General features: G+C 71.5%; 52 protein-coding genes and 1 other RNA gene (2 of these 53 only partly in view). 37 read left to right on the forward strand and 16 right to left on the reverse strand.

The features are described from left to right. Positions 1 to 1,194: the 3' portion of an alpha-glucan family phosphorylase gene (gene glgP / locus ASC58_RS07035; RefSeq protein ID WP_056916984.1), read on the forward strand. 1,395 nt of this gene lie to the left of the window's left edge; 1,194 of the gene's 2,589 nt are visible here — the last part of the coding sequence; its start codon lies off the left edge, out of view; the stop codon is at positions 1,192 to 1,194. A 107-nt stretch (positions 1,195 to 1,301) separates the two neighbouring features. Continuing rightward, on the forward strand, positions 1,302 to 1,730 hold the full coding sequence (locus ASC58_RS07040; RefSeq protein ID WP_056918793.1) for a hypothetical protein: 429 nt from the start codon (positions 1,302 to 1,304) through the stop codon (positions 1,728 to 1,730). Here the strand turns inward: ASC58_RS07040 and glgX are convergent. Beyond that, a complete protein-coding gene (glgX, locus tag ASC58_RS07045; protein WP_082553036.1) occupies positions 1,706 to 3,865 on the reverse strand; it encodes a glycogen debranching protein GlgX in 2,160 nt (719 codons plus the stop codon). The genes ASC58_RS07040 and glgX overlap by 25 nt on opposite strands. 34 nt (positions 3,866 to 3,899) lie before the next feature. On the opposite strand from glgX, the gene ASC58_RS07050 reads away from it, so the two are divergent. The 7 genes from ASC58_RS07050 (at position 3,900) to ASC58_RS07080 (ending at position 9,319) form a co-directional block, all read left to right on the forward strand. Then, complete coding sequence (locus ASC58_RS07050) at positions 3,900 to 4,385, forward strand: hypothetical protein (protein ID WP_056918794.1); 486 nt, start codon at positions 3,900 to 3,902, stop codon at positions 4,383 to 4,385. Continuing rightward, positions 4,382 to 5,161, forward strand: coding sequence for an enoyl-CoA hydratase/isomerase family protein (locus ASC58_RS07055; RefSeq protein ID WP_056916988.1), 780 nt, complete (start codon positions 4,382 to 4,384; stop codon positions 5,159 to 5,161). Before ASC58_RS07050 ends, ASC58_RS07055 begins: the two co-directional genes overlap by 4 nt. 3 nt (positions 5,162 to 5,164) lie before the next feature. Continuing rightward, positions 5,165 to 6,100, forward strand: coding sequence for a class I SAM-dependent methyltransferase (locus ASC58_RS07060; protein WP_056918795.1), 936 nt, complete (start codon positions 5,165 to 5,167; stop codon positions 6,098 to 6,100). Positions 6,101 to 6,179: 79 nt separating this feature from the next. Next, positions 6,180 to 6,773, forward strand: a complete 594-nt coding sequence (locus ASC58_RS07065) for an acyltransferase (protein WP_235529127.1) — start codon at positions 6,180 to 6,182, stop codon at positions 6,771 to 6,773. A gap of 111 nt (positions 6,774 to 6,884) precedes the next feature. Next, positions 6,885 to 7,406 (forward strand): DUF2231 domain-containing protein, encoded by a 522-nt coding sequence (locus tag ASC58_RS07070; protein ID WP_056918797.1) that lies wholly within the window; start codon positions 6,885 to 6,887, stop codon positions 7,404 to 7,406. 21 nt (positions 7,407 to 7,427) lie between these two features. Then, positions 7,428 to 8,111 (forward strand): response regulator transcription factor, encoded by a 684-nt coding sequence (locus ASC58_RS07075; protein ID WP_056918876.1) that lies wholly within the window; start codon positions 7,428 to 7,430, stop codon positions 8,109 to 8,111. Further along, positions 8,108 to 9,319 (forward strand): HAMP domain-containing sensor histidine kinase, encoded by a 1,212-nt coding sequence (locus tag ASC58_RS07080; protein ID WP_056916992.1) that lies wholly within the window; start codon positions 8,108 to 8,110, stop codon positions 9,317 to 9,319. The genes ASC58_RS07075 and ASC58_RS07080 overlap by 4 nt, the downstream gene beginning before the upstream one ends. On the opposite strand, the gene ASC58_RS07085 is transcribed toward ASC58_RS07080, so the two are convergent. Continuing rightward, positions 9,303 to 10,823, reverse strand: a complete 1,521-nt coding sequence (locus ASC58_RS07085; protein ID WP_162246826.1) for a 1,4-alpha-glucan branching protein domain-containing protein — start codon at positions 10,821 to 10,823, stop codon at positions 9,303 to 9,305. The two genes, ASC58_RS07080 and ASC58_RS07085, sit on opposite strands and share 17 nt — an antisense overlap. A 51-nt stretch (positions 10,824 to 10,874) precedes the next feature. Between ASC58_RS07085 and arfB the strand changes: the two genes are divergently transcribed. Continuing rightward, on the forward strand, positions 10,875 to 11,360 hold the full coding sequence (arfB, locus tag ASC58_RS07090) for an alternative ribosome rescue aminoacyl-tRNA hydrolase ArfB (protein ID WP_056918798.1): 486 nt from the start codon (positions 10,875 to 10,877) through the stop codon (positions 11,358 to 11,360). Positions 11,361 to 11,368: 8 nt separating this feature from the next. On the opposite strand, the gene ASC58_RS07095 is transcribed toward arfB, so the two are convergent. After that, on the reverse strand, positions 11,369 to 12,130 hold the full coding sequence (locus ASC58_RS07095) for a bifunctional 2-polyprenyl-6-hydroxyphenol methylase/3-demethylubiquinol 3-O-methyltransferase UbiG (protein WP_200947750.1): 762 nt from the start codon (positions 12,128 to 12,130) through the stop codon (positions 11,369 to 11,371). 133 nt (positions 12,131 to 12,263) lie between these two features. Between ASC58_RS07095 and ASC58_RS07100 the strand changes: the two genes are divergently transcribed. The 4 genes from ASC58_RS07100 (at position 12,264) to ASC58_RS07115 (ending at position 17,136) form a co-directional block, all read left to right on the forward strand. Next, positions 12,264 to 13,046 (forward strand): electron transfer flavoprotein subunit beta/FixA family protein, encoded by a 783-nt coding sequence (locus ASC58_RS07100; RefSeq protein WP_056916996.1) that lies wholly within the window; start codon positions 12,264 to 12,266, stop codon positions 13,044 to 13,046. A 30-nt stretch (positions 13,047 to 13,076) separates the two neighbouring features. After that, positions 13,077 to 14,036 (forward strand): electron transfer flavoprotein subunit alpha/FixB family protein, encoded by a 960-nt coding sequence (locus ASC58_RS07105; RefSeq protein WP_056918800.1) that lies wholly within the window; start codon positions 13,077 to 13,079, stop codon positions 14,034 to 14,036. Positions 14,037 to 14,265: 229 nt separating this feature from the next. Continuing rightward, positions 14,266 to 16,650 carry a molybdopterin cofactor-binding domain-containing protein gene (locus ASC58_RS07110; protein ID WP_235529128.1) on the forward strand — a complete coding sequence of 795 codons (2,385 nt, stop codon included), beginning with the start codon at positions 14,266 to 14,268 and terminating at the stop codon, positions 16,648 to 16,650. A 9-nt stretch (positions 16,651 to 16,659) separates the two neighbouring features. Then, on the forward strand, positions 16,660 to 17,136 hold the full coding sequence (locus tag ASC58_RS07115) for a (2Fe-2S)-binding protein (protein ID WP_056918801.1): 477 nt from the start codon (positions 16,660 to 16,662) through the stop codon (positions 17,134 to 17,136). A gap of 92 nt (positions 17,137 to 17,228) precedes the next feature. On the opposite strand, the gene ASC58_RS07120 is transcribed toward ASC58_RS07115, so the two are convergent. The 3 genes from ASC58_RS07120 to ASC58_RS07130 form a co-directional block, all read right to left on the reverse strand. After that, positions 17,229 to 18,680, reverse strand: a complete 1,452-nt coding sequence (locus ASC58_RS07120) for a S8 family serine peptidase (RefSeq protein ID WP_056918802.1) — start codon at positions 18,678 to 18,680, stop codon at positions 17,229 to 17,231. A 162-nt stretch (positions 18,681 to 18,842) separates the two neighbouring features. Beyond that, on the reverse strand, positions 18,843 to 20,000 hold the full coding sequence (locus ASC58_RS07125) for a hypothetical protein (RefSeq protein ID WP_056918803.1): 1,158 nt from the start codon (positions 19,998 to 20,000) through the stop codon (positions 18,843 to 18,845). After that, a complete protein-coding gene (locus ASC58_RS07130; RefSeq protein WP_056918804.1) occupies positions 19,990 to 20,487 on the reverse strand; it encodes a SigE family RNA polymerase sigma factor in 498 nt (165 codons plus the stop codon). Before ASC58_RS07130 ends, ASC58_RS07125 begins: the two co-directional genes overlap by 11 nt. A 142-nt stretch (positions 20,488 to 20,629) precedes the next feature. Here ASC58_RS07130 and ASC58_RS07135 point away from each other — a divergent pair, with 142 nt between their 5' ends. The 5 genes from ASC58_RS07135 to ASC58_RS07155 all read left to right on the forward strand — a co-directional run bounded on the left by ASC58_RS07135 (position 20,630) and on the right by ASC58_RS07155 (position 25,516). Further along, positions 20,630 to 21,814 (forward strand): cysteine desulfurase family protein, encoded by a 1,185-nt coding sequence (locus ASC58_RS07135; RefSeq protein ID WP_082553037.1) that lies wholly within the window; start codon positions 20,630 to 20,632, stop codon positions 21,812 to 21,814. Further along, a complete protein-coding gene (mnmA, locus tag ASC58_RS07140; protein ID WP_056918805.1) occupies positions 21,814 to 22,899 on the forward strand; it encodes a tRNA 2-thiouridine(34) synthase MnmA in 1,086 nt (361 codons plus the stop codon). Before ASC58_RS07135 ends, mnmA begins: the two co-directional genes overlap by 1 nt. Positions 22,900 to 22,904: 5 nt before the next feature. Continuing rightward, positions 22,905 to 23,354: an MmcQ/YjbR family DNA-binding protein gene (locus tag ASC58_RS07145; RefSeq protein ID WP_082553038.1), complete on the forward strand. Its 450-nt coding sequence runs from the start codon at positions 22,905 to 22,907 to the stop codon at positions 23,352 to 23,354. A gap of 135 nt (positions 23,355 to 23,489) precedes the next feature. After that, positions 23,490 to 24,476 carry a methionine synthase gene (locus ASC58_RS07150; RefSeq protein ID WP_056917004.1) on the forward strand — a complete coding sequence of 329 codons (987 nt, stop codon included), beginning with the start codon at positions 23,490 to 23,492 and terminating at the stop codon, positions 24,474 to 24,476. Positions 24,477 to 24,481: 5 nt separating this feature from the next. Further along, positions 24,482 to 25,516, forward strand: coding sequence for a DMT family transporter (locus ASC58_RS07155; RefSeq protein WP_082553039.1), 1,035 nt, complete (start codon positions 24,482 to 24,484; stop codon positions 25,514 to 25,516). A gap of 34 nt (positions 25,517 to 25,550) precedes the next feature. Here ASC58_RS07155 and ASC58_RS07160 read toward each other — a convergent pair whose 3' ends face one another. Continuing rightward, positions 25,551 to 27,050, reverse strand: coding sequence for a long-chain fatty acid--CoA ligase (locus ASC58_RS07160; protein WP_056917005.1), 1,500 nt, complete (start codon positions 27,048 to 27,050; stop codon positions 25,551 to 25,553). Positions 27,051 to 27,216: 166 nt separating this feature from the next. Between ASC58_RS07160 and ligA the strand changes: the two genes are divergently transcribed. The 3 genes from ligA (at position 27,217) to ASC58_RS07175 (ending at position 31,418) form a co-directional block, all read left to right on the forward strand. Next, on the forward strand, positions 27,217 to 29,385 hold the full coding sequence (ligA, locus tag ASC58_RS07165; protein WP_369796214.1) for an NAD-dependent DNA ligase LigA: 2,169 nt from the start codon (positions 27,217 to 27,219) through the stop codon (positions 29,383 to 29,385). Position 29,386: 1 nt separating this feature from the next. After that, complete coding sequence (locus ASC58_RS07170; protein ID WP_056918807.1) at positions 29,387 to 29,854, forward strand: DUF664 domain-containing protein; 468 nt, start codon at positions 29,387 to 29,389, stop codon at positions 29,852 to 29,854. 169 nt (positions 29,855 to 30,023) lie between these two features. Further along, on the forward strand, positions 30,024 to 31,418 hold the full coding sequence (locus tag ASC58_RS07175; protein WP_056918808.1) for a S9 family peptidase: 1,395 nt from the start codon (positions 30,024 to 30,026) through the stop codon (positions 31,416 to 31,418). 15 nt (positions 31,419 to 31,433) lie between these two features. Here ASC58_RS07175 and ASC58_RS07180 read toward each other — a convergent pair whose 3' ends face one another. After that, on the reverse strand, positions 31,434 to 32,177 hold the full coding sequence (locus tag ASC58_RS07180) for a FadR/GntR family transcriptional regulator (RefSeq protein WP_056917008.1): 744 nt from the start codon (positions 32,175 to 32,177) through the stop codon (positions 31,434 to 31,436). Positions 32,178 to 32,353: 176 nt separating this feature from the next. Here ASC58_RS07180 and ASC58_RS07185 point away from each other — a divergent pair, with 176 nt between their 5' ends. The 8 genes from ASC58_RS07185 to ASC58_RS07220 all read left to right on the forward strand — a co-directional run bounded on the left by ASC58_RS07185 (position 32,354) and on the right by ASC58_RS07220 (position 41,425). Further along, a complete protein-coding gene (locus tag ASC58_RS07185; protein ID WP_056918809.1) occupies positions 32,354 to 32,881 on the forward strand; it encodes a gluconokinase in 528 nt (175 codons plus the stop codon). Next, positions 32,878 to 34,278 (forward strand): GntP family permease, encoded by a 1,401-nt coding sequence (locus ASC58_RS07190; RefSeq protein WP_056917010.1) that lies wholly within the window; start codon positions 32,878 to 32,880, stop codon positions 34,276 to 34,278. Before ASC58_RS07185 ends, ASC58_RS07190 begins: the two co-directional genes overlap by 4 nt. A 128-nt stretch (positions 34,279 to 34,406) precedes the next feature. Next, positions 34,407 to 35,522, forward strand: coding sequence for a peptide chain release factor 2 (prfB, locus tag ASC58_RS07195; protein ID WP_056917490.1), 1,116 nt, complete (start codon positions 34,407 to 34,409; stop codon positions 35,520 to 35,522). Positions 35,523 to 35,728: 206 nt separating this feature from the next. Further along, positions 35,729 to 36,418, forward strand: a complete 690-nt coding sequence (ftsE, locus tag ASC58_RS07200; protein WP_056917011.1) for a cell division ATP-binding protein FtsE — start codon at positions 35,729 to 35,731, stop codon at positions 36,416 to 36,418. A gap of 33 nt (positions 36,419 to 36,451) precedes the next feature. Further along, positions 36,452 to 37,357, forward strand: a complete 906-nt coding sequence (gene ftsX, locus ASC58_RS07205; protein WP_056917012.1) for a permease-like cell division protein FtsX — start codon at positions 36,452 to 36,454, stop codon at positions 37,355 to 37,357. A 94-nt stretch (positions 37,358 to 37,451) separates the two neighbouring features. Beyond that, positions 37,452 to 38,861 carry a M23 family metallopeptidase gene (locus tag ASC58_RS07210; protein WP_056917013.1) on the forward strand — a complete coding sequence of 470 codons (1,410 nt, stop codon included), beginning with the start codon at positions 37,452 to 37,454 and terminating at the stop codon, positions 38,859 to 38,861. A gap of 114 nt (positions 38,862 to 38,975) precedes the next feature. Next, positions 38,976 to 39,458: an SsrA-binding protein SmpB gene (gene smpB, locus ASC58_RS07215; protein ID WP_056917014.1), complete on the forward strand. Its 483-nt coding sequence runs from the start codon at positions 38,976 to 38,978 to the stop codon at positions 39,456 to 39,458. After that, on the forward strand, positions 39,455 to 41,425 hold the full coding sequence (locus tag ASC58_RS07220) for a DUF2207 domain-containing protein (protein ID WP_157581528.1): 1,971 nt from the start codon (positions 39,455 to 39,457) through the stop codon (positions 41,423 to 41,425). The genes smpB and ASC58_RS07220 overlap by 4 nt, the downstream gene beginning before the upstream one ends. A 176-nt stretch (positions 41,426 to 41,601) precedes the next feature. Here the strand turns inward: ASC58_RS07220 and ASC58_RS20510 are convergent, their stop codons facing one another. From ASC58_RS20510 to ASC58_RS07230, 3 genes are all read right to left on the reverse strand, one after another. Then, entirely contained in the window at positions 41,602 to 41,775 is a 174-nt protein-coding gene (locus tag ASC58_RS20510; RefSeq protein ID WP_082553041.1) for a CsbD family protein, read from the reverse strand. 155 nt (positions 41,776 to 41,930) lie between these two features. Beyond that, on the reverse strand, positions 41,931 to 45,311 hold the full coding sequence (locus ASC58_RS07225) for a pyruvate carboxylase (protein WP_056918810.1): 3,381 nt from the start codon (positions 45,309 to 45,311) through the stop codon (positions 41,931 to 41,933). Between the two features lie 198 nt (positions 45,312 to 45,509). Then, on the reverse strand, positions 45,510 to 46,124 hold the full coding sequence (locus tag ASC58_RS07230) for an NAD(P)-dependent oxidoreductase (protein ID WP_056918811.1): 615 nt from the start codon (positions 46,122 to 46,124) through the stop codon (positions 45,510 to 45,512). Positions 46,125 to 46,216: 92 nt separating this feature from the next. On the opposite strand from ASC58_RS07230, the gene ASC58_RS07235 reads away from it, so the two are divergent. After that, positions 46,217 to 46,627 (forward strand): helix-turn-helix domain-containing protein, encoded by a 411-nt coding sequence (locus ASC58_RS07235; RefSeq protein ID WP_056918812.1) that lies wholly within the window; start codon positions 46,217 to 46,219, stop codon positions 46,625 to 46,627. 66 nt (positions 46,628 to 46,693) lie between these two features. Here the strand turns inward: ASC58_RS07235 and ASC58_RS07240 are convergent, their stop codons facing one another. Further along, complete coding sequence (locus tag ASC58_RS07240) at positions 46,694 to 47,716, reverse strand: NADP-dependent oxidoreductase (protein WP_056918813.1); 1,023 nt, start codon at positions 47,714 to 47,716, stop codon at positions 46,694 to 46,696. 269 nt (positions 47,717 to 47,985) lie between these two features. Here ASC58_RS07240 and ssrA point away from each other — a divergent pair. Together ssrA and ASC58_RS07245 are read left to right on the forward strand one after the other, a co-directional pair. Continuing rightward, positions 47,986 to 48,352: a transfer-messenger RNA gene (gene ssrA / locus ASC58_RS20515) on the forward strand. 125 nt (positions 48,353 to 48,477) lie between these two features. Next, positions 48,478 to 49,341: a phosphatase PAP2 family protein gene (locus ASC58_RS07245; protein ID WP_082553042.1), complete on the forward strand. Its 864-nt coding sequence runs from the start codon at positions 48,478 to 48,480 to the stop codon at positions 49,339 to 49,341. Here the strand turns inward: ASC58_RS07245 and ASC58_RS07250 are convergent. The 3 genes from ASC58_RS07250 to ASC58_RS07260 are packed head-to-tail and all read right to left on the reverse strand — an operon-like array spanning position 49,281 to position 50,956. Continuing rightward, positions 49,281 to 49,919, reverse strand: coding sequence for a hypothetical protein (locus tag ASC58_RS07250; protein WP_056918814.1), 639 nt, complete (start codon positions 49,917 to 49,919; stop codon positions 49,281 to 49,283). The two genes, ASC58_RS07245 and ASC58_RS07250, sit on opposite strands and share 61 nt — an antisense overlap. Before the next feature lie 46 nt (positions 49,920 to 49,965). After that, complete coding sequence (trxA, locus tag ASC58_RS07255; protein WP_056918815.1) at positions 49,966 to 50,340, reverse strand: thioredoxin; 375 nt, start codon at positions 50,338 to 50,340, stop codon at positions 49,966 to 49,968. Next, the gene (locus tag ASC58_RS07260) at positions 50,333 to 50,956 is read right to left on the reverse strand and encodes an SIMPL domain-containing protein (protein WP_056918816.1); all 624 of its coding nucleotides are present in this window, start codon (positions 50,954 to 50,956) and stop codon (positions 50,333 to 50,335) included. Before ASC58_RS07260 ends, trxA begins: the two co-directional genes overlap by 8 nt. 142 nt (positions 50,957 to 51,098) lie before the next feature. Between ASC58_RS07260 and ASC58_RS07265 the strand changes: the two genes are divergently transcribed. The 4 genes from ASC58_RS07265 to ASC58_RS07280 all read left to right on the forward strand — a co-directional run bounded on the left by ASC58_RS07265 (position 51,099) and on the right by ASC58_RS07280 (position 55,368). Then, on the forward strand, positions 51,099 to 51,797 hold the full coding sequence (locus ASC58_RS07265; RefSeq protein ID WP_082553043.1) for a class I SAM-dependent methyltransferase: 699 nt from the start codon (positions 51,099 to 51,101) through the stop codon (positions 51,795 to 51,797). A gap of 18 nt (positions 51,798 to 51,815) precedes the next feature. Then, complete coding sequence (locus ASC58_RS07270) at positions 51,816 to 52,367, forward strand: hypothetical protein (RefSeq protein WP_157598392.1); 552 nt, start codon at positions 51,816 to 51,818, stop codon at positions 52,365 to 52,367. A 134-nt stretch (positions 52,368 to 52,501) separates the two neighbouring features. Continuing rightward, on the forward strand, positions 52,502 to 53,875 hold the full coding sequence (locus ASC58_RS07275) for an amino acid permease (protein ID WP_056917494.1): 1,374 nt from the start codon (positions 52,502 to 52,504) through the stop codon (positions 53,873 to 53,875). A gap of 17 nt (positions 53,876 to 53,892) precedes the next feature. After that, positions 53,893 to 55,368: an NAD-dependent malic enzyme gene (locus ASC58_RS07280; protein ID WP_056917495.1), complete on the forward strand. Its 1,476-nt coding sequence runs from the start codon at positions 53,893 to 53,895 to the stop codon at positions 55,366 to 55,368. On the opposite strand, the gene ASC58_RS07285 is transcribed toward ASC58_RS07280, so the two are convergent. Further along, positions 55,333 to 55,942, reverse strand: partial view of an LLM class flavin-dependent oxidoreductase gene (locus ASC58_RS07285; protein ID WP_200947752.1) — the 3' portion only. Its footprint extends 485 nt past the window's final position; only the last 610 of its 1,095 coding nucleotides appear in the window; the start codon falls outside the window, past its right edge; it ends in the stop codon at positions 55,333 to 55,335. The genes ASC58_RS07280 and ASC58_RS07285 overlap by 36 nt on opposite strands.

Genomic DNA, 55,942 nt, shown 5'->3' on the forward strand with positions numbered 1-55,942 from the left:
GCCACGAAGCGCGAGATGCGCCAGCAGCTGGTCCTCGAGGCCCGCCGTCGCACCCGCTCCTCGTGGAAGAAGCGCGGTGCCAGCCCGGCCGAGCTCGGCTGGGTCGACGACATCCTCGACCCCGACGTGCTGACCATCGGGTTCGCCCGCCGCGTGCCGACCTACAAGCGGCTCACCCTGATGCTGCGCGACCCTGCGCGGCTCAAGCGCCTGCTCCTCGACCCCAAGCGGCCGATCCAGCTCGTCATCGCGGGCAAGTCCCACCCGGCTGACGAGACCGGCAAGCAGCTCATCCAGCAGATGGTCCGCTTCGCCGACGACCCCGAGATCCGCCACCGCATCGTGTTCCTCCCGAACTACGACATCGCCATGGCGCAGTACCTCTACCCGGGCTGCGACGTCTGGCTCAACAACCCGCTGCGCCCGCTCGAGGCCTGTGGCACGTCCGGCATGAAGGCCGCCCTCAACGGTGGCCTCAACCTGTCGATCCTCGACGGGTGGTGGGACGAGTGGTTCGACGGCGAGAACGGCTGGGCCATCCCCACCGCCGACGGTGTCGAGGACGAGGAGCGTCGTGACGACCTCGAGGCGGCTGCGCTCTACGACCTCATCGAGAACTCCGTCGCGCCGCGCTTCTACGACGTCGACGAGACCGGGCTGCCGCAGAACTGGCTGTCGATGATCAGCCACACCCTGCGCACGCTCGGCCCGAAGGTGCTCGCGAGCCGCATGGTCCGCGACTACACCACCCAGCTCTACGGGCCCGCGGCCCGCGCCGGCTGGGCGCTCGACGGTGACACCTACGCGGGTGCCCGCGACCTCGCCGCCTACAAGACGAAGGTCCGGTCCACCTGGCCGTCCGTGCACGTCGACCACGTCGAGTCCTCGGGCGTCTCGGACGCCCCTCAGATCGGCGAGACGCTGCACGTCCGGGCGTACGTCTCCCTCGGGGACCTCACCCCCGACCAGGTCGAGGTGCAGGTCGTGTACGGCACGGCGCGCGACTCCGACGAGCTGCGTGACGTCCAGAGCGAGCCGCTGGCGTTCGTGGAGTCCTACGAGGGTGGTCGCCACCAGTTCGCCGGGGACCTCGCCCTCGCCCGCACCGGCGCGTTCGGCTACACCGTCCGCGTGCTGCCCCGGCACACCGGGCTGGCCAGCACGAGCGAGCTCGGCCTGGTGGCCAACGCCTGACGCCACCACCCGCCATACCCAGCTGTGCCGCGCGCCCTGAGGCGCGCGGCACACCTGTCTGCGGGGAACCTCCCCGACAGGCGGCGCGCGTCTGCCACGCTGCCGGTATGGCGCGTGGCGGGGCAGCGGCGGACGCGGGGGTCAACAGTGCCCGCGGCTGGAGCCGGATCGGTCGGGCGTACGCCGTCGAGGCGGTCGGCCTGCTCGGCGCCGGTGCGCTGCTCACGTATGCCGTGGTGGCCCCGGCCTGGTCCGGCAGCGACTGGTTCGACGGGTGGGGGTACCTCGCAGGGTTGCTCGCGATCCCGTTGGTCGTGGCGGGAACCCTGGTCGTGCTGTCCGTCCGCTGGCGCGTCGCGCCGGTGGGTCTGCTGTGCGGCGCACTGCTCGCGGGGTGGGCGACGGTGGAGGCGCCGTGGTCCGCAGCCGTCTGGTGGGGCGCGGGCCTCGCGCTGGCCCCCGTCGTCGCATCGCTCGTCACGCACCCACGCCCGTGGCGGCGCAGCGTCCGTCAGGTCGTGTCGACCGCTCGGTAGACCTGCAGGCTGGCCCCGCGGACCTCGACGATCCCGGGGTCCACGACCGCCGACCGGGTCGGGGCGGGACGTTCGTCGGAGGAGTCCCAGAGCAGCTCGTACCCCGTGAGGCCCGGCACCGTCGGGAGGGTCACCTTGCCGTCCTCAACGTCCCCGCGCAGGACGAGGAGCAGCGAGTGCTGCTCGAGCCAGGCGCCGTTGAGGTACATCTGCAGGGTCCGGGTGTGGGGGTCCTCCCAGTGGCCGTTGGCCATCGCCTCGCCGTCGGCCCCGAACCACGACAGGTCGGTCGAGCCGTCGGCGTGGACCGCCCGGCCGGTGAAGAACGTCCGTTGCCGCAGGACCGGGTGCTCGGCGCGCAGCCGGGTGAGGAAGCTCGTCGTCTCGAGCAGGTCCTGCTGCCAGTCCTCGAGGTCCCAGTCGAACCACGACACCTCGTTGTCCTGGCAGTAGGGGTTGTTGTTGCCCCCCTGCGAGCGCCCGAACTCGTCACCCGCGTTGAGCATCGGCACGCCGGTCGCGAGCAGGGTCGTGGCGAGCAGGTTGCGCATCGACCGTCGGCGCGCGGCCTCGATGTCGTCCCTGCGCTCGTCGGCGGGGTCCACCGGCCCCTCGACGCCGTGGTTCCACGACCGGTTGCCGTCCGTGCCGTCGCGGTTGCCCTCGCCGTTGGGCCCGTTGTGCTTGGAGTTGTAGGCGGTGAGGTCGGCGACCGTGAAGCCGTCGTGCGCGGCGACGAAGTTCACCGACGCGACCGGCCCCCGGTCGCGGGCGCCGAAGAGGTCCTGCGACCCGGCCAGCCGGGTGCCGAGCTCGCGGATGCCGTGGCCTTCGTGGCCGTGCACCTGGGAGGCGACGTCCTGCAGCCAGAAGGTCCGCACGGCGTCACGGAACCGGTCGTTCCACTCGGCGAACGGGGGCGGGAACTGCCCTGTGCGCCACCCGTGGATGCCGACGTCCCAGGGCTCGGCGATGAGCTTGACCCGGGAGAGCACGGGGTCGGTGCGCAGCGCCACGAGGAACGGGTGGTTGGGGTCGTAGTCGTCGTTCTGGCCACGGCCGAGCGCCACCGCGAGGTCGAACCGGAACCCGTCGACGTGGCACTCGTCGACCCAGTACCGCAGCGAGTCGAGCACCATCTTGCAGACCATCGCGTGCCGCAGGTCGAGGGTGTTGCCACACCCCGTCACGTCGATGTCCTGGCCGCGGTCGTCGAGCCGGTAGTAGGCGCGGTTGTCCAACCCCCGCCACGACAGCGACGCGCCCTGCCGGGACTGCTCGGCCGTGTGGTTGTAGACGACGTCGAGGAGCACCTCGATGCCCTCCGCGTGCAGCAGCCGCACCATGCCCTTGAACTCGTCGAGCACTCCCTGCGGATCGGTCGTCGAGGCGTAGGGGGAGTGCGGGGCGAAGAAGCCGAGCGTGTTGTAGCCCCAGTGGTTCGTGAGCCCGCGCTGGGTCACCTCGGGCTCCGACGCGAAGGCGTGCACGGGCAGCAGCTCGACCGCGGTCGCCCCCACCGCCTTGAGGTGGGCGATGACGGCGGGGTGGCACAGCCCGGCATAGGTGCCGCGCAGGTGCTCGGGCACCTCGGGGTGGAGCATCGTGAGGTTGCGGACGTGCGCCTCGTAGACGACCGAGTCGGCCAGGGGGGTGTGGGGGTGGCGGTCCTCGCCCCAGTCGAAGCGGTCCTCGACGACGACGCAGCGCGGCACCACCCCGGCGCTGTCCAGGCTCCCGCGGAGCACGTCGTCGCCCCTGAGCCGGGCGTCGACGGGGTGGGCGTAGACCTCGGGCGACCAGTGGACGTCGCCCTCGATGGCCCGGGCGTAGGGGTCGAGGAGCAGCTTGTGGGGGTTGTAGCGCAGGCCCTCCTGGGGCCGCCAGGGACCGTCGGCCCGCACGCCGTACCGCTGGCCCGCGACCACGCCCGGCAGGAAGCCGAACCAGGTTCCGTGGGTCCGCTCGACGAGGGGGATGCGGCGCTCCGTGGACCCGTCGGTGTCACCGGTCTCGAACAGGCACACCTCGACCGACTCGGCGTGCCCGGCATACACCGCGAACTCGGCGCCGCCCTCGACGAGGGTCATGCCCAGGGTGGGAGGAAGGTCACGCGGGCGCGTGGCAGGCGACATGGTCCTCAGCCTAGGTAGTGGTTACGGTTGGCGCATGACTGATCCCACGTCGCTGCCCAACTTCCCGCCGCCCGCGGACGAGCACCCCCTCCGCGGACGCGTCCTGGACGCACTGATCGACATGGGCCTGTCGCCCGACATCGACGGTGACGGCGACGTCGCGTTCACGGTGCAGGAGCAGCAGCTGTTCGTGCGCTGCACGGAGGGCGACTTCCAGATCATGCGCCTGTTCGGCCAGTGGGCCATCAGCGACGCCGTGCCCAGCGACCCGCTCACGCGCCTGGCCACCTGCAACGAGATCACCCTCCAGCTGAACATCGTCAAGGCCGGCCTCGCCAACGACACCCTGGTCGTCACCGGTGAGCACATCGTCGTGCCCAACACCGACGTGCCCGGCCTGGTCAACGTCACCATCCAGCTCGTCCTCGCGGGCGTGCAGATGTGGCACGAGCGCATCATGGGCGGCGGCGACCCCGGTCCCGGCGCGGGCGAGCCCGCCACCGACGGGGACCCGGCATGAGCGACCTCGTCTCGGTCGAGGTCGAGGGCGGGATCGCCACGATCCTGCTCGACCGCCCCCCGATGAACGCCCTCAACCGGGAGATCCAGGCCGCCCTCGCGGCCGCCGCGGTCGAGGTGGGGGAGCGCAAGGACGTGTCCGGCGTCATCATCTACGGCGGCGAGAAGGTGTTCGCCGCAGGCGCGGACATCAAGGAGATGGAGACCATGTCGTACACCGACATGGCCGACCACTCCGGCGCCCTCCAGGACTTCACCAGGACGCTGGCCCGCATCCCCAAGCCGACCGTCGCCGCCATCACCGGGTACGCCCTCGGTGGCGGGTGCGAGGTCGCGCTGGCCTGCGACTTCCGCGTCGCCGCCTCGAACGCCAAGCTGGGCCAGCCCGAGATCCTGCTCGGCATCATCCCCGGCGCCGGCGGCACGCAGCGCCTGGCCCGCCTCGTCGGACCGGCGAAGGCCAAGGAGATCATCTTCTCGGGACGGTTCGTGTCCGCCGACGAGGCGCTCGCGATCGGCCTGGTGGACGAGGTCGTCGAGGCCCAGGACGTGTATGCCGCGGCACGGGCCCGGCTCGCGCCGTACGTCGGTGGACCGGCGTACGCCATCCGCGCCGCCAAGGAGGCCATCGACCGTGGGGTCGAGGTCGACCTGGACACGGGGCTCGAGATCGAGCGCATGCTGTTCGCGTCGCTGTTCGCCACCAAGGACCGCGCCACCGGCATGAGGTCGTTCGTCGAGAACGGCCCCGGCAAGGCGAAGTTCGAGGGCGCCTGACCGATGGGTGCCAGCCGCGCGGACGTCGAGCGCGCCTACGAGGACAACAAGCTCGCCCAGGTGCTCTACCACGACTGGGAGGCGCAGACCTACGACGACAAGTGGTCGATCTCGTTCGACGAGCGCTGCACCGCCTACGCCCGTGACCGCTTCGAGGCGGTCACGGGCCTGCCGGACCCACTGCCCTACGCCAAGGCGCTCGAGCTCGGCGCGGGCACGGGGTTCTTCTCCCTCAACCTCAAGCAGGCCGGCATCGTCGACGAGGTCCACGTCACCGACCTGTCGCCGGGCATGGTCGAGGCGGCCAAGGCCAACGCCGAGAAGCTGGGGTTCGCCGTCGAGGGACGCGTGGCCGATGCCGAACGAATTCCCTACGACGACAACACCTTCGACGTCGTCGTGGGTCACGCGGTGATCCACCACATCCCCGACGTCGAGGCGGCGTTCGCCGAGATGCTGCGGGTGCTGAAGCCGGGAGGACGGTTCGTCGTCGCCGGTGAGCCGACCCGCATCGGTGACTGGTACGCCCGGCGACTCGGGCGGGTCACCTGGCACGCGACCAAGGCCGTCACCGCGCTGCCGCCGCTGCGCGACACCTGGGCCAGGGACGCCGAGGAGCTCGACGAGTCCTCGCGGGCGGCGGCCCTCGAGGCGGTCGTGGACCTGCACACGTTCGACCCGGACGAGCTCGCCCGGACGGCGCTGCGCGCGGGCGCCGTCGAGGTGCGCACCCGCACCGAGGAGCTGACAGCGGCGTTCCTGGGGTGGCCGGTGCGGACCTTCGAGGCCGCCGTCCGACCGGGCGCGCTCGGGTGGGGCTGGGCGATGTTCGCCTACGGCTCGTGGCGTCGCCTGTCGGCGGTCGACCGGGTGCTCGCCCGGGCCGTGCCGGCCAGGTTCTTCTACAACGTCGGCATCACCGGCGTGAAGCCCGGCTGAGGTGGACGCGGCCGACGCCGACATGTCACCCGTCGACCACGGCCGAGGGGGCGAGCGCGCGGACCGTGGACCGTGGGGTGTGCCCCGACCGCTCCTGTGGCTGCGGTGGGTCGGCTGGGCCCTGTCCCACCGGGCGTTCACGCGGCACCACCTCCTGAGCTACCTGCGGATGGCCCGGGCCAGCGCCCGCTACCCGTCGCTGCGGTTCGAGGGACCGTGCTTCATCGGCCCCGACGTGCGGTTCGAGGTGCGCGAGGGGTACGCCCGCGTCGTCGTCGGCGCCTACACGCACTTCGGTGCGCACGCGAGGGTCCGGGCCCACGAGGGGACGCTGCGCGTCGGCGCGAAGTCCGTGATCGGCATACGCAACACCGTGAACTGCTGGCTGGACATCTCCATCGGCGATGCCTGCCTCCTCGGTGACGACGTCTACGTCTGCGACTTCGACCACGTCACCGAACGCCTCGACGTGCCGATCAAGGACCAGGGCATCGTCAAGTCGCCCGTCCGCATCGGTGACGACGTGTGGATCGGCACCAAGGTCGTCGTCACGCGCGGGACCCGGATCGGGGACCACAGCGTCGTCGCCGCCTCGGCCGTCGCACGGGGCAGCTACCCCGAGCACTCCGTCGTCGCCGGGGTCCCGGGCCGTGTGGTCCGGACCCGAGCCTGAGCCGTGGACGCGTCCGGGGGAAGTCTGACCTGACTGGCCGCGGCCCTTGAGAAACGGTTGAGATTTCCCGGGCAGGCTGGGAGGCCAATGACCTGACGACCAGGAGTCCTCATGCCCAGCAGCATCTTCGGCCTGCCCGCCCACCCCCTGATCGTGCACGCCGTCGTGGTCCTCGTGCCGCTGGCCGCACTGCTCCTCGGTGCGTCCGCCGTCTCGCCGAGGTTCCGGCACTGGGCCCGGTACGCGTCGCCGGCGACCGCCCTCCTCGGGCTCCTCATGGTGCCGCTGGCGACGAGCAGCGGTGAGAACCTGGAGCGCAACGTCCAGGGGTCCGCGCTGCTGCGCGAGCACACCGAGCTCGGCGACACGCTGCTGCCGTTCATGATCGGGGTGACCGTGCTCGCGCTCGCCCTCGCCTGGCTGGAGCGGCGGGGCACCCGTGGTGAGGGTCCCGCCTCGGCGGCCCGGTCGACCTCTCCCGCCGTCGTGCGGGTCGTCGCCGTGCTCGCCGTGGTGGCCGCAGTCGGGACCCTCGTCCAGGTCGGGCGGATCGGGCACAGCGGGGCGAAGTCGGTGTGGAGCCAGACGTCCACGTCCGGCGGCGGCTCGGACGAGGGCGCACCGGCGCGCTGACGCACTGCCATGCTGGACGACATGGGTGACGTGTCGAGCACCGAGCTGCTCCTGGTCGAGGACGACCGCGGCCTGCGGACCCTGCTCGTGCGGCTCTTCGAGGGCGAGGGGTATGCCGTGCAGGCCGTCCCGGACGTGCAGTCCGGCCTGCACGCGGCCCTGACCGGTTCGCACGCGGTGATGGTGGTGGACCGCCGGCTTCCCGACGGGGACGGCGTCGACCTCATCACGCGGCTGCGCAGGCAGGGACTGGCCACCCCGGTGCTCGTCCTCACCGCGCACGGCACGGTCCGCGACCGCGTGGAGGGTCTCGACGGGGGAGCAGACGACTACCTCGTGAAGCCGTTCGACTCCGCCGAGCTGCTGGCCCGCGTGCGGTCCCTGCTGCGCCGCCACCTCGACGACGTGGCCGTCTCCCTCCCCCTGGGGACCGCCCGGCTGGACACCGCGACGAACGCCGTCGTGCTCGAGGACCAGTCCTCGGTCGAGCTCTCACCGGCCGAGGGGGCGTTCCTGGCGCAGCTGGCCCGGCGCCCCACCCGGGTGTTCTCCCGTGACGAGCTGCGGGACTCCCTCGCCCCGGGCACCACGAGCCTGTCCCTCGTGGACACCTACGTGTACGCCATCCGCCGCAAGCTGGGCAGGGACGTCATCCGGACCGTGCGCGGGGTCGGCTACCGGGCCGGCGAGCTGGGCCGCGGGTGAGCACCGACCCGTTCGACCGAGCCCGACGGGTCATCGCGGTCCAGGCGCTCGCCGGCGTCGTGGCGGGGGTCCTCGTGGCCGGCCTCGCGACCGTCGGCCTCGTGCTGGTCGGTCAGCACCGCGAGGTGCAGTCGCAGCTGTCGTCCCTGCTGGCCGTCCCCGACGCGCAGGCCGTCCCCGGCGGCACCTGGGTGGTCAGCGTCGACGCCTCCGGTCGGCGCACCGCCTCCGTGGGTGCCCCCGGGTCGCTCCCCACGGAGGACGACCTCGCGCAGGCCCGCGGCGGCACCAGGGTGGAGCGCGAGGCGTACGTCGAGGACGGCGAGTACCAGACGCGGACCAGGACCGTGGGCGGCACGGTCGTGCAGGCAGGGGTCGACCTCGCTCCCTACGAGTCCGAGCGGCACCGGCTGCTCCTCGCCCTCGCCGTCGCCGGTGCTGCTGCGGCCCTCGTGGCCCTGGTCGCCGGTGGGCGGCTCGGTCGACGGGCCGTCGGGGTCTGGGACGACGCGCTGCTGAAGCAGCGACAGTTCATCGCCGACGCCAGCCACGAGCTGCGTACGCCGCTGGCCCGGCTCGCGCTGCGCGCCGACCTGCTCCACGACACGTTGCGCCACGACCCGCCGTCGTCCGAGCTCGCACCCGACGTCGACCTCCTTCGCCGTGAGGCCGCGGCGCTGGCCGACATCGTCGAGGACCTGCTGCACTCCGCCGAGGTGCACGCGTCGCCCGACGCGGGGGAGCTGGTCGACCTCACCGCCCTCGTCGACGAGGTCGTGACCCTCGACCACCAGCTCGCGGCCCGACGCGGCGTGGGGCTGCTGGCCGAGGTGGAGCCGGTGGCCCCTGTGCGGGGCGCGTTCCCCGCACTGCGCCGGGTGGTGGATGCGTTGGTGGACAACGCCCTCCACCACGCTGCCACCACGGTGACGGTGCGGCTGCGGGACGACGGCGACGACGTGGTCCTCACCGTTGCCGACGACGGCCCGGGCATCGACCCCGGCGCGGCGAGCCGTGTGTTCGAACGGTTCACCAAGGGGCCGTCGTCGCCGGGTTTCGGCATCGGGCTGGCCCTCGTGCGCGAGGTCGTCGACCGGCACGCGGGCACCGTCCGCCTGGTCCCGGGGGGCGTCGGGACGACCTTCGAGGTCCGGCTCCGAGCGGTGCCGCTCGAGACGGCACCCCTCGAGGTCACCGGCCCGGCGTGACCCTCGCGTCCACTGCCGGGAAGGTGCGGTCGTGGCGGGCCTGCCGGGCGGCTTCGACCGGCGCCCGGTCGTCGTGGTCCTCGACGAGCTGGGCGAGCCGGTGGAAGTCGACCCGGTGCTCGTCGGCGCGACGCAGGGCGTAGTCGACCGACTGGCCGCGGGACACGAGGAAGGCCCAGTCGCTCGACAGCGCGTTCCACAGGGTGAGCAGCAGCTGGTCGAGGTCCGGGCGGCGGTTCCCGAGCCGCCCCGCCGACCGCTCGCGGGCCACGAGGTCGAGCCAACGCCGTTGCAGCCAGGTGTTCTCGTGGGCGAGGTGGGACACTGCTGGACCGTCCCACACGGAGAAGTCCTTTCCCGCGCCCCACGACCCCGCACCGAGGGCGAGCTCTCCCGCGACGTGCCCCGCGGCCAGGGCGTTCTGCAGCGTATCCACGTGGATCCCGTTGTCCCGCAACGCCCGGATCGCCCGTCCCACGAACTGGGGCCCCTCGTGCCACCAGTGACCGAACAGCTCGGTGTCGTACGCCGCCACCACGAGCCCCGGGGCGCCCGTGGCCGTGAGCGCCTGCTCCAGCCGGCCCCGGACCGCCGTAACGAAGTGGCTGACGTCTCGGTCGAGCTGTGCGCTCGCGGCCTGCGGGTCGTACGTCGCCTTCGCGCCGTCCCCACCGTGTCCCACCGCCCAGAGCCGGATCCCCGTTCCGGGGTCGCGCGAGTGGAAGTCCCGGTAGGCCGCGGCGGCCGGGTAGCCGGTTCGCGAGGACCAGACGAGGTTGGTCACCTCCAGGTCCCGGGGGACCGCGACGACACCGGACCCCTCGACCCGCCACGCGGCGTGCGGGTGGCCGCCCGCGTCCCGGACGAGCTGCTCGTCGACGACGAAGTGACCGATCCCTGCGGCGTCGAAGACCGACGCCAGACCGGGCGTCCAGCCGCACTCGGGAGACCAGATCCCGCGTGGTCGCTGCCCGAGACGCCAGGTGCTGTCGGACAACCCTGCCTCCAGCGCCAGGGCGGCGACCTCGGGCAGAAGGAGCGGCAGGAAGGGGTGGGCCGGCGGCCCGCCGAGCAGCTCGACCACGCCGGTGTCACGCAGGGAGCGCAGGACGGGTGACCCACCGCCGCTCCAGCGCGTGGCGAGCAGCTCCTCGGCCCGGGCCGCCACGGCATACTCCCGGCTCGCCGCCGCGCGCCGAGAAGGGTCCGGGTCGAACCCCAGCTCACGGGCCCGTTGCTGTGCCAGACCCACCCACGTGCCGACGTCGCGTCGCATCCGCGGGTGGTCCAGCTGGGCGGCGAGGACCGGGGTGACGCCGAGGGTCAGGACGTCCCGATGTCCCTCCGCCGCAAGGGAGTCCAGCTCTGCGACGAGGGGGACGTAGGACTCGACCCACGCCTGGGACAACCACTCCTCGCCCAGCGGCCACACACCGTGACCCGGCAGCCACGGCAGGTGGGAGTGCAGGACGAGGCAGAACGTGCCCGGCACCGGTGAGGTCACGAGGGAGCAGTCTGCCGTACCCCTCGGGCGCGCCTGTGGTGGAGTGGTGCCGTGACGACGCCCCCCGCCAGCCGGCCGCAGCCGGGTGCCGCGCTCGCGGTCCCGCCGGGACCGGGGCTGCCGCAGGGGCTGCGCATCGACGCCGGGGAGCTCGTGGAGCGGTTCTCGAGGTCGTCCGGGCCCGGAGGGCAGGGCGTGAACACCACCGACAGCGGGGTCGAGCTCGAGTTCGACCCCGCCACGTCGGGGGCCGTGGCCGCGCTGCCAGAGCGCGTGCGGGAGCGTCTGGTGGAGCGGCTCGCCCCGCACCTCGTGGGTGGTCGGATCATCGTCGTCGCCTCCGAGCACCGCGCCCAGCGCCAGAACCGGGTCGCGGCCCGCAAGCGCCTCGTCGCCCTGATCCGCGAGGCCGCCGCTCCTGACCCGCCCCCGCGTCGGGCCACCCGCCCCACGATGGGTTCGCGCCGTCGGCGGCTCGACTCCAAGAAGCGCCGGGGCCAGCTCAAGGCCGGGCGTCGCTCGACCGGCGACGGCTGAGCCGTCCGTCAGGGGTTGAGCACCGCCACGAGGTCGAGGCACGCGTCGTCGGCGGCCCCGAGGACGAAGTCGGCTGTCGTGGTCGTCGCCACGAGGTCGCGCAGCTCCTCACCCCAGTCCTCGACCGGTGCAGCCAGGGCTTCGGCCAGGGACCCGTGCGCGGCCTCCCGGGCGCGCAGGCGCTCGCCGTGGTGCAGGCCGGCGACCCGCACCCCGCTGCCCGGCAGCCACGCCCGCAGCTCCTGCTCCAGCTCGAGGGCGTCGTACTCCCGCGAGTGGTAGGCGTTCGACGGCGCCTCGAGCCGCCCCAGCCCGGGGGAGAAGGTGAGCCGGTTCGGGGTCGACAGCACCACCACACCACCGGGCGCAGCGACCCTCGCCAGCTCCCCGACGTACTCCCACGGCGTCCACAGGTGCTCCAGCACCTGGAGCGACACCACGAGGTCCGCCACGTCGTCCACGAGGGGGAGCGCGGTCAGTCCCGCCCGCACGTATGCCGCCTGCTCACCACCGTGGGTGCGCGCGGCGTGGGCCGCGGCGATGGGGTCGTAGTCGACCCCGACGACCCGGGCGCCGGGCCACGAGGCGCGGAGCACGGAGGCGCCGTACCCCTCACCGCAGCCGGCGTCGAGGACGATGCCCGGAGGCGAGGGCACCCAGCCCGGGAGGGCGGCATACGCGGCCTCGTGGCGGCGGAACCAGTAGTTCTCGTGCCACACGCCGGGGACCGTGCGCTCGCCGGTGATGACCATGGGGACACGTGTGTCCACGGTCACCTCCTGACTCGCTGGGAGCACCCCGTGGTGAGCGTCACGCGGCGCTGGTGTGCCCTCGGCGAGCACGGACTGTAAGGATGGCACCTGACCTCATCTCATTCCCTACCTGGAAGAGGACGATCAGCGCATGAACATCGTCGTCTGCGTGAAATACGTTCCGGACGCACAGTCCGACCGCACCTTCAACGACTCCGACAACACCACCGACCGCGTGGGTGTCGACGGACTGCTGTCCGAGCTCGACGAGTACGCCGTCGAGGAGGCCCTCAAGATCGTCGAGGCCGGCGAGGGAGAGGTCACCGTCCTGACGGTCGGCCCCGACCAGGCCGCCGACGCCCTCAAGAAGGCCCTCCAGATGGGCGCGCACAAGGCCGTCCACGTCAAGGACGACGCGATCCACGGGTCCGACTCCGTGGCGACGTCGCTCGTCCTCGCGGAGGCCGTGAAGAAGATCGGGTCGCCCGACCTCGTCATCACGGGCATGGCCTCGACCGACGGCACCATGAGCGTCGTCCCGGCGATGCTCGCCGAGCGCCTCGGCCTGCCGCAGGTGACGTTCGCCTCCGAGCTGACCGTCGACGGGTCCACCGTGACGATCCGGCGCGACGGTGACGCCGCGTCCGAGACCATCGTCGCCTCGTTGCCCGCGCTGGTCTCCGTGACCGACCAGATCAACGAGCCGCGCTACCCCTCCTTCAAGGGGATTATGGCCGCGAAGAAGAAGCCGGTCGAGGAGTGGTCGCTGGCCGACCTCGGCGTCGACGCCTCGCTCGTCGGCCTCGAGGCCGCCTGGACCAAGGTCGAGTCGTTCACCAAGCGCCCCCCGCGCGAGCAGGGCCAGATCGTCACCGACGAAGGTGACGGCGGCACGAAGCTCGCCGAGTTCCTGTCCGCGCAGAAGTTCGTCTGAGCCGGCCAGAGACAAGGAAAGGAACACCCCATGGCTGAAGTACTCGTCCTGGTCGACCACGCGAACGGCACCGTCCGCAAGACCACCGCTGAGCTCCTGACCATCGCCCGCCGCCTCGGCGAGCCGTCCGCCGTCTTCGTCGGCGACGGCTTCGACGCCGCCAAGGAGGCCCTCGCGAAGTACGGCGCGGAGAAGGTCTACCGCGTGGAGTCCGCCGACGTGACCGACCACCTCGTGGCCCCGCAGGCCGAGGTGCTCGCGCAGCTCGTCGCGTCGGCCTCGCCGGCCGCCGTGCTCATCCCGAGCAACTCCGCCGGCAAGGAGATCGCCGCGCGCCTGGCGATCAAGACCGAGTCCGGTCTGATCACCGACGCCGTCGACGTGCAGGCGGGTGACGGCGGTGGCGTGAAGACCACGCAGTCCGTCTTCGCCGGCTCCTACTCCGTCACCTCGACGGTCACCAAGGGCACGCCCATCGTCACCGTGAAGCCCAACTCCGCCGCTCCCGAGGAGCACGCCGGAGCAGCGGCCGACGAGGTCGTCTCGATCGAGGTCTCCGATGCCGCCAAGGGTGCGAAGATCACCGAGTCCAAGCCGAAGCAGGCCACCGGGCGTCCCGAGCTGACCGAGGCCGCGATCGTGGTCTCCGGTGGTCGTGGCACGGGTGGCGACTTCTCCAAGGTGGAGGACTTCGCCGACTCCCTCGGTGCGGCCGTCGGTGCCTCGCGCGCCGCCGTCGACGCCGGCTGGTACCCGCACACCTCGCAGGTCGGCCAGACCGGCAAGCAGGTCTCGCCGCAGCTGTACGTCGCGTGCGGCATCTCCGGCGCCATCCAGCACCGCGCCGGCATGCAGACCTCGAAGACGATCATCGCCATCAACAAGGACGAGGAGGCGCCGATCTTCGAGCTCGTCGACTTCGGCGTCGTGGGCGACCTCTTCGCGGTCCTGCCGCAGGCCACCGACGCGGTGAAGGCCGCCAAGGGCTAGTCCTCGGCAGACCCCGTAGAAGGGCCCCCGGCCATGTGGTCGGGGGCCCTTCTCTCGGATGGCGCGTGGGCGTCATGCGGTGAAATGTCCGGATCGTGGACATGACCCCATCCGGCCGCCCCCTCGGTGCCGAATGTCCGGAAACCAGCACGCGGGGGCCCGCACGCGGGTCCCGTGGATGTCGCACCGTCGCGACGTCATGTGCTCAGCCTGGTGAGAGGACCCGTCAGTGACGACCGTGCCCGCCCAGCCCGCCCGCCCCGACCCACAGGAGGCCGAGCAGCTGCTCGCGCAGAGTCCGCCGGACTCACCACCGGGCGACGGACGACGGGGCCTGTCCCGCCGTGGGTTCCTCGGGTACGTCGTGGCCGGCACGACCCTGGCCGTCGCGGCAGAGCTCACCACGGGAGCCAGGCCCGCTGCCGCTGCGGTCCCGAGCGGACCGCAGGTGGCCGAGGTCTTCGACCTGGGCGACCTGCAGACGAGGTCGGCGCTCCCGACGTCGCAGCTCATCACCATCACCCTGGACGGGAACGGGGTCGCCCACTTCGCGATCCCCCGGATGGAGGTCGGCCAAGGGATCACCACCGCTGCCGCCATGCTCATCGCCGAGGAGCTCGACCTGCCCCTCGACAAGGTCGAGGTGACCCTCGCCCCGGCCCGTCCGGAGCTGGTCTTCAACCAGCTCACCGGTGGCTCCAACACGATGGAGTCGATGTACACCCCGATCCGGGTGGCCGCAGCCGTCGCCAGGGGACGGCTCCTCGCGGCTGCGGCGACCCTGCTCGGTGCCCAGGTGTCCTCGCTGACCGCCCGAAGTGGGGTCATCACCGACACCGCCGGCGGCAGCGCCACCTACGGACAGCTCGCCGCCCTCGCGGCCAGCGCCCAGACGGTGCCGGTCAGGGTGAACCTGAAGTCGACGTCGTCGTTCCGGGTGGTCGGCACCCCGCAGAACCGCGTGGACGCCCGCGACGCCGTGACGGGGCGCAAGAAGTTCACGATGGACCTGGCCGTGCCGGACGCGTTGCCCACGATGGTCTGCCGCCCACCGACGCTCAACGGTTCGGCACGCAGCGTGCAGAACCTTCCCGCAGTCCAGGCCATGCCGGGGGTCACCGACGTCGTCGTCGTGGACACCGGGGTGGCCGTGCGGGCTGCGACGTTCGGCCAGTGCATCGACGCCGTCCGCGCCCTGGAGGTGACGTGGAACCCCGGAACGGTCGCCGGTGAGTCCGACGAGTCGGTGCTGCGCCGGCTCAAGGCCGCCGAGCTGCCGATGGCGGTCCCGAAGGTGCCCCTGCTGGCCAGGACCGTCGATCTGCGGTTCGAGTTCATGTTCCGCAGCAGCGCGGCCCTCGAACCCAACTGCGCCATCGCCGACGTGCGCGCCGGCCGGGCCACGGTGTGGGCGGGCCTGAAGTCCCCGATCGTCGCGCAGCGCAACATCGCGGACGCCCTCGGGCTGCCCCAGACCAGCGTCAAGGTCAACGTCGTCACCGGTGGAGGGTCGTTCGGGCACAAGCTCTTCGGCGATGCAGCCATCGAAGCAGCGAAGATCTCCAAGGCGATGGGCAAGCCGGTCAAGCTCATGTGGCACCGCGCCGACGAACCCCGTCAGGGGCGCACCCATCCGATGGCCACCTCACGCATCCGGGCCACCCTGCTCGGGTCGGACGTGCTGACCTTCGAACAACGCCACACCAGCATCCAGACGGACTTCTCGCACGGGCTGGGGGAGCGGCTCACCGCGATGGCTGCCGAGCTCCCCGCGGGACTGGGCAACCTCGGGTTCGCCCAGTCGATCTTCACGCTCACCCAGGAGCTGCCGTACGACTTCGGCGTGGTCACCCAGCTGCTCAACGAGGTCGACATGGGCTTCAACACCGGCAGCATGCGCAACATCTACTCACCCGACGTCGCCTGCGCGAACGAGCTGTTCGTCGACCAGCTGGCGAAGAAGCTGGGCAAGGACCCGGTGGCCTTCCGGCTCGAGTTCCTCAAGAACGAGCGGGTCAAGGCCTGCCTGCGCAAGGTCGTCGAGGTCGGGAGGTGGGGTCGTGCCATGCCTGCCGGTACCGCGCAGGGCATCGCCGTGCACTCGGAGTACAAGGGCGCGACCGCGGTGCTCGTCGAGATCGACTGCCGTCCAGAGACGGTGAACCGCACCGTCCGGGACGCCGTCACCGGGCCGCGGGTGACCAAGGCAGTCATCGCCATCGACGCAGGGCTCGTGGTCAACCCAAGGGGCCTCGAGGCCCAGATGATGGGCGGCGTCTCCGACGGCATCGCCCTTGCGCTCACGAGCAGCAACCACCTGCAGGACGGTCACTTCCTCGAGGCCAGCTGGGACAACTACTTCTACACCCGGCAGTGGAACATCCCGCCGACCTTCGAGTGCATCGTCATGCCCTCCGACCGCGACCTGCCCGGCGGTGCGGGAGAGGCCGGTGTCGCGGCCTCTGTCGCCGCGACCGCCTGCGCCTACGCCCGCGCCACCGGGACGGTCCCCACGCGCTTCCCGGTCAACCACGGGACCGTCTCGTTCACCCCGAAGACCTTCGTCCCCCCGGTGCCGGCGTCGCCCACCGACGGCTTGTCCCACACCTACTGAGGAGCCCTGATGGCACAGCACACCTTCACCGTGAACGGCGAGATCGTCACCGTCGACGTGGCGGACGATGTCCGGCTCCTCTGGGTCCTGCGCGACGTCCTGGGCTACACCGGACCCAAGTACGGCTGCGGCATCAACGTCTGCAAGGCCTGCACCTCCCACATCAACGGGAAGGCGTTCAATCCCTGCTCGGTCCGCGTGGGCGACCTCGAGGCGACGGACGAGGTGACGACGATCGAGGGACTGGCCGCCACGGCGCCCGGCGACCTGCACCCGATGCAGGAGGCGTGGCTCGAACGCGACGTGGCCCAGTGCGGCTACTGCCAGCCCGGGCAGATCATGGCCGCGGTGGCCCTGGTCCACAAGGTGCGCGCTGAGGGCCGGGAGATCACCGACGCCGATCTCGACGCCATCCGCAACGTCTGTCGCTGCGGCACCTACAACCGGATCCGTGAAGCCATCCGGGACGGCGCAGCCCGGATGTGAGCCCGTGTATGGCGCCCACGCGCCATACGCACGAACGCCCCGGACCACGCGCGGTCCGGGGCGTTCGGCGTCATCCGCCGGGCTGGGGGTTGTCAGCGGATGGCGTTGGCGGCCGCAACGACGTCGACCAGGCCGTGGCCCTTGTCGAAGCTCGTGCTGCCGTTGGTCCCGGCCTCGTAGGGGGCGCCGTCGGTGTACTTGTAGGCGGTCGACTCGATCGCCGCCTCGACCTGGGCCGGGGTCGCCGACGGGTTCGCCTGGAAGAGCTGGGCGACGATGCCGGAGATGTGCGGCGTGGCCATCGAGGTGCCGCTGATGGTGTTGTAGTCGCCGGCTTCCTTGGGGTCCAGACCCGTGCTGCAGATCGGGAGGTAGATGCGGCAGGAGCTCGTGATGGACTCACCGGGCGCCGAGATGTCGGGGTACGTGGACTGGTCCCCGTTCTTCCCGCGGCTGGAGAAGTCGGACACGGTGCCGTCGCGGGTACCGGTGTTCTGGTCGAAGAACGACGCGACCGAGAGGATGCCGGGGGTCGGGTCCATGCCGGGCGGGTTGGACAGCGAGGTCGAACCGTCGCCACCGTCGTTGCCGTTGGCCCAGACGCTCACCACACCCTCCTTGACCAGCTCACGCTGGAGCTTGACCGTCGCGGAGTTGGGGTCGAAGGCGCCACCACCGGTCGGGCCGTAGGAGTTGCTCGTCACCTTGATCGGCGGGCACTTCGCCGCGGAGACCCCTGCGCCACAGGGTGCGGCGTGGTTCTCCAGCACCCAGTTGAGGGCGGAGTCGGCGCCGATGATGAACAGGACCGCACCCGTGCTGATGCTGACCAGGCTGGCCCCGGGGGCGGCGCCGTGCATCTTGGTGCCGTCGGAGAGGGTGACGTCACGGCCGGCGACGATGCCGTTGACGTGCATGCCGTGCCCACCACCGGAGACGAGATCGGTGTCGAGCGGGCCCGCGTCGACAGGGGCGCAGGTGCTCTCGGTGAGCGGCTCGCAGACCATCTTGAGGTTCTTGACGACCGCGGACGTCCCATCGGCGTTCTGCAGGAACGGGTGGCTCGGGTCGACCCCGGAGTCGATCACGGCGACGGACACCCCCTTGCCGTCCAGGCTCGTGCCGTTGGCACCGGTGAGGGTGTTCCGGGCCTCATCGCCGCGGGTGGCCTTGTTGGAGGTCGCGAGGGTGAACGCGATGGGCTGGTTGCCCTCGACGTAGGTCACCCCGGACTCGCCACGGACGGCCTGGATCTGGGCGGGGAGGCCGGTCGCCACGACGACGCCGATCTTGTCGAACGTGGTCACGGGCCGGAGCCCGGCGGCGGCGACAGCGCGCTTCGCGGCGGCGGTGTCGGTGCCGTGCACGAGGACGGTGGTCGGGGTGGCCGCCTGGAGGGTGCCGAGCTGTGAGGAGAGCCACGGCTGGACGGGGGCGAGCGACGAGCCTGCCGGGAGCAGGCCGGCCGAGGCCGGGGCAGCGAGGGCCACGGTGGCCAGGGCCGCGGCAGCGAGTGCTGCCCGGGTTCGTGTCACAGTGCGCATGGGATCCCTTTCGAGGAGCCGACCAGCTTCTTCGGTGGTCGTGCGTGTGACCGGACAACGAGGGCCCGCACGCCGTGGTTACGCGCGGGTAGGTCAAGGGAGGGTCAAGGAACGGCAGGTCGCACGGTCCCGGGACCGCCCGAGGCCAGGTACCGGGCGGTGCTACTCCATGATGGAGAAGCTGCCCCGGTCGCCACTCAGCGTGACCTCGATGCCCGTGATCCGCGGGTTCGTGCCCTCGACCTCGACGGCGAACGCGGTCCAGGAGCCCATCAGGTCCGCCAGGACGGGCTTGCCGACCGTGGCCCCCGCGGAGGCGTGGAGCACCACGGCGGTCGTGCCGGCCGGTGCGACCCCCCAGACGAAGGTTCGGCCGTCGGCGAGCTGGAAGGTCCCCCGCGCGAGCGTGGACTCCGGGTCCGCGCCGGCGAGCGTGGCGGTCATCCCGCTGGGGTCCTTCACGACCAGGTCGCCCTGCAGGCTCGCGACGACGGTGCCCCCGACCCGCGCAGCCGGCAGGTCGATCGAGATGACGACGCTGGTCGGGGTGCCTGCACCTGTGGGCCCCGTCTGGGTGAAGTCGTAGGGCGTCAGGGGTGTGGCGCCCTCGCCGTCCATGGTCACGCCGAAGGCCGCCATCTGGGGCTCGGTGCCGAGGATCCACGAAACTTCCTGCCCCGCGCCGCGCCAGCCGATGTCGGCTGCCGGCGTCGCCGCGATCAGGGGCTTGGCGAACGTCACGACGAACGCCGTGAAGTCCCGCCCCGGGGCCAGGGCCACGATGGGCTTCTGGACCGGCTGGCCCGCCAGGGGCTTCAGCTCGATCGCGTCGGTCACGCCGGGGACGATTCCGACGACGACCAAATGGCCGCCCGTGCCCTCGACGACGCGCCACGCGCCGCCGCTCCCGAGGATCCCCGTGACACTGCGCTCGCGGTGGCCGTCGCGGACCACGTCGATGGTGAGCTCTCCGTCCGCGACCGCCAGCGCGTACCGGGCGTCGCCGACCGTCAAGGAGCGACGTCCGGTGAGCCCCGGGGCGGGCACGTCGTGAGGGCCGTCGGTCCCAGAGGTGGGTGCGGTCGACACCGACGACCCACTCGGTCCGGCGGGCGTCGTGGTGTCGTTGCCGGGGGAGGACAGGACGGAGGACCCGAGGGCGATCGCGGCCACGGCGGCAGCGCAGGCAGCCACGGCCACGGTGGCCGACCGACGCCGGGTGCGGGCCCGCCCTTGCGCGATGACCTCGGTCAGGTTCACGTGCATGGCCGGAGCGGTCTCGGTGTGCAGCAGCTCGATGACGTCGCGGTCACTGGACATGAGCGTCTCCCTTGTCTCCGATGAGGATTCGCAGTCGTTCCAGACCGCGGGATGCAGACGACTTCACGGTGCCGACGCTGATCCCGAGCATCTCCGCCACCGTGCGTTCGGAGAAGTCTGCGTAGTGGCGCAGCACCACGACCTCGCGCTCGCGAGGAGGGAGCAACGCGAGGGCGCGCACCAGGTCGAGCCTCTCCGGGGCGTCGTCCGTGCGGTTCCACGGGGTGTCACGGACCTCGTCGACCAGGACGAGGCGGCGCTCCTTGCGCCAGGTGCTGACGACGTGGTTGCGCAGGATCCGGTGGCAGTAGGCCTCCGGCTCGTCGTGACGCACGCGCGGCCACACGACGTACAGCCGGACCAGGGCCTCCTGGGCCGCGTCCTCCGCGCGCGTGGGGTCGCCGGTGAGCAGCCAGGCCGTGCGGAGCAGACGTGGTGTCACGCGCGCGGCGAAGGACTCGAACGCCCCGTCGTCCCGTGCCCTCATGCGTTCCCCTCCCGAGCTCCCTCCGCGGACCCGTCCGGGTGGACCACGGCCTGTTGCGCCCCGGCTCCGTGGTGGACCCGGCTGCCGTACCCAACGCCAGACTGGCACTGAAGGTTGAGCGCCCGACGCGTAAACTTCGCAGGTGCCCGCCTACCTCGACCACGCCGCCACCACGCCGATGCTCCCATCGGCCGCGGCGGCGATGGCCGAACAGCTCACCGTCCCCGGCAACGCCTCCTCCCTGCACACCAGCGGGCGGCTGGCCCGCCGCGTCGTGGAGGAGTCCCGGGAGCGGATCGCGAAGGCCCTGGGGGCGCGACCGTCCGAGGTCGTCTTCACCTCGGGTGGCACCGAGTCCGACAACCTCGCGGTCGCCGGCACGTGGGAGGCGCGGCGCGACGCCGACCCCGCCCGCATCCGGATCGTGGCCAGTGCCATCGAGCACCACGCGGTGCTCGACTGCGTCGACCACCTCGTCACCCACGACGGCGCGAAGGCGACCTGGGTCGACCCCGACGCCTCCGGGGTCGTGACGGTCGCCGCGGTGCGCGCGGCCATCGAGCAGGACCCGGGCTCGGTCGCGCTCGTCACGGTGATGTGGGCCAACAACGAGGTCGGGACGATCCAGCCGGTGGCGGAGCTGGCGGCGCTGGCCCACGAGTTCGGGATCCCGTTCCACACCGACGCGGTGCAGGCGGCCGGCCACGTCCCCGTCGACTTCACCGCCTCGGGCGTCGACCTCATGACCGTGACCGGACACAAGGTCGGCGGCCCCCTGGGCATCGGTGCCCTCGTCGTGCGGCGCGACGCCAAGGTCGTCCCGCAGTCCTTCGGTGGTGGCCAGGAGCGCCAGATCCGCAGCGGCACGCTCGACGTGCCGGCCATCCGTGCGTTCGCCGTCGCCCTCGAGGAGTCCGTGGCCGCCCTCGGCTCCGAGGCCGGCCGCCTCGCGGCCCTGCGTGACCGGCTGGTCACGTCCGCGCAGGCGCTGCCCTACGACATCACCGTGACGGGCGCGTGGGAGGCGGGCGACACCGTGCGCCGGCTTCCCGGGAACGCCCACCTGCTCGTGCCGGGCTGCGAGGGCGACTCGTTGCTCTACCTGCTCGACGCCGCGGGGGTCGAGTGCTCGACGGGTTCGGCGTGCCAGGCCGGGGTGCCCCAGCCCTCGCACGTCCTGCTCGCCATGGGCATCCCCGAGGGCTCGGCCCGGGGCGCCCTGCGGCTCACCCTCGGCCACACGTCCACCGATGCGGATGTCGACGCCGTCCTGGCTGCGCTGCCGGCGGCCGTCGAGCGGGCCCGCAGGGCCAGCGGGGCGGCCTGATGCGCGTCGTCGCCGCGATGTCCGGGGGAGTGGACTCCGCCGTCGCCGCCGCCCGGATGCTCGATGCCGGTCACGAGGTCGTGGGGGTCCACCTCGCGCTCTCGCAGAGCGCGGCCACGTTGCGTGAGTCGGCCCGCGGGTGCTGCACCATCGAGGACGCCGGCGACGCCCGTCGGGTGGCCGACATGCTCGGCATCCCGTTCTACGTCTGGGACATGGCTGCCCGGTTCAAGCGGGACGTCATGGAGGACTTCGTCGCGGAGTACTCAGAAGGGCGCACCCCGAACCCGTGCCTGCGCTGCAACGAGAAGATCAAGTTCTCGGCACTGCTCGACAAGGCCGTGGCGCTGGGCTTCGACGCCGTGGCCACGGGTCACTACGCGCAGATCGTGGAGAGTCCCGGCGGCGAGCGCGAGCTGCACCGCGCGGTGGACATGGCCAAGGACCAGTCCTACGTCCTGGGGGTGCTCGACGCCGAACAGCTGTCCCGCGCATTCTTCCCCCTCGGGGACACCGCGAAGCCCGAGATCCGTTCGGAGGCAAGGGAGCGCGGGTTCTACATCGCCTCCAAGCCCGACTCCCACGACATCTGCTTCATCGCCGACGGCGACACGCGCGGCTGGCTCACGTCCCGCCTCGGGGAGCAGGCCGGCGACATCGTCGACGCGGCCTCCGGCGAGGTCGTGGGGGCGCACGCGGGCTCCTACGGCTACACCGTCGGGCAACGCCGAGGCCTGGGCCTGCCGCGGTCCAGCCAGGACGGCGAGCCGCGGTACGTCGTCGGGGTGGACGCCTCGACCAACACCGTCACGATCGGCACGGCAGACCTCCTGGGGGTCAACGCGATCCGGGGCGACCACGCCCGCTGGTGCGGTGCACCTCCCGAGGGTGTGGTGTCGGTCGGCGCCCAGGTGCGTGCGCACGGCGAGGAGGTCCCTGCCGAGGCGTGGGCCTCGGGTGAGGAGGTCGAGGTCCGCCTCGGCTCGCGGCTGCGCGGTGTGGCCCCCGGCCAGTCCGTGGTGCTGTACGAGGGCACGCGCGTGGTGGGTTCGGCCACCATCGCGCAGAGCTGGCTCGAGCGCTGACGCGTATGGCGCCGGAGGGAGGTGCGGACGCGAGCGCTGCCCGGGGCGTCGGTGCGGGCGTCGGCGGGGTGCTCCCCGGGCGGGAGATCCTCGAGGGCACGCCGCTGGCCCGGGTCCGGGCGCTGTGCCTGGCGTTCCCTGCCACGCAGGAGCGGGCGTCCCACGGTGAACCCTGCTGGTTCGCGGGCGGGAAGAAGATGTTCGTCATGACCTCCCAGCGCCACCACGACGACCGGGTGGGGTTCTGGGCGGCGGCGCCGGAGGGGGTCCAAGGGTCCCTGGTAGCCGCAGAGCCGGAGCGCTACTTCCGGCCGCCGTACGTCGGCAGCCGCGGATGGGTCGGGGTCCGCCTGGACGTCGACGACATCGACTGGGACCGGGTCGAAGCGGTCGTCGAGGACGCCTGGCGACAGGTGGCACCGAAGCGGCTGCAGGCCGAGCACGACACCCGCTGACCGCCCTCCGTCGCCCCGCTTTGGGTGCCCGGACGGTCGGAATTCGGACCGTCCAGGCACCCAAAGCGGTGAGCGAGGGGCAGGCCCGACCGACGTGGTCAGGAGGTGTCACCGGTGCGGTCTAGAGTCGGGGCCGTGGCTCGCGCAACCGGTATCGGCTCCCTTCCCGGCACCGACATCCGTGAGGCCCTCCGCGGGGTCCGCGAGATCCTCGCCGTCGACGACCACATCCCGTACCTCCCGGAGCTGCCGGCCCGCGGACCCGGCGCCGACATGGTCGGCCGAGCCGCAGGCCTGCTCGTCGACCTGCACGTCGACCTGCAGCCAGCCGGCTGGCGCCTCGTCGAGCGACCCGGTCACGACGCGTCCCGCACGGGCGCATTCCTTCGCGAGGACCTCGACGAGCTGGCCGAGGCCTTCGACGGCTGGGAGGGGGAGCTCAAGCTCCAGTGCACCGGTCCGTGGACCCTGGCCGCCAACCTCGAGCTGACGCGTGGCGAGAAGGTCCTGGTCGACCCCGGCGCGGTCCGTGACCTCACGGGTTCGCTGGCTGAGGGGATCCGCCTCCACCTCGACACCGTGCAACGACTCGTCCCCGGCGCCCGCCTGGTGCTGCAGGTGGACGAACCCTCCCTGCCGGCCGTCCTCGCCGGCCACCTGCCCACAGCCTCCGGCTACGGCCACCTGCGACCCGTGGACCCGCAGCGGGCGAGGAACGGTCTCTCCGAGGTCCTCGAGGCCGCCGGCGGCCGGGCCACGGTCGTGCACTGCTGCGACCGCGCCATACCGCTGCCGCTCCTGCGGGCCACCGGTGTCGGTGCCGTCGCGCTCGACGTGACCGACCTGACGCCGCAACGGTGGGAGTCGATCGCGGCGACCACCGAACAGGGGGTCGCGCTGTGGGCGGGGTGCCTGGCCACGGACGGTTCGAGCACGAGCAAGACCGCTGCGGGCCTCGTCGAGCGCGGCTGGTCGGACGCCGGGTTGTCCCCGAAGGGACTGGCCGACCTGGTCGCCACGCCGACCTGCGGGCTGGCCGGGCTCACACCCCAGGGGGCCTGGGGCGTTCAACGGAAGGCGGTCGAGGTGGCTGCCGAGTGGACCGAACGAGCTGAGGGCTGACACCGATGAGCAGCACGACGAACACCCCCGCCGTCCCGACGACCGTCGCGGCCGCCGGCACCCCGTCGACCCCGACTGCCGGGCGGTCGACGACGCGGGTCCCGTGGCAGGCGAAGTACCTCATGCTCGCGCTGATCTGGGGATCGAGCTTCCTCCTCATGAAGGTGGGGCTGCGCACCATGGCGCCCCTGCAGATCTCGGGGCTGCGGATCTACGCCGGCACGCTCACCCTCGTGGTGCTGCTCGCGGTCACCGGCGGGCGGCTGCCGCGCGAGCCGCGCACGTGGGCGCACCTGACGGTCTCGGGCATCTTCCTCACGGCGATGCCGTTCAGCCTGTTCGCGCTGGGGGAGGAGCGGGTGTCCAGCGCGCTCGCCGGCATCGGCAACGCGACGACGCCGATCGCCGCTCTGTTCTTCGCGTTGCTCCTGCTCCCGAGCGACCGGCTGTCCCCGCGCAAGCTCGCGGCCGTGCTCATCGGGTTCGCCGGGGTGGTGGTGATCACCCAGCCGTGGGAGTCGTCCGGCCGCCCCGACCTGCTCGGCTTCGGCATGACCCTCGTGGCCGGTGCCTGCTACGGCCTGGGCTGGACCTACAACCGCCGGTTCCTCGGCAACGCCGACCTGGGCGGGCTGTCCATGCCGACCGCCCTGCTCGTGGTGGGCTCGGTCCTCATGGCGCCCGTGCTCCTCGTCTGGTGGGCGCTGCACCGCGACACGTATGCCGCGCCGTGGAGCGTCCACGCCGACCCCTCCGGGGGTGGCTGGCTCACCCCGCTCCTGTGCGTGCTGGTGCTCGGCGTCGTGGGCACCGGGCTCGCGTACATGCTCCAGTTCGACGTGGTGCGCGGTGCGGGGGCGACTGTGAGCACGACGGTGACGTACCTGATCCCGGTCGTCTCGGTCGTGCTCGGCGTCCTCGTCCTGGACGAGCACCTCGCGTGGCCGCAGCTGCTCGGTGCCGTCATCGTCCTGGTGTCGGCCGTGGTCATCGGCCTGCCCGCCCGGCGCCGTCGGGCACCGGGCGGGACACCGGCCTGAGGCCCTAGGCCCAGGGCCAGGGCTTTCGGCCGCCTCAGGCCGAGGGCTTGCTGACCTCGCGGCGCAGGATCTTGCCGGTCGGTCCCTTCGGCAGCTCGTCGACGGCCCAGATGTGGCGCGGGTACTTGTAGGCCGCGATCTTCGACTTCACGAACGCCTGCACGTCCTCGAGCGTCGCCGTCGCACCCGGCTTGAGCGCGACCGCCGCCCCCACGTCCTCGCCGAGCAGGTCGTCGGGCACGGCCACGACAGCGGCCTCGAGGACGTCGGGGTGCTCGTACAGGACCTCCTCGACCTCACGCGGGTACACGTTCATGCCACCGCGCAGGATCATGTCCTTCTTGCGGTCGACGATCGTGAAGTAGCCCTCGTCGTCCATGGTCGCCAGGTCCCCGGTCCGGAACCAACCGTCAGGGATGGCCTCGGCCGTCGCCTCGGGGTTGCGCCAGTAGCCCTTCATGACGTTGTCGCCACGGATGGCGATCTCGCCGACGCCGTCACCGGCCGGGACGTCGTTGCCCTCGAGGTCGACGAGCTTCATCTCGCAGCCGGGGATAGCGACCCCGATGGTGCCGGGCTTGCGCTCCCGCGTGGGCATGTTGAACGACGCGACGGGAGAGGTCTCGGACAGCCCGTACCCCTCGAGGATGACGCAGCCGAACTTGTCCTCGAACGCCTTCATCACCTCGTGCGGCATCGCCGAACCACCAGAGCAGCAGGTCCGCAGCGACGTGGCGTCCATGGCGTCGGAGTCGGGGTGGTTGAGGATCGCGGCATACATGGTGGGCACGCCCATCATGATCGTGACCTTCTCGTCGTTGATGACCTTGATGGCCTCAGCGGGGTCGAACCGCGGGATCAGGGCGAGCGCAGCGCCGGCGATGACCGCGGCGTTGAGCCCGACGACCAGCCCGAACACGTGGAACAGGGGCAGGCAACCCATCACCACGTCGTCGTTCGTCGTCTCCTGGATGTCGACCGCACTGCGGTAGGCGTTGAGGTGGATGTTCCTGTGCGTGAGCTCGGCCCCCTTCGGGCGGCCGGTGGTGCCCGAGGTGTAGAGCACGATCGCCGTGTCGTCGTCGTCGCGCTCGGTCGGCTCGGCGATGGGTTCGCCGTCCTCGAGGGCGCCCTCGTCCGGGCCGAGCGGCCCGCACTGGACGATGCGGGTGCCCGAGTTCTTCGCGCCCTCCGTGGCCTCGGCCACGAAGTCCGGCCAGACGAAGGCGACCTTGGCGCCGGAGTTGCTGAAGAAGAAGTCGATCTCGCCAGCCTTGAGCAGCGGGTTCATCGGCACGACGATCGCCCCCGCGAGCAGCGACCCGAAGAAGACGACGGGGAACGCCGGGACGTTCGGCAGGATGATCGCCACCCGGTCGCCGGGCTCGACCCCTGCGGCGCGCAGCGATCCGGCCACCTTGGCCGCCATGGCGTGCAGGTGGGCGTAGCTCAGGTCGTTGCCCCTGAACTTGATGGCTGCCTGGTCGGGCGTCTTGCGCGCCGTGGTGACCAGGTTGGTCGCGAGGTTCGTCATCTGGGCTCCGCATCGTCGGGGAACTGGTCCACTCATCCTTGCGGCTCCGACCGGGTTTGGCCACGGGGCCGGGGGACGACGCCGTCGTATGGCGCGTGCCCGGGGGTCGAGCGCAGGCGTCGGCCGCGGGCGCGGCCACCCGGGGAACGTCGGAGCCGTCCCGGGAGTGCCGCGTCCGTCCTCCCCACCGTCGGTGGGGTGCGGCAGGATGACCCCCGTGAGTGAGATCGTCTCGACCAGCGTCCCGGACCAGGCCCGTCACGAGTGGGCCGACCTCGCGGAGCAGGCCAGCGCGGCCCAGTTCGCCTACCACGTCAAGGACGCACCGACGATCAGCGACGGGGACTACGACGCGTTGATCCGCCGGCTCAACGAGCTCGAGGACGAGCACCCGGAGCTGCGCACGCCCGAGAGCCCGACCCAGCAGGTCGGGGGAGCGGTGTTCAGCACCGACTTCCAGGCGGTCGACCACCTCGAGCGCATGCTGTCGCTGGACAACTGCTTCTCCCCGGAGGAGCTCGCCGCGTGGGCGGCCCGGGTCACGCGGGACTCGGGGACCACGGACTTCCACTACCTGTGCGAGCTGAAGATCGACGGCCTCGCCGTCAACCTGCTCTACGAGAAGGGCCGCCTCGTCCGTGCGCTCACCCGTGGAGACGGCCGCACGGGGGAGGACGTGACCAACAACGTCCGGACGATCGACGGCATACCCCACCAGCTGGCCGGCACCGACCACCCGGCGAGGGTCGAGATCAGGGGGGAGGTCTTCTTCCCGATCGAGGGGTTCGCGGACCTCAACGCCTCGCTGGTCGAGGCGGGCAAGCCGCCCTTCGCCAACCCCCGCAACTCCGCCGCGGGGTCGTTGCGGCAGAAGGACCCGCGCGTCACCGCGAGCCGCCCGCTGCACATGCTCGTCCACGGCATCGGGTTCCGTGAGGGCCTCGAGCTGACCCGGCAGTCGCAGGCCTACGAGCTGCTGCGCGAGTGGGGGCTGCCGATCTCGAGCCACTACAAGGTGGTCGACACCATCGAGGACGTGCAGGCGTTCGTCGTGCACTTCGGGGAGCAGCGGCACAGCGTCGAGCACGAGCTCGACGGCATCGTCGTCAAGGTCGACGAGGTGAGCGTCCAGCGCCAGCTCGGGTCCACCTCGCGGGCGCCGCGCTGGGCGATCGCCTACAAGTACCCGCCGGAGGAGGTCAACACCAAGCTGCTCGACATCCAGGTCGGCGTCGGCCGCACGGGCCGGGTCACCCCGTTCGGCGTGATGGAGCCGGTGCTCGTCGCCGGCTCGACCGTGGAGCGGGCGACCCTGCACAACGGCGACGAGGTGCGGCGCAAGGGGGTGCTCATCGGCGACACCGTCGTGCTGCGCAAGGCCGGTGACGTGATCCCCGAGATCCTCGGTCCGGTGGTGGAGCTGCGCGACGGCACCGAGCGCGAGTTCGTCATGCCGACGCACTGCCCCTCGTGCGGCACCGCCCTCAAGCCGGAGAAGGAGGGCGACAAGGACATCCGGTGCCCCAACGCCCGGACCTGCCCGCATCAGCTGCGCGAGCGGCTCAACGGGCTGGCCGGACGCGGTGCCTTCGACATCGAGTCGCTGGGCTGGGAGGGCTCGATCGCCCTGCTCGAGTCAGGGGTGCTGGAGGACGAGTCGGGGTTGTTCTCGTTGGGGGAGAAGGAGATCGCGCAGGTTCCCCTGTTCACCCGTGCGGCGAGGAAGACCGATCCCGAGGACGAGGTCGTCGACGGGCGGATCCTGTCGGCCAACGGTCGTCGACTGGTCGAGAACCTCCAGCAGGTGAAGGACCAACCGTTGTGGCGGGTCATCGTCGCCCTGTCGATCCGCCACGTGGGGCCGACGGCGGCGCGCGCCCTCGCCCAGCACTTCGCCTCCATGGACAAGATCCGGGCGGCCAGCCTCGAGGAGCTCGCCGCCGTGGAGGGCGTCGGCGGAGTGATCGCCGAGGCCGTGCGCGAGTGGTTCGACGCGCCCGGCAACGACTGGCACGTGCGCATCGTCGAGCGATGGGCCGCCGACGGCGTCCGCATGCAGGACGAGCGCGACGAGTCGGTGGAGCAGACCCTCGCCGGGCTGACCATCGTCGTCACGGGGTCGCTGGAGGGGTTCTCGCGCGACGAGGCGAAGGAGGCGATCCTGACCCGCGGCGGCAAGGCCTCGGGGTCGGTCTCCAAGAAGACCGACTACGTCGTCGTCGGTGAGAACGCCGGGTCGAAGGAGGACAAGGCGCGCGAGCTCGGGCGGCCCATCCTCGACGAAGCCGGGTTCCGGCGGTTGCTCGAGGACGGCCCGGGCCCGACGGAGTCCTGACGTGATCGACACCGAGACCTACCTGCGGTTCTGCGACGAAGCCCTGCTCGGCATGCGCGACCTCGTCCTCGACCTCGGGGACGACCTGGCCAACACCCGACCGGACATCCCCGGCGCCAACAGCCCCTTCGCGATCCTCACGCACTGCCTCGGTGTGGTCGCGCGCTGGGCGTCCACGGTCAACCTCGGCCAGATCGTGCCCCGCGACCGTGAGGCAGAGTTCCTGGCGGTCGGCGCCGTGACCGACCTCGCGGCAGACGTCGACCGGATGCGCACGTCCCTGCGGGGGTGGGTGGCCCGGACGAACCCGCAGGCGCCCCCGGTGAACCCGACGACGGGCCGCCAGGACTGGTACGCCGCCACCCAGGGCGGGGTGCTCTTCCACGTGTACGAGGAGCTGTCGCAGCACCGCGGTCACATGGAGGTCACGCGCGACCTCCTGCTGGCGCAGGCCCGCGGCGAGTCCTAGCCCCCGCCGCCTCCCACCATCGCCTCCGGCGATGCCCGTCCCGGCGGCGCCGGGCGGGCCCGGCGGGCGCGGCGCCGGCGGACGGGGCACCGGGCGCACACGGCATACGGGTGGTTTGTGTGACTCACCCACATTGAGCAGGCACGACGCCGGGCGAAGCATGACGGGCATGCGCCCGACAACGACGTCACGCCGGCGGATCGCCGCCCTCGCCACCACTGCCACCCTCGCCCTGCTGGGCGGACTGGCCACTGCCGCCCCCGCCTCGGCGGACAAGCCGCAGGGCGGGCACTGTGCCCGCCAGTCCAAGGTCGCGGTCCCGGGGGCCCAGGCCCAGAAGGTGGCCTGCCTCGACGACCTCACCACGGCCGGGACGGTCGCGTCCGGGCACACGAACCCGAACGACTGGGCCGGCCTGAACGCCGCCGGCACCGTGAACCCGGCGGGTGTCCCCGGCATCCAGGTCGACGGCTACTTCCCGGACACCTCGACGACGAACACCAACAACGGCTGGAACCACGACTCGCAGTTCGTGCTCCGCATCCCCGACCACTGGAACGGGGGCCTGGTCGTCAGCGGGGCGCCGGGCACGCGGGCGCAGTACGCGAACGACTTCATCATCAGCGACTGGGTGCTGAGCAAGGGCTACGCGTTCGCGTCCACAGACAAGGGCAACACCGGTGCGGCGTTCTACCGGGACGGCAGCGCCCCCGGTGGCTCGATCCGCGAGTGGAACTCCCGCGTCACCCAGCTCACGGTGGCGGCGAAGTCGACCCTGAGGAAGGTCTACGCGAAGTCCCCGAAGCGCACCTGGATGGTCGGCATCTCCAACGGTGGCTACCTCACGCGCTGGCAGCTCGAGAACCGACCCGACCTCTACGACGGCGGGGTGGACTGGGAGGGAACCCTCTTCCGCGCCGAGGGGCCGAACCTCCTGACGTACCTGCCGACTGCGCTGAAGAACTACCCCAGGTACGCCGCCACCGGCGACCCCGCTGCCCACGACGCGATGATCGCTGCCGGGTTCGCCCCGGGGTCTGAGTTCCTGTGGCCGTTCCACCACACCTACTACTGGGACCTCACCCAGCGCATCTACCGCGAGGAGTTCGACCCCACGTGGGACGGCGCCCTGGACGCCGGTGTGCCGTTCTGCGCCAGCGGGACCCCGAGCTGCGACGCCGACTACGACTACGCCTCGCGGCCCGAGGCGGTGAAGGACGCGGTGAGGTCGGTGTCGCTCACGGGGAAGATCGGCAAGCCGATGATCACGATCCACGGAACCCTCGACACGCTGCTCCCCGCGGCCACCGACTCCGACGTCTACGACACCCTGGTCGACCGGGCCGGCTCAGGAGCCCTGCACCGCTACTACCGGGTCGAGGACGGGACGCACACCGACGGGCTCTACTCGGCCTACCCCGACCGGCTGCGCCCCCTGCTTCCCTGTGCGCGCAGCGCGTTCGACGTGCTGACCGCCTGGGTGGGGCGCGGTATGGCGCCGCCCGCCGACGGTCTCGTCCGTCGCCCGGCCGGCGGGGACGTCGTCAACACCTGCGCCCTCTGACCCACCGGCGGGGCCTCAGTCCGCGGCGGTTCCCTCGGGAGCCGCCGCGGTCCTGCGCACCGCCTCGCTCGCCTCGGTGATGATCGCCGTCATCGCCTCGGCGGCGGCCCGTCCGTCGCCGGAGCCGATGGCCTGGGCGACGTCGCCGTGCAGTCGGATGGCCACCGGGTTGGGCCGGGCCGGCATGAGCTGGTGGTGGGTCCGCCCCGAGAGCACCTCGGAGACGACGTTCGACAGGGCCGCGAGCATCTCGTTGCCCGACGCCTCGAGCATCGTCGTGTGGAAGACCTGGTCGGCCTGCAGGTAGGCCTCGAGGTCGCCGGACTTGGCGTGCACGGTCATCCGCATGACGGCGCCCACCATGGCGCCGCACTGCTCGGGGGTGGCCCGGTCGGCGGCGAGCTCGGCCGCCACGGGCTCGAAGCCACGCCTCAGCTCGCCGAGTGAGAGCAGCTGGTCCTCACGGTCCGGGCCGTCGAGGCGCCAGCGGATGACCCGGGGGTCGAAGACGTTCCACTGGGTGCGCGGCCGGACGCGGACCCCGAGGCGGCGCCGGGTCTCGACCAGGCCCATCGAGGAGAGCACGCGGACCGCCTCCCGCACCACCGAGCGGGACACCCCGAAGCGCTCGTCGAGCTGGTCGATCCGCACCACGGCGCCCACCGGCGTGGTGCCGGAGACGATCTCCTGCCCGAGGGCGTCGAGGACGTTGGCGTGCAGGCCGGCTCCCGGGGTGGGCGGGCCGTCGGTGGGAGGCATGGGGCCAGCGTGCCAGAAGAGGACGACACGAACACTGAACGCCAATAAATAAGATTTGTTTTGCCTGAAGTCTTGTCAAAACTGATCTGATCATGGACTCTGGTGGACGGAAGCCTCGATGCCGAGGTCCAGCACCCCACGCACGAACCTGCTCACCGGACAAAGGAGTCGCGGACATGACCAGCCCCACCAGACCACCCCTCGTCGTGATGATGGGGGTGTCCGGCTCCGGGAAGACGACCGTGGGAGCAGCCCTCGCGCAGCGGCTGCGGGTCCCGTTCGCGGACGCCGACGACTTCCACCCGCCGGAGAACATCGCCAAGATGGCCGCCGGGATCCCGCTCGACGACTCCGACCGCGGGCCGTGGCTCCAGACCATCGCCGCCTGGCTGGGCGAGCACGCCGCCACGGGCGGGGTCGCCAGCTGCTCGGCGCTCAAGCGGGCCTACCGCGACATCCTCACGTCGGTCGCCCCGCAGACCGTCTTCGTCCACCTGCACGGTGACCGCGACGTCCTCGCCGCGCGGGTGGCCGGCCGTCCGGGGCACTTCATGCCGGCGGCCCTCATCGACTCGCAGTTCGACACCCTCGAACCCCTCCAGGCCGACGAGATCGGCCAGGCCCTCGACGTCGCCCAACCCGTCGACATCCTCGTCGAGCAGTCGCTCGACGTCCTCGCCACGAAAGGTGCGTCGCTCGCATGACCACTGACCTGTTCACGTTCCTGCAGCCGGCCCTGGCTGCGGCCGACGTCCCGGACATCCCGGCTGCGCGCCTGGTCCCGGCGGCCCTGATCGGGATCGCCGTGATCGTCGTCCTGATCACGAAGTTCAAGCTCCACCCCTTCCTCGGCCTGACCCTCGGCTCGCTGACGGTCGGCGCCATCGCCGGTGTCGCGATGGCCGATGTCGTCGCCAGCTTCACCAAGGGCTTCGGCTCGACCGCGGCCAGTGTCGGCACCCTGATCGCGCTGGGCGCGATGTTCGGCAAGCTGCTCGCCGACTCCGGGGGAGCGGACGAGATCGTCGACACCATCGTGGGGCGCTCCTCGGCTCGTTCGCTCCCGTGGGCGATGGCCGGGGTCGGTGCGCTGATCGGCCTGCCGATGTTCTTCGAGATCGGCCTCGTCCTGCTGATGCCCGTGATCTTCCTGGTGGCCCGCCGCTCCGGCCTGTCGGTCATCAAGGTCGGCATCCCGGCCCTCGCGGGCCTGTCCGCCATGCACGGCCTCGTGCCGCCGCACCCCGGTCCGCTGGTGGCGATCGACGCCCTCAAGGCCAACCTCGGGATCACCCTGGCCTTCGGTGTGCTGGTCGCCCTGCCGACGGTCGCGATCGCCGGCCCGCTCTTCGCCCGGTTCGCCGGCCGCTGGGTGGACGTCCCCGCTCCGGAGATGTTCGACACCGCCGACGACCGGGAGCAGCGCCTGCAGCGACCGACCTTCGCCGTCACCCTGTTCGCCGTCCTCACCCCGGTGGTCCTGATGATGGGCAAGGCGCTCGCCGACATCTTCATCGCCGCCGACGACAACCCGGTCCGCACCGTGCTCGACTTCGTCGGCACCCCGCTCGTCGCGCTGCTCATCGCCGTCATCGTCGGCATGTTCACCCTCGGCCGCGGCGCCGGCATGGGCACCAAGGAGCTCTCGACCTCGCTCGAGAAGTCGCTGCCGCCCATCGCCGGCATCCTGCTGATCGTCGCCGCCGGCGGTGGCTTCAAGCAGACCCTCGTCGACACCGGCATCGGCAACCTCGTCGCCGACTGGGTGCAGAACAGCGGCCTGTCCGTGCTCCTGCTCGCCTGGATCGTCGCGGTGCTCATCCGCCTCGCGACGGGCTCGGCGACCGTCGCCACGGTCACCGCCTCAGGGATCCTCGCGCCCCTGGCCGCCGGCATGAGCACCTCCGAGGTGTCGCTGCTCGTGCTGGCCATCGGCGCCGGCTCGGTGTTCTTCTCCCACGTCAACGACGCCGGCTTCTGGCTGGTCAAGGAGTACTTCGGCCTCAGCGTCGGCCAGACGATCAAGTCCTGGTCGCTGATGGAGACCGTGCTCTCGGTGTCCGGCCTGGTGTTCGTCCTGCTCCTGGGCCTGGTCGTCTGACCGCGGCGGCCTGCCCCTTTCTCGCCTTGGGTGCCCAGACGGTCGGAACTCCGACCATCTGGGCACCCAATGTCGTGTCGGAGCGGGGCGGTCGGCGCGGTGCGGCCGGTGCCATAGAGTTGGTCTTCGTGGCCGTCGACTTCCAGCAAGAGATCAAGAACCTCCGCACCACCATGGACTCCGTGCGTGAGGTGACCGACCTGGCATCGCTGCAGGAGCAGATCACCGACCTCGAGGCCAAGGCCTCCGCGCCGGACCTCTGGGACGACCCTGACGCCGCGCAGGTCGTGACCTCCGCCCTCAGCCGGGCCAACTCCGAGCTCGAGCGCGTCAAGAGCATGGACTCGCGCATCGACGACCTCGAGGTCCTCGTCGAGATGGGCACCGAGGACGGCGGCGACGCCGACACGATGGCCGAGGCCGAGCGTGAGCTCGTCTCGCTGCAGAAGGCGGTCGGCGAGCTCGAGGTCCGCACGCTGCTGTCGGGGGAGTACGACGAGCGCGCGGCTGTCATCACCATCCGCGCCGGAGCCGGTGGCGTCGACGCCGCCGACTTCGCCGAGATGCTCATGCGCATGTACCTGCGCTGGGCCGAGCGCCACAACTACCCCGCACAGGTGATGGACACGTCCTACGCCGAGGAGGCCGGGCTCAAGTCCGCCACCTTCGAGATCAACGTGCCCTACGCGTTCGGCAACCTCTCGGTCGAGGCCGGGACGCACCGCCTGGTCCGGATCAGCCCGTTCGACAACCAGGGCCGTCGCCAGACGAGCTTCGCCGCGGTCGAGGTCATCCCGCTCATCGAGCAGACCGACTCCATCGAGATCCCCGAGAACGAGATCAAGGTCGACGTCTTCCGCTCCAGCGGCCCCGGCGGCCAGAGCGTCAACACGACCGACTCGGCGGTCCGCATGACCCACATCCCCACCGGGATCGTCGTGTCGATGCAGAACGAGAAGTCGCAGATCCAGAACCGCGCCGCCGCCCTGCGCGTGCTCCAGTCCCGCCTGCTGCTGCAGCGCCAGGCCGAGGAGGCCGCCGAGCGCAAGGAGATGGCCGGCGACGTCAAGGCCAGCTGGGGCGACCAGATGCGGTCCTACGTGCTGCAGCCGTACCAGATGGTCAAGGACCTGAGGACCGAGTTCGAGGTCGGCAACCCGTCCTCGGTGTTCGACGGCGACATCGACGGCTTCATCGAGGCGGGCGTGCGCTGGCGCAAGGAGCAGCAGAAGCTCGCCGAGTAGGCCTCCCCACCGCCGTGACGGCGACGAGGACGCTTCGGGCTGCCCCGGTCTGACCCTTGCCTGACCCTGGGCTGCCACGCCGAGCGGGCGCTGCTGCGCGGCATACGCCGGCGCGCGACCTATCCTCGGGTGCGTCGTGCGTGGACGCCCGCGCATGACAGGTATGCCGTCCCATCCAGCCCCCCGGTAAGGCTCACGTCCCGCGCATGATCCGTTTCGAGAACGTCAGCAAGGTCTATCCCCGGTCCAGCCGACCGGCGCTGAGCGACATCAGCCTCGAGATCGAGCGAGGCGAGTTCGTCTTCGTCGTCGGGTCCTCCGGCTCGGGCAAGTCCACGCTCCTGCGCTTGGTCCTCAAGGAGGAGGGCGTCACCCAGGGTGCCGTCCTCGTCGCGGGCCAGGAGGTCGGGCGCCTGCCGCAGCGCAAGGTGCCGCGCCTGCGCCGCGAGATCGGGACGGTCTTCCAGGACTTCCGCCTGCTGCCCAACAAGACGGTCTACCAGAACGTGGCCTTCGCGCTGCAGGTTTTGGGACGGTCCCGGCACGCGATCCGCCAGGTGGTCCCCGAGACGCTGGAGATGGTCGGGCTCGACGGCAAGGAGAAGCGGCTGCCGCACGAGCTCTCCGGTGGTGAGCAGCAGCGCGTCGCCATCGCGCGCGCGTTCGTCAACAAGCCGCCGATCCTGCTCTGCGACGAGCCCACCGGAAACCTCGACCCGACGACCAGTCTCGACATCGTCCGCCTTCTCGACCGGATCAACCGGACCGGCACGACGATCGTCATGGCCACGCATGACGACGACATCGTCGACCAGCTGCGCAAGCGCGTCGTCGAGCTGAAGAACGGCCACATCATCCGCGACGAGAACAAGGGCGTCTACGGCAGCGGTCGCTGACCGCACGCCACGGACTTCGGGAGACCTCACCCCATGCGACTGCAGTTCATGCTCAGCGAGATCTGGACCGGCCTGCGCCGGAACCTCTCGATCGCCGTCTCGGTCATGCTCGTGACCACGGTCTCGCTGTACCTCCTCGGGCTGGGGCTGCTGCTCCAGCGCGAGGTCGACACCCTCAAGGGCTTCTGGTACGACCGCATCCAGGTCTCGATCTTCATGTGCGGTGACGACTCCGCCGAGCCCAACTGCGCCGGCCGGGGAGTGACCGACGAGCAGCGGACAGCGCTCAAGGACCAGCTCGACCAGATGAAGCCCCTGGTCAAGAACGTCTACTTCGAGTCCGAGCAGCAGGCCTACGACCGGTTCCAGGAGCAGTTCCGCAACAGCCCGCTGGCCAGCAGCATCCGGGTCGGGGACATCCCGCAGAGCTACCGCGTCCAGCTGTCCGACCCGACGAAGTACGACGTGGTCGTCAGCGCCTTCCAGGGCGCCCCGGGGGTGGGGCGCGTCCAGGACCAGCAGAAGACGCTGGACAAGCTGTTCACGGTGATGAACGGCGTGACCGTGGCGTCCTTGGGGCTGGCGTTCATCATGATCATCTGCGCCGTGCTGCTCATGGCGACGACGATCAGGCAGGCCGCGTTCACCCGCCGAAGAGAGACCGGCATCATGAAGCTGGTCGGGGCGAGCAACCTCACGATCCGGCTGCCGTTCGTCATGGAGATCGTCCTCGCGACGCTCGTCGGGGTGGGCGCCTCGGTCGGCCTGCTCTACGCGACGATCCACTACCTCACCGGTTACGTGGCCCGCGAGCTCCCGGACGTGGCGATCGTCGGAGCGGGAGACGTCTGGGTCGTCGCGCCGACGCTGGCCGCGATCATGCTCATCATCGCGATCGTCACCTCGTGGGCGACGTTGCGCCGGTACCTGCGCGTCTGACGCGGGGACCGGCTCGGCCGATCGGTCGATTCACAGGCACGAATCGACCGCCAATCCCCAGAAACTGGTGTGCCCTGTGTTACCAATGAGGCCTATGAGCGCCATCCCCCCGCGCCGTCGCGCCACGCACCCCGTCCGGCTCACCGCCCTGGGCCTCGCCGCGGTCTGCTCGGTCGCCCTGGCGACCCCGTCCCTCGCCGCGGCAACGACCGCGACGACGACAGCAGGAGCCGTCACCGCGGCGACCACGGGGCTGGGCGCGAGCGCCCCGGGAGCCACCGACCCCGACAAGGCGAAGAAGAAGGTCGACAAGCAGGTCGACGCGCTGCAGGGCCAGCTCGAGGACACCTCCGCGGACCTGCGCGACGCCTACCTCGCACTGGAGCGCACCCGGGCCGCTCTGCCGGCCGCCCAGGCCGTGCTCGACAAGGCCACCGCCCAGCAGTCCGCGGCGGACGCCCACAACGACGAGATGGCCGTGGCCCTCGGGGTCGCCGAGGCCAACCAGGCGCGCGCGGTCGACCAGCTGGCCGGCACGCGCAAGGACCTGTCCGCCACCCGCACCCGGGTCGCCCGCTTCGCCTCCCAGCTCTACCAGGACCAGGGGATGGGCCAGCTGTCCGTCGCGCTGAGCGCGACGACGCCGGAGGACTTCGCCAACCGCATCGCCCTCACCGACACGGTGATGGACGTGCAGAACCAGTCCATCACCAGGCTGGCCACGGCCCAGGCCGCCGCGCGGGCGCAGGAAGCCCACATCGCGGCGCTGCGGGCGCAGGTCGCCGCGGCGAAGAAGGCCGCCGAGGTCGCCCTCGCCCGCGCGACGCAGGCCCGCGCCACCGCGGCCGCCGCGAAGGCGAAGCTCGACGCCCTCGCCGTCCAGCAGGCGGCGCAGTCCAGGGCCCTCGAGGCCAAGAAGGGCGCGGAGAAGGCCAAGCTCGCCGCGGCCGAGAAGGAGCAGGCCCGGCTCAAGGCCGTCCTGGTCGCCCGCGCCAAGGCCGCCAAGGCCGCGGCTGCGCGCCGCGCCGCGGCGGAGGCGCGTGCCCGGGCCGCCGCACGCAAGGCGCACCGCCCCATACCGAGGTCGACGCTGCCGTCCATGCCGAGCTCCGGCGGCTTCCTCAGCGCCCCGTCGCCCGCGCCCATCTCCTCGGAGTTCGGGATGCGGTTCCACCCGATCCTGCACTACTGGCGCCTGCACGCCGGTCGTGACTACGCGGCCAACTGCGGGTCGCCGATCCGCGCGGCGGCCGACGGCCAGATCATCTCGGCCGGCTGGGGCGGCGGCTACGGCAACCGCATCATGGTCGACCACGGCGTCCTGCGCGGCGTCGACCTCGTCACCACGTACAACCACATGGAGCGCTACGCCGTGCGGTCCGGTCACGTCTCGCGCGGCCAGGTCATCGGCTACGTCGGGACGACCGGTTCGTCGACCGGCTGCCACCTGCACTTCGAGACCTACGAGGACGGGACCCCCAAGGACCCGCGCCGCTGGCTCTGACCCGGGTCCGACAAACCCGTCGTCGTCCCACCCCCTCCAACAGGTAGCGTTGACCTGCTGACCGACGACCGGCCGGCGACGAAGCGTGCACGTGTCGACAGACGGGATGGGGCAATGCCCAAGGCCAACGACGAGGGTCGCAAGGTGGTGGCGAGCAACCGCAAGGCGCGCCACGACTACCTCATCGAGGACACCTTCGAGGCAGGCCTGGTCCTGATGGGCACCGAGGTGAAGAGCCTGCGGATGGGGCGGGCCTCGCTCATCGACGGGTATGCCGCGTGGCGCGGGGACGAGCTCTGGCTCGAGGGCGTGCACATCCCCGAGTACGTCCAGGGCACGTGGACCAACCACACCCCGCGCCGGCGCCGCAAGCTGCTGCTGCACCGCAGCGAGCTCACCAAGATCGCCCGCAAGTCCTCCGAGAGCGGCCACACCATCGTGCCGCTGCAGATGTACTTCAAGGACGGCATCGCCAAGGTCGAGATCGCCGTGGCCAAGGGCAAGCGGCAGTACGACAAGCGGCACGCCCTGCGCGAGCGGCAGGACAACCGCGAGGCCCAGCGTGCGCTGGGCGCGAAGGGGCGCCCACAGGTATGAGCCGGGTCGGGGGGGCTGGTCGGCACCGGGTGCTGGCCGCCTGGGCGGTGGCGCTCGGGTTCGCTGCGCTGGTCCTCTCCGGCGGCACCGCGTCCGCGGCCTCGTCGGACGACCTCGCCACGAAGTTCCACGTCGACTTCACCGTCAACCAGGACGGTTCGGTCGACGTCGCGGAGAACATCACCTGGCACTTCCCCTCCGGCGAGGACCGGCACGGCATCGAGCGCTTCATCACCGTCCGCGCCGGGTACCAGGACCGCACGGACACCTACCGCGAGTACCCCATCAGCGACATCAGCGCGTCCTCGCCCTCCGGCGCTCCCTCCGACGTCTCCGTCAGCGACGCCGCCGACGGCACCTCCGTGCGGATCCGCGTCGGCGACCCGGACCAGACCGTGTCCGGGACGCAGAGGTATGTCGTGCGCTACCACCTCGCCTCGATCGTCAACGGGTTCGACGACCATGCCGAGTTCTACTACAACCTCGTCGGGCCGGCGAACGACAGCACCTACGAGGACGTCAGCGCCTCGGTGACCGGACCCGGAGCCGCCGACCGCGCCGAGTGCTTCCTCGGGGAGCTCGGTTCCACCGACCGCTGCCAGGCCACCCCGGGCGCGACGGCGCAGTTCAGCGCCGCTCGAGCCGAACCCGGCCAGGGCGTCTCGATCCTGGCGTCGCTGCCGCTGGACGGGTTCGGGTCGCTGGAGCCGGTCCTGCACCAGGGTGAGGTGTCCAGCGATGGTGGGGTGATCACGACCCAGACGTCCAAGGCCCTCGGGGCGCTGGCCCTCGGCGCCGGGGTCACCCTGCCCCTGCTGGCAGCCGGCCTGATGGGCACCCTCGTCTACACGCGCGGCCGCGACGAGCAGTACGCCGGGCTCACCCCCGGCCTGACGCCGGGCCTCGCCCCGGGCGCCACGGGTGCCCAGGGCGCGGGCTCCGTCCCCGGCAGTGCGGCGCAGGCCCCCGTCGTCCGGGCCGGGAAACGGGTCGTGGCCGTGCAGTTCACCCCGCCGCAGGGGGTGACCCCCGGCCTCGTGGGCACCGTCATCGACGAGACGGCCAACACCGTCGACGTCTCCGCGACCCTCGTCGACCTCGCCGTGCGCGGCCACCTGACCATCGAGCCGATGACCTCGGGGATGTTCAAGAGCAAGGACTGGCGGCTCACCCGGACGACGCCGACCGCCGAGCAGGCGACCGTGCCGCTGCTGCCGTACGAGGAGGCCCTGCTCGGCGGTGTCTTCGCGACGTCGCCGGTGCGCGACCTGTCGGACCTCAAGAACACCTTCAAGCCGACCCTGACGCGGGTGCAGTCGCTGATGTACGACGAGGTGGTCCGCCGCGGCTGGTTCCGCCGCTCGCCCCAGGCGCAGCGCGGCGCGTGGACCACGCTCGGGGGGCTGCTGATCTTCGTGCCCGTGTTCGTGGGCATCTGGCTGGGTGGTCCGTTGATGAGCCTGGGCGCCAGCAGCGGGTTGGGGGTGCCGCCCGGGATCGCCCTCGTGGGGGGCGCGGTGGTGGCCGGTGCCATCGTGCTGTTCCTCGGCCGACGGATGGCGGCTCGCACGGCCGAGGGCAGCGCGGTGCTGGCGCAGTCCGAGGGGTTCAAGCAGTACCTCGTCACGGCCGAGGCCTCCCAGATCAAGTGGGAGGAGGCGCAGGACGTGTTCAGCCGCTACCTGCCCTACGCCATCGTGTTCGGCGTCTCGTCGCAGTGGGCCTCGACCTTCGAGAAGGTCGCCGAGGCCGCTGCAGCCGCGGGCCACGTCGTGACGCCACCGCTGTGGTACCTCGGTGGCGACATGAGCTCGTTCGGCGGGATCGCCGACGGCATGGACTCCTTCGCGACGACCGCGGGTGGGACGTTCACCAGCACCCCGGGCAGCTCCGGCGGGTCCGGGTTCTCCGGTGGGGGCGGGTTCTCCGGCGGTGGGGGCGGCGGTTCCTCAGGCGGCTCCTGGTAGGCGCCCGGCCACCACCGATCCGTTGCCCCCAACGAGGCGCCCCGCCATACCCGGCCCTGGTCCCGACACGACGAAGCGGGGGTTGTTCGGCGACACCGGGTGAAATATCTCCCGGTTCGCCGAACAAACCCCCGCTTCGCGCACGTGTCGCGCACGTGACGCGCAGTGCGTGTCGGTCAGTGCTTGAAGGCGTCCTTGACCTTCTCGCCGGCCTGCTTCACATCGGCCTCGGCCTGGTCGGCCTTGCCCTCGCCCTCGAGGCGCTCGTTGTCGGTCGCCTTGCCGGTGGCTTCCTTCGCCTTGCCGGCGAGGTCGTCCTTGGTGTTGTCGAGCTTGTCCGTGAGTCCCATGTTTGCGCTCCTCGTCATCGAGTGACGCCGGGTGGTGGGCCCGGCGGCTGTGCACGACAGGCCTGGCCTGCCGACCGATCTCACTTGCACGGGAGGTGGCCGCTTCTTGACCGCCGTGCCCTTCGACCGTAACCCGCTGACGGGATATCCGCAGGTCAGGAGCCGAGCACGAGCAGGAGGTCGCCACCTTCGACCTGCTGCTGGGTGCCGATCGCGAGCCGCGTGACGGTCCCCGCGACGGGGGCGGTGATGTTGGCCTCCATCTTCATGGCCTCGATCGTGGCGACGACGGCGCCGGCCTCGATGGCCGACCCCTCCTCGACCTGGAGGCTGACGACCCCGGCGAACGGGGCGGCCACCTGGCCCTTGTCGGACGGGTCGGCCTTCTCCGCCGCCTTGACGTCGACCGCGACCTTCTCGTCGCGCACCTGGACGGGCCGCAGCTGGCCGCCCATGGTGAACATCACCGTCCGCAGGCCGCGCTCGTCGGCGTCGGAGACGGACTGCAGGCCGATGAGCAGGCGCTTGCCCGGTTCGAGGTCGATCTCGTGCTCGTTACCGACCTCGATCCCGTGCAGGAACTCGCGGGTGCCAAGCACCGCGAGGTCGGAGTAGGAGTCGCGGGACTTCTCGAAGTCCTTGGTGGGCCCGGGGAACAGCAGGCGGTTGAGCGTCTGGCGGGGAGCCGCGCGCAGCGCCTGGGCGTCCTCGTCCGACAGGTCCGACACCCGGGGCTTGGGGTTGCGGCCCTCGAGCGCCTTCGTGCGGAACGGCTCGGGCCAGCCGCCGGGCGGGTCGCCGAGCTCGCCGGACAGGAACCCGATCACCGAGTCGGGGATGTCGTACTTCGTGGGGTTGGCCTCGAAGTCGTCCGGGTCGGCCTTGGCGCCGACCAGGGCCAGGGCGAGGTCGCCGACCACCTTGCTGCTGGGGGTGACCTTGACGATGTTGCCGAGGATCCGGTTGGCCGCGGCATACGTGTCCTCGACGGCCTCGAACCGGTCGCCGAGCCCGAGCGCGATGGCCTGCTGGCGCAGGTTGGAGAGCTGCCCACCGGGGATCTCGTGCGTGTAGACGCGGCCGGTGGGGGAGGGCAGGCCGGACTCGAACGGGAAGTAGAGCTGCCGGACGGCCTCCCAGTAGGGCTCGAGGTCGCAGGCCGCGCGCAGGTCGAGGCCCGTCTGGCGCGGGGTGCCGTCGGTGGCCGCGATGAGCGCCGACATGGCGGGCTGGCTGGTGGTGCCGGACATCGAGGCGCTCGCGACGTCGACCGCGTCGACGCCGGCGTCGATCGCAGCGAGGAGGGTGCCGAGCTGGCCACCCGGGGTGTCGTGGGTGTGCAGGTGCACCGGCTGGTCGAACCGTTCGCGCAGGGCCGTGACCAGGGTGCGGGCTGCGGGCGCGCGCAGCAGGCCGGCCATGTCCTTGATGGCGATGATGTGTGCCCCGGCCTCGGCGATCTGGTCGGCGAGGCGCAGGTAGTAGTCGAGCGTGTACAGCTTCTCGCCCGGGTTGGTCAGGTCGCCGGTGTAGCAGAGGGCGACCTCGGCGACGGCGGTCCCGGTGGCCCGGACGGCGTCGATCGCCGGGCGCATCTGGTTGACGTCGTTGAGCGCGTCGAAGATGCGGAAGATGTCGATGCCGGTGGCGGCCGCCTCCGTGACGAACGCGTCCGTGACCGCGGTCGGGTATGGCGTGTAGCCCACCGTGTTGCGCCCGCGCAGGAGCATCTGCAGCGGCAGGTTCGGCATCGCCTCGCGGAGCTGGGCCAGCCGGTCCCACGGGTCCTCGGCCAGGAACCGCAACGCCACGTCGTACGTCGCGCCACCCCAGGCCTCGACGCTGAGCAGCTGGGGGGTGAGCCGGGCGACGTACGGCGCCACGTGCATCAGGTCGCGGGTGCGGATGCGGGTCGCGAGCAGCGACTGGTGCGCGTCGCGGAACGTCGTCTCCGTCACCCCCACGGCCTCCTGGGCGCGCAGGGCGTCGGCGAACGCCTGGGGCCCCTCGCGCAGCAGTCGGTCACGGGCGCCGGGCGGGACCGGTGCGGTCGTGTCGAGGGTCGGCAGCTTGGACCGCGGCGAGACCCGGGTGCGACCCGGGCCGTGCGGCTGGTTGACCGTGACCTCGGCGAGGTAGGTGAGCAGCTTGGTGCCACGGTCGGCGGAGATGCGGGCCGTCCGCAGCTCGGGACGCTCGTCGATGAAGGCGGTCGAGAGCCGTCCCGCCTGGAAGTCCGGCTCCTCGAGGAGGGCCTGGAGGAACGGGATGTTCGTCGAGACGCCACGGATGCGGAACTCCGCGAGCGCACGGCGGGCGCGTCGGACGGCCGTCGGGAAGTCGCGGCCCCGGCAGGTGAGCTTGACGAGCATTGAGTCGAAGTGGGCGCCGATCTCGGCGCCGACGAACACCGTGCCACCGTCGAGGCGGACACCGGCGCCACCGGCCGAGCGGTAGGTCGTGATGCGGCCGGTGTCGGGCCGGAACTCGTTGGCCGGGTCCTCGGTGGTGATGCGGCACTGGAGCGCGGCGCCACGGATCTGCAGCGACTCCTGCGACAGCCCGAGGTCGGCGAGGGTCTCGCCGCTGGCGATCCGCATCTGCGAGCTGACCAGGTCGACGTCGGTGATCTCCTCGGTGACCGTGTGCTCGACCTGGATCCGCGGGTTCATCTCGATGAACACGTACCGGCCGTCGGGCGCGAGGAGGAACTCCACCGTGCCCGCGTTGACGTACCCGATCTCCTTGGCGAAGGCGACCGCGTGCGCGCACATCTCCTCGCGCAGGGCGGGGTCGAGGTTCGGCGCCGGGGCGATCTCGACGACCTTCTGGTGGCGGCGCTGCACCGAGCAGTCACGCTCGAAGAGGTGGATGACGTTGCCCTCGCCGTCGGCGAGGATCTGCACCTCGATGTGCCGCGGGTGGACCACGGCCTCCTCGAGGAAGACGGTCGCGTCGCCGAACGCCGACTCCGCCTCGCGCATGCAGGCCTCGAGGGAGTCGCGCAGGTCCTCGCGCCGCTCGACGCGCCGCATACCGCGTCCGCCACCGCCGGCCACCGCCTTGGCGAACACGGGGAACCCGATCTCCTCGGCCCCCGCGATGAGCTCGTCCACGTCGGTGCTCGGGGCGGCGCTGCGCAGGGTCGGCAGGCCGGCCTTCTTGGCCGCGGCGATGGCGCGCGCCTTGTTGCCGGTGAGGTGCAGGACCGAGGCGGGCGGACCGACGAACGTCACACCGGCTGCGGCGCAGGCCTCGGCCAGGTCGGGGTTCTCCGAGAGGAAGCCGTAGCCCGGGTAGACGGCGTCGGCGCCGGCTTCGACCGCGGTGCGCACGATGCCCTCGGGGTCGAGGTAGGCGCGCACGGGGTGGCCGGCCTCGCCGATCTCGTACGCCTCGTCGGCCTTGAGCACGTGCTCGGACTTGCGGTCCTCGTAGGGGAAGACCGCGACGGTCTTGGCGCCGAGCTCGGTGGCGGCCCGGAAGGCGCGGACCGCGATCTCCCCTCGGTTGGCGACGAGCACCTTGGTGAACACGAGACCTCCTGCGAGAGCTGCCGGCAAGACCACTGGGACGAGCGTGCAGGGGAATCCTAGTGAGCGTTCGCTGGCTGAGACCGGGCGACCGCGATGCGGACAGCCCAGCGGGCGGGCCGGTCGAGTCCGGTCCGCCCGCTGCGGTGGTTCAGTGGTGGTTCGGTCGTATGGCGCGAGGGCGCCGGGGTGGGGGCGGCGTCAGTTGGCCGCGGTGAACCGCTGCCGGCGGTGGCGAGGCTGCTCGAGCTCGTCGACGAGGGCGACGGCGTAGTCCTCGGCGCTGATCTGGTCGCCGGCGGGGGAGTCGAGCCCGAGGGTGAACGTCCCGGTCCGCTCGCCGGGCAGGATCACCGGTGCGGGGGAGAAGAAGGTCCAGTCGAGGTCCTGCGGTGCCGCGCGGAAGAGGTCGAGGGCGGTGGCGCCGGAGGCGGCCTCGGCGAGGTACTCCGCGGGGAAGCCGTCGCTGTCGAGCAGGCGGGTGCCGTCGGGCAGCAGGAGGGAGCCGGCACCGCCGACGAAGACGACGCGGGTGTCGCCGGCGTGGTCGATGAGGTTCTGGGTGGCGGCCAGCCACGGCTCGTGGCTCTCGCCGGTGCGGCTGGGGCCCGTGGCCGACACGATGACGTCGTGGGCGCTCGCGGCCTCGGTCACGGAGGCGGCGTCGCCGAGGTCGCCCCTGACGGACTCGACGCCGTCGATCCCGGTGTCGGCGCCGCTGCGCGACAGCGCGGTGACCTGGTGGCCGCGGGAGACGGCCTCGCGGGCGATGCGGGTGCCGATGGTGCCGGTGGCTCCGAAGAGGGCGATCTTCATGGTGGTTCAGCTCCTGGAAGTGGGGTGGACATGCTGTCGGTCTCGACAGTAACAATTGGTTACTGAGTACTTCAACGTGCTATAAGTACCTCATGGTGACCAAAGCATTCCCCGGTGGGACGACCCTCGCCCGTCCGGACCGCGGCGACGCGTTCGACCCGAACTGCCCCACGCGCGTCGTCCTGGACCGCATCGGCGACAAGTGGACGGCCCTGGTCGTCGGTGTGCTGTCCACGGGGGTGCTGCGCTTCACCGAGCTCCGCACGGCGGTGGGGGGCGTGGCTCCCAAGGTGCTCACCCAGACGTTGCGCGCCCTCGAGCGGGACGGGCTGGTCACCCGTACCGTCCACGCCCAGGTCCCGCCGAGGGTGGACTACGAGCTCACCGACCTCGGCAGGTCGCTCGAGGAGCCGTTGGCGATGCTCACCGACTGGGCCGAGGTCCACGTGGCGCAGATCCTGGCCGCCCGCGAGCGGACCGAGGCGGCCGCCGCCCCGGCCTGATCCGGTCCTGCACGACGACGCCCCCGACCGGTCACCGGTCGGGGGCGTCAGCACGGGAAGGGACGCTCAGAGCCGCACGACCATCTTCCCGGTGTTGCCGCCCGCGAGGAGGCTGCGGAACCCGTCGACGGCACTCTCGATGCCCTCGACCGCAGTCTCCCGCCACGCGATGCGGCCCTCGGCCAGCCACCCGGCCATCTCCTTCTCGAACTCCGGCCGCAGGTCCTCGTGGTCGCTGACGAGGAAGCCGCGCAGGGTGAGCCGCTTGCCGATCGCCTGGAACAGGTTGCTCGGGCCGGGCACCGGCTCGGTCGCGTTGTAGGCGCTGATGGCACCGCACATCGCCACGCGTCCACCGACGCGCAGCGCCGAGATGGCAGCCTCGAGGTGGTCGCCACCGACGTTGTCGAAGTAGACGTCGATCCCCTCGGGCGCCGCCTCCTTGAGACCGGCGGCGATGGGCTGGGCCTTGTAGTCGACGACGCGGTCGAAGCCGGCCTCGTCGACGGCCCAGCGGACCTTGTCCGGGCCGCCGGCCGAGCCGATGACGAGGGAGGCGCCCTTGAGGCGGGCGATCTGGCCGACGAGGGAGCCGACGGCCCCTGCTGCGGCGGACACGAACACCCGGTCGCCCTCACGGAGCTCAGCGGTGCGGACCAGGCCCGCGTAGGCGGTGCGTCCGGTCATGCCCATGACTCCGAGGTAGGCCGAGGGCGAGGCGAGCCCGGTGTCGACGACCCGGGCGTGACGGCCGTCGACGAGGGCGTGGGTGCGCCAGCCGTACGGGTGCAGGACGGCGTCTCCGACCTCGACGGTGGCGCCGGTGGCGTCGGTGACGTCCCCGCCGACCGCCTCGACGACGCCGACGGCGTCGCCGGTCATGGGCTGGTCGAGCTCGAACGGCGGCACGTACGACCTGGCGTCGTTCATCCGGCCCCGCATGTACGGGTCGACGGACAGGAAGGTGTTCCGCACGAGCAGCTGGCCCTCGGCGGGTTCGCCGAGCTCGGCCTCGACGAGGGCGAAGTCCGCGTCGACGGGCTCGCCGTGGGGGCGGCGGACGAGGTTCCACTGGGTGCTGGTCGTCATGGGGTGCCTTTCACGAGGGGGTGGCCCGAGAACTCCGGGCCGTTGGACGCAACCTGCTCCCCGCCGACGGTGTTCCCCGTATGGCGCGCGGGTGGGATGTCCCACACGCCTGCCCCGGCGGCACACGGGAAGGTCGCCGGTGGCCGGGAGGAAATGGATGCAGGGGGTGGTGGCGTTGGACGCTAGGATTGACCACGACAACTGAACAGCGTGTGTGTGAGCACCCCGTGCGTCGAGCAGCAGCCTTGTGAGCCGCGGCACCGGAGCATGGGGGTGATCGGTTTCGACATTGGTCGGCATATCAGGGGAAGCGGGTCGAGGATGCCTGGTTATCTCGTAAACGCTCCCGGCAAACCAATAGGTGCCAATTCCAAGCGCACCGACTTCGCCCTCGCCGCCTGAGCGAGCCACGAAGTCCGTCAGCCTGAGCTAGTTCTCGACTCAGTGTCTGGCGTCAACTAGAGAACTTGCTGCGCAGTCATGTCGGGGGACTGCGCGGGACTCTTACTCGACTGGGCCTGTCAGCGGACGTGTGCGCGCGAGCGCTGGGGCCGAGAAAATCCACAGCGCACTGCACCCGGAGAAGCCCTGGTTTCCCGTCAATGGACGCGGGTTCAATTCCCGCCACCTCCACCACTCGTGCCCACACACACGCACCAGCTGTCAGAAGGGCCCGGCTCAGGCGCCGGGCCCTTCGGCGTTCCCGGGGGGGCCTCCCGCCGTCCCCGGCGGCCACCCGCCTGACCTGCGAGGATGGCGCGATGCTGCGCGACGACACTGCCCACGAGGAGCGGATCGGGTCCCGCGACCTCGCCGCGTGGTCCACCCCCGTCGGACGCGCGGTGGCCCGCGCCGGTCTGGCCCTCGGTCACGGCGCCGTCCGGGTCGGGACGTGGAGCGCGGCCAACGTCGTCCTGATCGTCACGGCGCTCGTGGGCGGGCTGGCCGTCGTCGCCCTCACCGCCCTCACCGCCGAGGTCTACGAGTCGGTCGTCGAGGCGGACGGCCTCGCCGGCCTCGACCACCCGGTCCTCGATGCCGCCATCGGGTGGCGCAACCCCGGGCTGGACCACGCCGTGACCCTCTACACCGACGTCGGTGGACCGGTCGGGATGCCGGTGCTGGCTGCTCTCGCCACAGCGGTCATGGTGTGGCGCTGGCGGTCACGAACTCCCTTGGTGCTCATGGTGATCGCGGCCCTGGGGTCGTTGGCCATGACCATCACCGGGAAGCAGCTCATCGGGCGGGCCCGGCCCCCGCAGTCGCTGGCGGTGCCGCCGTTCGAGACCTCCCCGTCGTTCCCGAGCGGGCACACGCTCAACGCGACGGTGCTGACCGGGATCGTGGTCTACCTGCTGCTGCGCCGGCTCGAGTCGGCGCGGGCCCGGACGGCGACCGTCGTGGCCGGGGTGCTGTTCGTCGGCTCGATGGGGCTGAGTCGGGTCTTCCTGGGCCACCACTGGCTGACCGACGTGGTGGCCGGCTGGGCGCTGGGACTGGCCTGGGTGGCTGTGGTCGTGACCGCGCACCGGCTCTACCTCACCGTGCGCCGGGCGACACCGGGTCACGCGGGGACGTCGGCCACCCAGTGGTCGCCCTCGGGGCGGAACCCGAGTCGCTCGTAGTAGGGGTTGACCATCCCGGAGGGCGTGACGATCTGGCGGATCCCCTTGCCCCGGAACATCCCGCTGCTGCGGTAGACGAACTCGCCCGGCGAGAAGTCGCGGAACCGCGGGGTCACGTAGTCCAGCTCGACCCGGGCGATGCCGTCGCCGGAGTCGCGCACCACGACCACGCCGACGGTCTCGTTGCCCCGCTCGACGAGGTAGGCGCTGCGGCCGTCGCCGAGCCCACCCGTGCCGGGGGAGGCGTCGAACCGCGGGAAGTAGCGGGCGATGTCGGCGGCCTGCACCTTGAGGAAGTGCTGCAGGTACGACTCGTCAGGACCGACGGCGACCACCTCGTACACCTTCTCGTCACCACGCTCGCGCACCAGACGGACGATGAACCACACGTTGATGCCGGCGATGACGAGGTTCATGGCCACCATCGGCCAGACCATGAGCATCGCGTTGAACACGGTGAGCGTGCAGCTGGCGACGAGGTTGAGCAGCCGGAAGCGCAGCACCCTCGCCTGGAGGAGGGAGAAGACGAGCAGTGCCGAACCGGCCCACCCGAGAGCCTGAACGGACCACGACGTCATGGCTCAAGTGTGGCGCACCGACGGGGGTGGGCCGGACCACGACGGGTCAGGCCTGCTGCTGCGCCTTCTGGGCCTCGACGTCGGCCTTGACGGCCTCCATGTCCAGACCCTTCACCTTGGCGATGACGTCCTCGAGCATCGGCGCGGGCAGTGCGCCGGCCTGGGCGAAGACGAGGATGCCGTCGCGGAACGCCATGAGCATCGGGATCGAGGTGATGTTGGCGGCGGCGGCGAGAGCCTGCTCGGCCTCGGTGTCGACCTTGCCGAACACGATGTCGGGGTGCTGCTCGGAGGCCGCCTCGTAGACCGGCCCGAAGCGCTTGCACGGGCCGCACCACTCGGCCCAGAAGTCGACGAGGACGGTGCCCTCCTCGAGGATCGTCTTCTCGAAGTTCTGCGCGGTCAGGGTCGTGCTAGCCATGTGTCTGCTTCCAGTCCCAACGGACCACGACGGTCGCGGTCACGGTGTGCTCACCCAGCTCGACGGAGGTGTCCGCCGCACGGCCGGCCATCATGGCCATCCGCGGCTGGGGTCCACCCTGCACAACGTCACAGAGCTCGCGGACCTTCCCCAGCTCGCGTCCGGCCAGGGCGGCATACTGCTCGGCCTTGGTCCGCGCGTCGAGGAAGGCGGCCTCGCGCGCCCGGGCGTGGAGGGGTTCGGGGTCGGCCACGTCGAGACCGATGTGGTCGATGCTCAGCGCGTTGCCGGCCGCGCCGACGAACGCCTCGACGAGGGTGCCGACCAGGTCGGCGTCCCGCACGGTCACCGAGAGGTTCTGGTATGCCGTGTAGCCCACGACCGTGACTCCCTGCGGGTCGTGCCGCGGGTGCACGCCGGTGTCGGTGGTGCGCAGGTCCGCGGCGGCGACACCGTGGTCGCGGGCGGCCTGGCCCAGCCCGCTGGCCCGGCTCCCGGCGTCGGACAACGCCGTGGACACGTCGTCGGCGTCCACGCGCACGCCCACCCGCAGGCGCACGACGTCCGGGACGGCTGAGGCACGTCCGGTCCCGCTGACCTCGATCTGGCTGCTCATCCGCCCAGCCTAGGCCGGGCAGGCGGGCTGGCGGAGGGCTGGCGGAGGGCTGGAGGAGGGCGGGGAGGATCGGTGGAGGGCTGCTGTCGGCAACTCGTGGTTGGCTGGTCGTCGTACCGTCAGGAAGGACAGGCACGACCGCATGACTCAGCGCACCCACACCTCGACCAGCCTTCTCGGCACCACGACCTCGCAGGACCTCGATCTCGACCAGGTCCGTCGCTACTGGGACGACTTCGCGGCTGAGTACGACACCTACCCCGACCACGGCCTGCTCGACTCCGACATCCGGGCCGCCTGGAAGGACCTGCTGCGCACCTGGCTGCCGGCCCGTCCCGCCCGGGTCGCGGACCTCGCGTGCGGCACCGGCTCGATGACCACGCTGGCCGCCGAGCTCGGCCACCAGGTCAGCGGGGTCGACCTCTCGGGGGAGATGGTGGCCCGGGCGCGGGCGAAGACCGCTCCGTTCGGCAGCGCCGTCGAGGTGGTGCAGGGTGACGCGGGTGCTCCGCCGCTGGCCGAGGGGACGTTCGACGTCGTGCTGGCGCGCCACATCCTCTGGACCCTGCCCGAACCCCTGGCCGCCCTGCGCTCGTGGGTGCGGCTGCTGCGTCCCGGCGGCCGCCTCGTGCTCGTCGAGGGCCGCTGGGGGATGGAGGACGCGGCCGACCAGGCGTCCACGTCCTGGCGGTCCGGGGTGCCGTCGGTCGAGCTCGCGGCCGTCGTCCGTGAGCTCGTGGGGGAGCCGTCCGTCGTCCAGCTGACGGACTCGACCTACTGGGGCAAGGAGATCGAGCACGAGCGCTACCTCCTGACCGTCCAGCTGGGCGCGACCCCATGAGCCGGCGGAGTGCCCGCCGTGGCTGAGCAGGCGGCCGGACCCGGCGACGTGGGTCAGGTCGCAGGGTCCGTCGCAGGGTCCGTCTCAGGATCCGTCGCGGGGTCCGTCTCAGGGTCCGTCGAGGGGTCACCCGCGGCGGCGAGTCGTGCCGTCCAGGTCGTCGGCTGGGCCTTCGTCGTCCTCGCGGCGCTCATGGTCCCGTGGACGGCCTACCTCACCCTGCACCTGCCGAGCTCGCAGGCCGCCGCCCACTACGACCTGGCCTGGGGCGGGTTCGACGTGGCGATGTTCGTGGCCCTGGCCGCCACCGCGTGGTCGGCGTTGCGGTTGCACACCACGCTGCCACCGCTCGCGGCCGTCACGGGGACGCTGCTCGTCGTCGACGCGTGGTTCGACGTCGTGACGGCCCCGGCCGCGGACGACCGGTGGGTCGCCGTCGCCATGGCCGTGCTCGTCGAGCTGCCCCTCGCCGGCGTGTGCCTCTGGCTCGCGGTCACCGGTCACCAGCTCGTCATCCGTCGCCTGCGTCGACGTGCCCGAGGACGCCCCGGTTTGCGTCGAGAGGGCTGAGCCGCCACAGTCCTCGGGTGAGTCATTCGAGCAGCAGCACCGCGACCGACGCCTCCACCCCGGAGCCGGACCCGACCTCCGGAGGGCCCGAGGGGAGCCACCTCCAGGCCGGGCTCAAGCCCCGGCACGTCACGATGATCTCGATCGCCGGGGTCATCGGGGCAGGCCTGTTCGTCGGCTCCGCCAAGGCGATCGCCACGGCCGGCCCGGCCGTGCTCATCGCCTACGCCCTGGCCGGCACCCTCGTGGTCCTCGTCATGCGCATGCTCGGCGAGATGGCCACGGCGCAGCCCGACACGGGGTCGTTCTCGACGTACGCCGACCGCGCCCTCGGCCCGTGGGCCGGCTTCTCCATCGGCTGGCTCTACTGGTGGTTCTGGGTCATCGTCATCCCGGTCGAGGCGACCGCCGGGGCCTTCATCCTGGGCGACTGGTTCCCCGGGGTCCCGCAGTGGGTGTTCGCCCTGCTCATCACCGCTCTGCTCGTCGTGACGAACCTGTTCAGCGTCGGCAACTACGGCGAGTTCGAGTTCTGGTTCGCCCTCGTCAAGGTCGTCGCGATCGTGGCGTTCATCACCGTCGGCGTGCTCGCGATCTTCGGGATCCTGCCCGGCTCGGACACCTCGGGCATCGGCAACCTCACCCAGCACGGCGGGTTCATGCCCAACGGCTTCGGCGCCGTGCTCTCGGCCATGCTCGTCACGATGTTCACGTTCATGGGCACCGAGATCGTCACCATCGCCGCCGCGGAGTCGCCCAACCCCGAGTCCGGCATCCGGCGTGCGGTCAACTCGGTGATCTGGCGGATCAGCCTGTTCTACCTCGGCTCGATCTTCGTGGTCGTCGCCCTCGTGGCCTGGAACGACCCCGCGCTGGTCGACGGCAACTCCGGTTCGTACCAGGTCGCCCTGGAGCGGATGGGCCTCGGAGGCCTGACCACCGTGCTCGAGTTCGTCATCCTCACGGCGGTGGCGAGCTGCCTGAACTCCGCCCTCTACACCGCCTCCCGCATGGCCTTCTCCCTGTCCAGCCGCGGCGACGCGCCGGCGGGCTGGTCCCGCACCACGAGCCGGGGCGTCCCGGCCAACGCGATCATCGCGAGCTCGGTCGTCGGCTTCCTCGGCGTGATCGGCAACTACCTGCTGCCCGAGAAGATCTTCGGCTACCTGCTGGCCAGCTCCGGGGCCATCGCCCTGTTCGTCTACCTCGTCATCGCACTCTCCCAGCTGCGGATGCGCCGTCAGCTCGACGACGCGGGCACGCAGCCCGCCGTGCGCATGTGGCTGTACCCGGGCCTGACCTACGCCACGATCACCTTCATCGTCGCGGTGCTCGTCCTCATGCTGGTCCAGGAGGGCCACCGCCTCGAGCTCGGGCTCAGCCTGGCGCTCGCCGCCGTGATCCTCGCGATCGGTGTCTCCCGGAGGGGCGCCGGCGGTCACGGACCCGCCGGAAAGGGACCGGTCGGCGAGACCGAGCAGGTCCCGGTTCGGCCTACCCCCCGGTAATCGGGACAATGCACGGCATGACCGCCGTGCCCTCCGTGTCCAACTCCATCACCGTCCGTCTGACGCTCCCTGCCCGCGCCACCGCGGTCTCCGAGCTCACCGGGATCATCGAGAAGAGCGGGGGGCTGGTCACCGGGCTCGACGTCACGGCGTCGGGTGCCGGCCGCATCCGGGTCGACGTCACCGCAGCAGCGCGGGACACCACGCACGCCGACGAGATCGTCGAGCAGATGCGCGCCGTGCACGGCGTCGAGATCGGCAAGGTGTCCGATCGCACCTTCCTCGTGCACCTCGGCGGCAAGCTCAAGATCGAGTCGAAGGTCCCGATCCGCAACCGTGACGACCTCTCGCTGATCTACACCCCCGGCGTGGCCCGGGTGTGCATGGCGATCGCCAACAACCCGGCGGACGCACGCCGCCTGACCATCAAGCGCAACACCGTCGCGGTCGTCACCGACGGCTCGGCCGTCCTCGGACTGGGCAACATCGGCCCGCTCGGGGCGCTCCCGGTCATGGAGGGCAAGGCGGCGCTGTTCAAGCGCTTCGCCGACATCGACGCGTTCCCGATCTGCCTCGACACCCAGGACACCGAGGAGATCATCACCGCCGTCAAGGCGATCAGCCCGGTCTTCGCCGGCATCAACCTCGAAGACATCTCGGCGCCGCGGTGCTTCGAGATCGAGGCCCGGCTGCGCGAGGAGCTGGACATCCCCGTCTTCCACGACGACCAGCACGGCACCGCGATCGTCACGCTCGCCGCCCTGCGCAACGCGTTGCGCGTGGTCGGCAAGGAGCTCAGCGAGTCCAAGGTCGTCCTCAGCGGTGCGGGCGCCGCCGGCACCGCGATCCTCAAACTGCTCCTCAAGGCCGGGGCGCAGGACGTCGTCGTCGCCGACCAGTACGGCGTGGTGCACAGCGCGCGCGAGGACCTGGCCGCGGACGGCCAGGAGAACCTCCGCTGGGTGGCCGAGCACACCAACACGCGTGGGCTGACGGGGACCCTCAAGGAGGCCGTGGGCGGCGCCGACGTCTTCATCGGCGTCTCCGCCCCGGGCATCCTCACCGGCGACGACATCGCCACCATGAACGACAAGGCGATCGTGTTCGCGATGGCCAACCCCGAGCCGGAGGTGGACCCCGCAGCAGCCGCCGAGCACGCTGCGGTCGTGGCCACGGGTCGTTCGGACTTCGCCAACCAGATCAACAACGTCCTGGTCTTCCCGGGCGTCTTCCGCGGCCTGCTCGACGCGGCGTCGACCTCGATCGACCTCGACGTGATGCTGGCCGCCGCCAAGGCGCTGTCGGAGGTCGTGCACCCCGACGAGCTCAACGCGGCCTACATCATCCCGAGCGTCTTCCACCCGGACGTGTCGAAGGTGGTCGCTGCCGCCGTCAAGGCAGCGGTGCTGGGGCAGAGCCCCGAGGCGGTCGAGCGCGCAGCGGTCGCCGAGGCAGGGTCACCCACGGGCGACGAGGCCGAACTCCTGCGCTAGCAGCTCCAGGCTGCGCAGCTTCGCGTCGAGGTCGGGCGTCGGTGCCACGAGGGTGATCTCGTCGGCGCCCGCCTCGTCCGCGAGGGCCGTGAGGCCCTTGGCGACGTCGCTGGCAGGACCGGCGAAGACCCGCCCCTTGAGGCTCGGCGCGATCCGGGCGAAGTCCTCGGAGAGCCGGAACTCGCGGATGTCGGCAGCGCTGGGTCGGGTGGTGTCGCCACTGCGGATCCGGCGCATCTGCAGGGCCCAGCCGGCCCGGAAGTCGGCGGCCACGTCCTCGTCGTCGGTGGCCAGCGCGAGCACGGAGATGATGACGCGGGGCGTGTCACCGACCAGGCCGGGACGGAAGTTCCGGCGGTACGCCTGCAGCGCGTCGACCGCGAGCTCGGGTGCCATGTGGTGGGCGAACACCGTCGTCATGCCGTTGGCCGCCGCGAACGACGAGCCCCACCCGCTCGACCCGAGCATGAGCAGCTCCGGCGAGGTGTCCACGACCGGGGTGGCCAGGACCGCCTTGAACGGGTGGTCGTCGGGCCAGGTGTCGGACAGGAAGGCCAGCAGCTCACCGGCCTGC

The organism is Phycicoccus sp. Root101 (genome assembly GCF_001426245.1).
In the GTDB taxonomy this organism is placed as follows: domain Bacteria; phylum Actinomycetota; class Actinomycetes; order Actinomycetales; family Dermatophilaceae; genus Pedococcus.

What these genes read in the sequence shown, in the direction of transcription:
- ASC58_RS07040 (WP_056918793.1), top strand. Translation starts at nt 1,302, where the DNA reads ATGGCGCGTGGCGGGGCAGCGGCGGACGCGGGGGTCAACAGTGCCCGC.
- glgX (WP_082553036.1), bottom strand. Translation starts at nt 3,865, where the DNA reads ATGTCGCCTGCCACGCGCCCGCGTGACCTTCCTCCCACCCTGGGCATG.
- ASC58_RS07050 (WP_056918794.1), top strand. Translation starts at nt 3,900, where the DNA reads ATGACTGATCCCACGTCGCTGCCCAACTTCCCGCCGCCCGCGGACGAG.
- ASC58_RS07055 (WP_056916988.1), top strand. Translation starts at nt 4,382, where the DNA reads ATGAGCGACCTCGTCTCGGTCGAGGTCGAGGGCGGGATCGCCACGATC.
- ASC58_RS07060 (WP_056918795.1), top strand. Translation starts at nt 5,165, where the DNA reads ATGGGTGCCAGCCGCGCGGACGTCGAGCGCGCCTACGAGGACAACAAG.
- ASC58_RS07070 (WP_056918797.1), top strand. Translation starts at nt 6,885, where the DNA reads ATGCCCAGCAGCATCTTCGGCCTGCCCGCCCACCCCCTGATCGTGCAC.
- ASC58_RS07075 (WP_056918876.1), top strand. Translation starts at nt 7,428, where the DNA reads ATGGGTGACGTGTCGAGCACCGAGCTGCTCCTGGTCGAGGACGACCGC.
- ASC58_RS07100 (WP_056916996.1), top strand. Translation starts at nt 12,264, where the DNA reads ATGAACATCGTCGTCTGCGTGAAATACGTTCCGGACGCACAGTCCGAC.
- ASC58_RS07105 (WP_056918800.1), top strand. Translation starts at nt 13,077, where the DNA reads ATGGCTGAAGTACTCGTCCTGGTCGACCACGCGAACGGCACCGTCCGC.
- ASC58_RS07115 (WP_056918801.1), top strand. Translation starts at nt 16,660, where the DNA reads ATGGCACAGCACACCTTCACCGTGAACGGCGAGATCGTCACCGTCGAC.
- ASC58_RS07120 (WP_056918802.1), bottom strand. Translation starts at nt 18,680, where the DNA reads ATGCGCACTGTGACACGAACCCGGGCAGCACTCGCTGCCGCGGCCCTG.
- ASC58_RS07125 (WP_056918803.1), bottom strand. Translation starts at nt 20,000, where the DNA reads ATGTCCAGTGACCGCGACGTCATCGAGCTGCTGCACACCGAGACCGCT.
- ASC58_RS07130 (WP_056918804.1), bottom strand. Translation starts at nt 20,487, where the DNA reads ATGAGGGCACGGGACGACGGGGCGTTCGAGTCCTTCGCCGCGCGCGTG.
- mnmA (WP_056918805.1), top strand. Translation starts at nt 21,814, where the DNA reads ATGCGCGTCGTCGCCGCGATGTCCGGGGGAGTGGACTCCGCCGTCGCC.
- ASC58_RS07145 (WP_082553038.1), top strand. Translation starts at nt 22,905, where the DNA reads ATGGCGCCGGAGGGAGGTGCGGACGCGAGCGCTGCCCGGGGCGTCGGT.
- ASC58_RS07155 (WP_082553039.1), top strand. Translation starts at nt 24,482, where the DNA reads ATGAGCAGCACGACGAACACCCCCGCCGTCCCGACGACCGTCGCGGCC.
- ASC58_RS07160 (WP_056917005.1), bottom strand. Translation starts at nt 27,050, where the DNA reads ATGACGAACCTCGCGACCAACCTGGTCACCACGGCGCGCAAGACGCCC.
- ASC58_RS07175 (WP_056918808.1), top strand. Translation starts at nt 30,024, where the DNA reads ATGCGCCCGACAACGACGTCACGCCGGCGGATCGCCGCCCTCGCCACC.
- ASC58_RS07180 (WP_056917008.1), bottom strand. Translation starts at nt 32,177, where the DNA reads ATGCCTCCCACCGACGGCCCGCCCACCCCGGGAGCCGGCCTGCACGCC.
- ASC58_RS07185 (WP_056918809.1), top strand. Translation starts at nt 32,354, where the DNA reads ATGACCAGCCCCACCAGACCACCCCTCGTCGTGATGATGGGGGTGTCC.
- ASC58_RS07190 (WP_056917010.1), top strand. Translation starts at nt 32,878, where the DNA reads ATGACCACTGACCTGTTCACGTTCCTGCAGCCGGCCCTGGCTGCGGCC.
- ftsE (WP_056917011.1), top strand. Translation starts at nt 35,729, where the DNA reads ATGATCCGTTTCGAGAACGTCAGCAAGGTCTATCCCCGGTCCAGCCGA.
- ftsX (WP_056917012.1), top strand. Translation starts at nt 36,452, where the DNA reads ATGCGACTGCAGTTCATGCTCAGCGAGATCTGGACCGGCCTGCGCCGG.
- ASC58_RS07210 (WP_056917013.1), top strand. Translation starts at nt 37,452, where the DNA reads ATGAGCGCCATCCCCCCGCGCCGTCGCGCCACGCACCCCGTCCGGCTC.
- smpB (WP_056917014.1), top strand. Translation starts at nt 38,976, where the DNA reads ATGCCCAAGGCCAACGACGAGGGTCGCAAGGTGGTGGCGAGCAACCGC.
- ASC58_RS07220 (WP_157581528.1), top strand. Translation starts at nt 39,455, where the DNA reads ATGAGCCGGGTCGGGGGGGCTGGTCGGCACCGGGTGCTGGCCGCCTGG.
- ASC58_RS20510 (WP_082553041.1), bottom strand. Translation starts at nt 41,775, where the DNA reads ATGGGACTCACGGACAAGCTCGACAACACCAAGGACGACCTCGCCGGC.
- ASC58_RS07230 (WP_056918811.1), bottom strand. Translation starts at nt 46,124, where the DNA reads ATGAAGATCGCCCTCTTCGGAGCCACCGGCACCATCGGCACCCGCATC.
- ASC58_RS07235 (WP_056918812.1), top strand. Translation starts at nt 46,217, where the DNA reads ATGGTGACCAAAGCATTCCCCGGTGGGACGACCCTCGCCCGTCCGGAC.
- ASC58_RS07240 (WP_056918813.1), bottom strand. Translation starts at nt 47,716, where the DNA reads ATGACGACCAGCACCCAGTGGAACCTCGTCCGCCGCCCCCACGGCGAG.
- ASC58_RS07245 (WP_082553042.1), top strand. Translation starts at nt 48,478, where the DNA reads ATGCTGCGCGACGACACTGCCCACGAGGAGCGGATCGGGTCCCGCGAC.
- ASC58_RS07250 (WP_056918814.1), bottom strand. Translation starts at nt 49,919, where the DNA reads ATGACGTCGTGGTCCGTTCAGGCTCTCGGGTGGGCCGGTTCGGCACTG.
- trxA (WP_056918815.1), bottom strand. Translation starts at nt 50,340, where the DNA reads ATGGCTAGCACGACCCTGACCGCGCAGAACTTCGAGAAGACGATCCTC.
- ASC58_RS07260 (WP_056918816.1), bottom strand. Translation starts at nt 50,956, where the DNA reads ATGAGCAGCCAGATCGAGGTCAGCGGGACCGGACGTGCCTCAGCCGTC.
- ASC58_RS07265 (WP_082553043.1), top strand. Translation starts at nt 51,099, where the DNA reads ATGACTCAGCGCACCCACACCTCGACCAGCCTTCTCGGCACCACGACC.
- ASC58_RS07275 (WP_056917494.1), top strand. Translation starts at nt 52,502, where the DNA reads ATGATCTCGATCGCCGGGGTCATCGGGGCAGGCCTGTTCGTCGGCTCC.
- ASC58_RS07280 (WP_056917495.1), top strand. Translation starts at nt 53,893, where the DNA reads ATGACCGCCGTGCCCTCCGTGTCCAACTCCATCACCGTCCGTCTGACG.